Raw genomic sequence first — 57,671 nt, forward strand, 5'->3', positions numbered from 1 at the left:
GTTCTTATCTACAGTGAATAGACAGCCTCACACGCGACCTTATTTGCACCATCCGAGCAACTTTCAGCTATATTTTGGCCATATTGCGTCGCTACTGTCCGTTAGAATTTGATCCTTGCGTAAAACGGGCTAATAGTGTCGCATATGTCCTTTAGATTCTGGGCCGGTCCTTTCCGGCCCATCGGCGTTTTTAACGTCTACAGCTGCTCGTTCGCCTACTTTTTGGAGCCATAAGCGTTACGAACGACTATGGCTGCTAATCAGAGTTACTTTACGGTCCATCGGCGTTTTTAACGCCTACAGCTGCTCGTTCGCCCACTTTTTGGCCCCATAGGCGTTATTTTCGCCTATGGACGCTAATCAGAGTTACTTTCCGGCCCATCGGCGTTTTTAACGCCTACAGCTGCTCGTTCGCCCACTTTTTGGCCCCATAGGCGTTATTTTCGCCTATGGACGCTAATCAGAGTTACTTTCCGGCCCATCGGCGTTTTTAACGCCTACAGCTGCTCGTTCGCCCACTTTTTGGCCCCATAGGCGTTATTTTCGCCTATGGACGCTAATCAGAGTTACTTTCCGGCCCATCGGCGTTTTTAACGCCTACAGCTGCTCGTTCGCCCACTTTTTGGCCCCATAGGCGTTATTTTCGCCTATGGACGCTAATCAGAGTTACTTTCCGGCCCATCGGCGTTTTTAACGCCTACAGCTGCTCGTTCGCCTACTTTTTGGAGCCATAGGCGTTATTAACGCCTACGGCTGCTAATCAGAGTTACTTTACGATCCATCGGCGTTTTTAACGCCTACAGCTGCTCGTTCGCCTACTTTTTGGGGCCCTAGGCGTTATTAACGCCTATGGCTGCTAATCAGAGTTACTTTACGATCCATCGGCGTTTTTAACGTCTACAGCTGCTCGTTTGCCCACAGTCTGGTATGTCGCATAATTTCCTATACAACAACAAAAAAACGCAAGCCAAGCGAACTCTGCCGCAAGCTTGCGTTTTACTCTACGTTTTACTCTAGGTTTTTCTCTGCGCTTTATTTGCGTTTTACCGATGTCCATGAACTCGTTGCACAACTATTCGTCGCGCTGTTCATACGCGCATTCATTCGCAAACGGCTCCCGCTCCCTCATCCGTATAACAACGGCGGTCAGCGGCTCCAGCACGATCGCCTCTCGCGACAACCCGAAGCCCGCCTGCGCCGCGACTTCGCTGGCGCCAGCCGTCTCGCCGTCCACGAGCACCTCGCCCTGCGTCAGGTCCGCCTGCAGTGACAACCTGATCGTCCTCTCGCGCTCATCTGCGTTCACAAAGACATAATAGGCACCTGTCCCGTCGGTTGATTGACAGTGATAGGCGATCACAAGGTCGAATTCTCCGATATCCGGCGAAAGAATCATCGTCATGTGGCGATTGACAGATTCCATATCGCCGAGACGGAACGCGTTCGTGCTTCGCCTCAGCTCAATCAGACCGGCTGTATAAGAACGGGTCAGAGCGTTTTCCGGATATATCGTTCCGTCATCCGTCGCTTTGCTCCAATCAAACTTGTTGATGGCATCCGAGGAATCGTAGGAGTTATGCACGAAGTATCCGATGATCTCGCCATGAACGTTAAAGTGCGGATGGGCGTGGGCGGCCGGCGCCGCGCTTCCTCCCCATTGCTTCGTCCTGCCGAACTCTTGACCGGCTTGCATAAAGATTGTCCCCTGCGATGTAAAGAGGAGCACATGTCCTAGCCGAAGCCTGCGATGGATGCGCCTTGCGTCCGCAGGAATACGCGGATCCGCCCGAAGCGTCACGGCAATGACGTCGTGCAGCGTCAGGTTATCATGCGCCTCCAGGTATTGCACCATATCTCCAGGAGAATCTGCCGGCGTATTGTACGGTTGCGCCTTCAAATTGCGGAACAACGTGTCGATATGGCGCGCGCCTCCCATCAGGAATCGCGGCTCGCCTTCGCTGCCGAATCCGGACTTCAGCTCGTTTCGGAATTCGTCGGAGAAGACGCCAACGTCGTCCGTTTTGTTCATCCAATCCTGATCTGCGCCCATTCCCGCGAGGGATGGTTCCCCGATATGACCCGCGAAGGTCCGCCAGCCTTCGCCGATAAATAAGGGCTTCGGATGAATGGCGGCCGCCTCGTCGAATGCCCGCTGCACTGCCGGGTACGTCGCATCGCCCATCATGTCCCAGCGCATGCCGTCTATTTTGTACTCCTGGAACCAATACTTCACGGAATCCACCATCAGCTTCTCCGCCATCTTGTGATTGGTGGCCAGATTGCTCCCGAAGCCACCGAGCAGCTCGCCCGCTTCATTTCGGTAGAAATAATAACCCGGCACGATATCCTCCAGCAGCCATGCCTTCGCCATATGCGTGTATACGACATCCAGAATGACGCCCATGCCTGCACGATGGATCGCGGCGATCAGCTCCTTGAGCTCCTTTACACGCAGCTCAGGATCGCGCGGATTCTCGGAATACGCTCCATCCGGGCAAAAATAACCATGGGGATCATAACCCCAGTTGTACTGGTTATTTTCCGTGGATTCGTGTAGTTCGCGCTGCGACATTGCGGCTTCGTCGCCATAATACCAGGCCATAACGGGCAGTAGCTGCACATGCGTAACGCCAAGCTTACGGATATAATCCAGCTTGTCGATAAACGCCCGGTAAGTGCCCCACCTCGCATGCAAATCTCCCTCGATGGCAGGATCCGACGTAAAATCCCGGATATGCGTCTCGTATATGATGGCGTCTTCCCTGCGCTCGTAACCTTCGATCTCCGCGAATCCGAGTCCGCCTTCCGGCTCCGTCTCGCTCAAGTCGATGATAGCAGCCTTGCCGACGGCATCGCGATCGGCTCCGAGCGGCAGCCCCGCCGGACTGACCCGGAATTCCGCCATCGACTTGGCGTACGGGTCCAGCACCCTGCGCGTCGTCCTGCCGTGCGTAACCTCGTACTGATAGTAATATCCTCTCAGATCCGCGATGTCCAGCATCTCTGGCGTTGCCGTCACGGACCATACGCCTTGCTCGCCTCGCATCAGTTCGGCGGCGCCGACTTCCCGTTCCGCATCGTCTTTATCGTAAAAGCGGACCGCCACCGCTTCCGCCTTTGGCGCCCACAGTTTCAGCCTGGCTGCGCCTTTGTCGTACGTCGCGCCCAGATCGTCTCCGCCATAATAAAATTTTGCATCCAGTTCAGCCCAATCTGCGCCTGCAGCATCGGAGTCCGGTTTGCCTTCATACCACTCCGCCACTCTCTTGGATGCGGCATCGTCGTGAAAAATAAACGTGACCTCCTTGGGGGCGTCAAGCTTAAACTTGATATTGCCTCCTCCCAGCATCCCGTTGACGCCGTAGTTTTCGGTCCAGCCGCCATTAATGGCAACTTTGTATTCATAATAACCGGGATTCAGCGGTACTTTCAGGATATGCATTTCGCCCCCGATGTTGATCATTCGGAGCTCTTCGGCGTCAGTAGACCAGTCGCTGGCGATGCCGGCTTGCGTCCAAAAGTTGCCTGCGACATGCGCGACTCTCCCCGAGGATCCCGGCTTCCCGGTATGTAATGGATGATTCATGAGAATGGACAAGGCATCCACGCCCTTTTCTGGTAGTGTGCAATCTATCAACGCTCATAGGAGATTAATTGAGATTAATAGACTGTTGTCAGTAAGTATGGTCACGTTGCGGAGCGATTAAACGGATGCTGCTTATCCACCATCCAGCACGTCTTGTCCGCCTTATTGATATGATCGTCAATCAGACGGTGTTTGTTTAGCTTTGCCGAAAGGGCATGTCCGCTTTTTCTGCAGATGATTCCATATTCTTTTTCGACTAGATATGACAATCTTGTCCTTTGTCTGCTATTTTCCGCTATAATAGGAATGATAGCCTCTTACTTCCCGAACCTATCAACATTACCTGCAAGGGGGCAACGACATGTCCATTGACATTCTCCAACGAAATCATGTTAAAGTGCTCGGAAGCGGTGACCAAACGATCGTCTTCGCCCACGGCTTCGGATGCGACCAGGAGATGTGGAGACACATCGTGCCGGCCTTCGAGCAGAACTATCGTATCGTGTTGTTCGACTACGTCGGATCGGGAAAGTCGCAAATCGACCTTTACGATTCCACTAAATATAATGATCTGCATGGCTATGCGCAGGACGTGCTGGACGTGATGGAGGCGCTGGAGCTTAAGGATACCGTCTTCGTGGGACACTCCGTAAGCGGAATGATCGGCATGCTGGCATCCATCCGCAACCCCGAATATTTCTCGCGGATGATCATGATCGGCTCGTCCCCGAGATACATGAACGATCAGCCGGACTACTTCGGAGGTTTCAATAAAAGCGATATTGACGAGCTTCTCGAGATGATGCAACTTAACTTCATCGGATGGGCCAGTTACCTGGCGCCGATCGTCATGCAGAATTCCGACAGGAAGGAACTAGCCGAGGAGCTCGAACGAACCTTCTGTTCCCGGGATCCGCATATCGCCCGGCAATTCGCCGAAGTGACCTTTTATTCCGATTGCCGTTCCAGTCTGGAGAAGGCCTCTGTTCCCTCCCTCATCCTGCAATGCTCGGACGACAGCATCTCTCCTGTAGAGGTCGGCGATTACTTGCATGCGCATCTTAAGAATAGCAAGCTTCGTCAGATGACGGCGAAGGGGCATTATCCCCAGTTAAGTCATCCGGACGAGATGGCGCAGTGTATGAAAGACTATTTGGCTGGCGTGTAAACGCTGAGAAAGGCATGACGAAATGGACTCAAGATTAGACAACGCTCCGTGCGGATACTTCTCGATTACCGATGCCGGCATTATTCGAGAGGTCAATCAGACCTTGTTAAACATGTTGCAGCACGACAACTCCGAGTTGGCCGGCCTTCATGTCGAGTCGGTCTTGTCCGTCACGAACAAACTTCTGTTCCACACGTACTTCTATCCGCACATCCAATTGTATGGCCAAGTAAACGAGATGTATATGTCGCTTCGCACGAATAGCGGTGGGGACGTGCCCGTCCTGCTGAACGGCATTCGAAGGACGCGGGACGGCGAGAGCCGCATCGATATCGCCGTGGTAGAGATGCGCAAGCGGATCGAACATGAGAAGGATGTTCTGCAGACCAAGGTCAAACTCCAGGAGCTGTACCAAGCGACGAACGAGGCAAATAAGCGGCTCGAGCTTCTTAACGAGGAATACGAACGGAAGCAGCAGGAGCTCATGCTGATTAATAGCAGGCTCGAGGCCATGGCAACCACCGATCCGTTAACGGGGCTTCGCAATCGGCGGTACTTCCAGGATCACTTAACGACTCTTCTCGCGAAGCACCAAGACAGCGGACAGCCCCTGTCCATGCTCATCATCGATATCGACCACTTCAAGCACATTAACGACACGTACGGCCATCCCATCGGCGATATCGTGTTGGCCAAGCTCGCCGAGCTTCTCCAATCGATGTCCCGGGAGACGGATATCATTGCGCGGTTCGGCGGCGAAGAGTTCGTGGCGATTCTCCCCGAGACCGGCAAGGAACAAGCGGTGGATATCGCGGAGGCGTTATGCCGGGCGACCGCCGCCACTCCGATGGACGATTACCGGATCACGATCAGTTTGGGCGTTGCTACGGCTGAAGTCGGGGAAACGAATGGAACGCTTGTCAAGAAAGCCGATACGGCGCTGTATGCGTCCAAGAGCGGCGGCCGGAACCGCGTGACGCATGCGGGGGATCTTTGAAATAGAGGAACATCGGCTCGGGGACCGTCGACGGCGGGAGTTGCTGACACCGACGTAGATCGTTGCAGTAGTCCAGGCGGCTTATGATAAATAAGAAGGACAAGGTCGAGTAGTTGGATGTAGAGTTGGATGTGGAGTTGGATGTGGAGTTGGATGTGGAGTTGGATGCGAAGTTGGATGAGTAGTTAGATGACAGAGAGAAGGACAGTGAAACAAAGGGAAAACCTCCCTTTATTTCACTGTCCTTTCGCCCATGCAGAGATATTATAGGGATTTCTCCCTCTATTTCACGAGTATCGGGAACTATCGGCAATTCGATAGCTTTTAGATGGCATATTTCCCTTTATATTCGCGGAATTATCTATAAACGCGAGATTAGAGGGTCTTTTTCCCATTGCCTTCGGCATGAAGGTTTAAAACCCACAACAGCTAACCTCGCAGCCCTATTCGAATTGATCCGTCATATCCGTCCAGTTGCTCCAGTCGGGCAGCTTCTGCTCCCCCCAATACTGCAGGAACATCCTGATGACCTCGTTGCTGTCCACGGTGGAATAACCGTAATGCTTGAAGGTACCGTCGTCGTTGACCAGACGTAGCTCGACCACAAAGCCGTTGCCCTCGCCCTCCGCCGTTGCCGCTTGCAGATAGCTGCTGCCTTCGACCGGCTCGCTGGGGTCGAGAACAATGAAGTCATCGGAGTCCAGCGCAAGGATAATATCCGTTATAAGCGAAGCATTAATCGCTTCATTCTCGAAATTTGCCCATTGCGAGGTAATTCGGTAGGTCAATGTACGGCCACCATCTTGTGGCGCGTTCGTAGTTTCACTCATCTTTGTTCCTCCTCGTGAAGTTGTTCCTTTTTACCTCAGGATCAGTCATAAGATTCTCCTTACACGATGGTATTGCTGATCTCTTTCTCATAACCGTTCTGCTTAGCGGTATCCATGATCTCGTATATGGATTTCCATGCTGCGTCGTTGAACAAATACCATTGATCCTCGGTTACATCATGAAGCAGCATAGGCGGGTATTCCGTTAGCAGCTCGGCCGGGAATGCGTTAACGATGGAATAAACATCGTAACGAAGCAAGCTTTTCCCTTTTTGATCCAAAAAGTCAAACTGAGCGCCTTTATAATAGGATCCCAATATATCCATCGTGTAGCGCCATGAATAATCCTTCGGCGCTTCGACCTTGTCTCCTTTGTTTTCCGCAAAAATTTGATAAATGGATTTATTATAAGAAGGACCCGTATAGTGAGAAATAACGCCCCCCATTGTCATGTGGTATTCGTGCTGCAGTGCTCGTACTTGTAAACCATCAATTAACAAGGGCGGGGTGTCGACAGTAACTATGTTGTTCGCGTAATTGACATTGCAGCCAAACGCTTGCGCGATGAAACGCAGCGGCACGAACACGCGATTATTTTTTTTGTAAGGCCGAACATCCAGCTGTACCTTGTCGTCATTCATCTGCGCCGTGCTGCTGTTAATCGATAATGTCACTTTCAGATCGCCTTTGGTAATGACAACCTCGGGATTCAACCATTCGACGTTTGCGCCCAGATTCTCGCTAATAACTCGTACAGGCACCATCATCCGTTGATTCTTGATTTCGGGCTTAACATCGGATGCAACAGTCACTCCGTCAATGATAATTGGTTTATCAGCCGCATACACAGTCGACGCCGTCATACTTAACAATACGGCAATCACAATGGCTATTACGGTTTTCTTCATGACCTGACAGCTCCTCCTCCGCATATTGATCCAACCATCTGCCTTTACTCCCAATACTAAGACGTTTTTGTATAAAATTAGTTGCACTTCTCCTTGGCCGAACAAATATTTAAGGCTCGCCATTTCCCGTAGAGAAACTTGTTGCCGGGGTTGCACATGGCATGGCCCGAACATCGGCCTCACTGCACATTTGTACATTTCTACCCCATTTCTTAAACAAATGGGGCCTCTGCAAAGCGAATTGTACGAAAATACACAAATTCTCGCGTCCCATCGTCGTTCGAACAAATGTGCGAATGGATTGCCCTTACCTCATCTTAATTGTGTATTTTCGCTCAATTGTGGTACCGTGACGGTAACGACCATCCGTCGTAAAATGCTGATGTCGGAACTTGGTGATGACCTCGATTAGATTCGGCAGTACACAGGCCAAAGGCCATATTAACCTGCCCTCCGGCAAGCTGTCATGACCTTATAATCGCCCTATTATTGGCTCATCCTGCGTCTCCTCCGCGCTGCCGAACGGCGGCGATTCGCTTCCCAGGACTCGCTCCATGCCTTAAACAGCTCGTAGTCCTCCACAACCTGCCGCGAATAGGCCAAAGCTCTCCGAGTCACATCATCGCAAAATGTTTCGGTATCCTTGCCGATGGCCCGGGCGATCTCGTCCTCGCTATGATAGCTCAAAATGCCGCTCTCCACGTCCGCATCCGCCCGTGCATGCATCTTGGCCGTAATTTGGCCCATGGTCTCCGCCGTCTTGACCCAATCCTTGTGCTCCCTCAGCTTGATCGGCTTCAACTTCTTCTTGTACGGCGACCTCTCCCTCGCGTAGAAGTGACGGCCGTTCAACGTCAAGTGGCCCAGGAAAGGATCCGCTTCGTGGTGCATCGCGCGTTGCGTCGTCGCGACCCGTTTGCCCTGATGGGCGAATTCATCCCAGAACGATTCGTCGTACGGCATAAAATAGACCGGCACCGGCGCGCGCACTTCCTTGATCTCGATAATGATGTCATCGAGTCCCTCGTTCTCTTCTCCGCCCTCCATCAGCACATAATACCGATCGAGCCCGATCGACGCCGTACCCGAGCCATGTTTGACCGCGATGTCCTTAATATGGTAAAACGATGCAGGAAGCCCGAGCTTGGCAGAAAGTTCGTTCATATATTCGTTCCAGCCGCCTACGATAAGTTCCCGCTCCTCATCCGTCGGCTTTTCGATCTCCTCCGACCACCGGAACATGCGCCGGCCTGCTTCCACCAGCGTTATTTTCTCGATAAAATTGCTGCTGGCCAACTGCTCCGTCTTCCTCAGCAGCTTGCGGACGGGTCCTTTGGTCGTCGCTTCATCGAAAACAAGATCCCCGGGATCATCCTTGCGGTCGGCGTACCTTCTTATCTGATCCGCATAAGCCGTCAGGTAGGCTCTCACCGTATCCGTCTGTTCTTGTTCGGACAGATCATTATCGGACATGACCAGGTACAGGCTGACGGACATACGGAGAATATCGTACAAATAGGAGCCCGTGCATCCCTCGTCGAAATCGTTAACGTCGAATACGATGCGTCCCTTCCCGCTGCGGAAGGCTCCGAAGTTCTCGAAGTGCAGATCGCCCTGTATCCACGTGGGGCGTTCCGGATCGGTATGATAGGGCAGCCATTCGCTGCCTACGTCGAAGTAAAACAAGTAAGCGCTGCCGCGGAAAAACAGATACGCGCTTCCCCTCATTTTGCTATACTTCAACATTCGCTTCTCGTCGCTCAGTCCCATAATTTCGCCGTCGAATTCCTCCAGCACCCGCGACAACGTCAACCCTCTCAACTTGCGCTTTGTATGCTTGACCACTTCCGTGATATTCTCTTCCAGCTTCATAAGTCCACCTCCGCGATTGCGATAATAATCATGTTTATGATTCCCATATTATAGCACGTCCCGAAGACAGCCTGTCATAATTGATCACTAAAAAAGATGCCCCCCGAATACATCCCTGCAGCAACAGGTTCGTATATCGAAGAAGCATCTTTATCCACTTTTCTATAACTGCGCGATCATCCCGCCGTCAGCTACCAATGTAGCCCCCGTCATAAAGGAATTGTCGGGGCTTGCCGCGAACATGACGACCGAAGCGATTTCTTCGGGCTGACCTACCCGACCGATCGGCTGAGATTCATTCCACTGGCGCATGATATCTTCTCTGGGGGTGTCCAGATTTTTTACGCTGCTTTCCAGCATCGGCGTCTGAACCGCACCCGGCAGCACCGTGTTGGCGCGAATATTTTGTTTGGCGTAATCCAGAGCGATGGCCCTGGTCATCCCCGCGATCCCGGCCTTTGACGCAGCATATGCGGAATAACCGTCAAGCGTGGCAAGCGCATGCACGGAACTGACGTTGACGATCGCGCCTCCCCCTTGCGCCAGCATAGCCGGAATGACGCCTCTGCAAAAAAGGAAAACGGATGTCAGGTTATTCGTGATGACGCCATTCCACTCGTCGAGGCTCATATCCGTTAGCCTGACTTGAGGACATACCGCCGCGTTATTGATCATCACGTCGATTCTGCCGAATATGCGAAGCGTGTCCGCGATGACCCGGGCAACGTCGCTTTCCGACGACACGTCGGCCGCCATCGCCTCGGCGCTTCCGCCGCCATCCCCAATCTCCGCCGCAACGTCCTGTACTTTGCCAAGCGTGCGTCCGACGAGGACAACATGAGCGCCCTCGCGCCCGAATCTCAGCGCGATCGCCCGCCCGATGCCGCCTCCGCCTCCCGTCACGATTACGACTTTATTTTCCCATGTCATATGTGCACCTCACCTCTTGTCCTAACCATGTTCGGCAGCAAATGTGTTCCGCAGCGTGCCAATTCCTTCGACCGTCGCTTCCACGACATCGCCGGCCTTTAGCCACACTTGCGGATTTTTACCCATACCCACGCCAGGCGGCGTCCCCGTGCTGATGATATCCCCAGGCTGCAGCGTGATTGTCCGCGATAGGAACGAAATCAAGTAAGGGACGTCGAATATCAGTTCCTTCGTATTCGAATGCTGCATCGTCTCGCCGTTTAGCTTAAGGGAAATGCCGAGCTGCCCAGGATTTCCTATTTCGTCCCCGGTTACGATCCAGGGGCCAGTCGGCGCAAAACCGTCAATCGTCTTGCCGCGCGTCCATTGCGGTTCGTTTAACTGAATGTCCCTTGCGCTGACGTCGTTTACGATCGTATAACCGTATACGTATTCCATCGCGGACTCCAGCGATACTTTGCTGGCTGTCCGTCCGATAACAACCGCAAGCTCGACCTCATAGTCGCATTGCGACACTTCTTCGGGAATGACCACCTTATCGTCATGACCGGCAAGGCAATTGTTGTATTTCGGAAATAACACAGGCACCTTGGGCACCTGCATGTTCGATTCTATAACGTGATCGTGGTAGTTCAACCCGATACAAATAATTTTTTCGGGATGCGTTACCGGCGGAAGGAGCTTCACTTCGTCCAACTTGCAATGTTCGACCTCTGCCAGCAAGGACGGATTGCCAGAATCTTTAATGATATCCATAGCCGTCAAACCTTCGCGCAATACCGCGATTTCGGAACCATCCTTCAGCAGTCCGACTCTCAAGCGGCGTTCTTCATCCTGAAGCTTATAGAATTGCAACAATTTCATTATATTCGCTCCTTCTGCTTTAAGAGGTGGTTCATTTTGAACTAGCACTTTAAATATGCAAAAATATTTTAGCGGTTTTGCCCGGGCCCGCGATCAACTTCTCAAAGCAGGCCCCTCCCTCTTCGAGAGGCGCCGTCTCGGTCCATGCCGTCAAATTCACTCGGCCCTCGGAAATCCATTGCAGCGCAGTCTCGAAGTCCTCTCGCGAATAAGCGAATGCGCCTTTCGCTTCAATCTCGCCGCGGATCATATCGTTAACGGGCAGCGCGCTCTCCGCTTCGTGAAGCCCCGTAAACACGACTCTCCCGCCGGAACGCGCCGCCGAGACGCTTTGCTGCCGGGTAAAACTCGCGCCGACCGCGTCTATGACGGCATCGAAGCGTGCCGTCTCACCTATTTCCTCAAGCCGCGTCGCCGCCATGCCACCCAGCTCGCGCGCGATTTCGAGTCTCGCCTCGTTCAAGTCGAGGATGCCCGGATTCCTCACTCCATGCGCTTGCGCAGCTTGAAGCGCTAGCAACCCGATCGGACCGGCCCCATAGATCAATAACCGATCTGCCGGCGTCAGCCGCAGGAGCCGACATACGTGTACGGCGCAAGCAACCGGTTCCGTTAATGCGCCTTCCTCCATCGTTACATTGTCCGGCAGCCGATAGACATTTTCGGCCGGCACGGCAATGTACTCGGCAAACGCGCCTGGCCGATGGGCGCCCAGCAGCTGTCTGGCGCCGCATAACTGGGACTCTCCGTTCCGGCAATAACGGCAGCTGCCGCAAGTCACGAGCGGATTGGCCGTAACCCGCTCACCGGATGTAAAGCCATTCGCGCGTTCGCCCGTCTTCGCCACGATGCCCGCGAATTCGTGTCCCATTATAAGCGGCGGCTTGCGCAAAGAGTTGTGACCGAGATATCCGCTAAGCTCGGAGCCGCAGATGCCGACCCGCTCCACGCGGATCAGCACCTCGTCCGGTCCCGGCTCAGGAACGGCTACCGACCGTATGTTCATTTGTTTGGGTCCTTCATAGACAAGGGCTTGCATCTTCATATTCGTTAGCCTCCTCCTACTTGACGGGTTCCCGCTTCTCCCAATTCTGCTTAAACAACGGCAGCCAATGACCGGGGTGATACGGATATTTGGCCGCTTCCTCCAATTGAAGCTCTACGCCAAGGCCGGGACGTTCCGGCGGCTGCAAGTATCCGTTTTCGACCTTGAACGGAGGGGAGAAAATGTCTTGCGCCCACGAATGATTAAAGTCGTCGAATATTTCATGAAGGAAAAAATTCGGCGTAGCCATGTTCAAGTGCGCGCACACGATGGAGCACACGGGGCCTTGAGCGCTGTGCGGAGCGGTAACCCCGTTATGCGCATGTACCATGCCGCAAATTTGTTTGGATGCGCTGAGGCCAAGGAACTGCGGCTCCAGCTGAATTATATGAACCGCGTCATGTTTGAGCAGCTCCGCAAACTGTTCGCGGTTGTAATAATCCTCTCCGCATGCGATGGGAACCGGGCTTCTCCGCGCCACTTCCACCATGGAGGATATTCGATAAGGAGGAACGGGAGCCTCGAACCAGGTCGGCTCGTAAGGCGCCATTGCGTCCGCGAATTGCAGCGCCGTGTGCACGCTGAACCGATTATGCCCCTCGATCAGAATATCGACGTCCGGACCGACGGCATCGCGGACGGCGGCGATATTGCGGATCGCGCCCGCGAAATCGCTTCGATCCACCGTTCTCCAGGCTGCCCCGAACGGATCGAACTTCAGCGCCGTATACCCTTTGTCGACAACCTCCTTGGCCTGGTTAAAGAAGCTCTCCTCGTCCGCTCCTCCGCGGTACCAGCCGTTGGCGTAACAACGCAGCTTGTCATGTGCTTTTCCGCCTAGCAGCTTATACATCGGTACGCCGAGCGCCTTGCCCATAATATCCCAGCATGCCGTCTCGACCGCGGCAAGTGCAGACCCTTGCACCTGACCTCCGTCCGAATAAACATCCCGAATCATCTTGAGCGAGATGGTCTCCACATCGAACGGGTCCATCCCTATAACGAGATGTTTCAGCTCGTGAATGGCCGCTTCGACCGTTTTGGCGAAGCCGTTCAACGTTCCTTCGCCAAGTCCCGTTATTCCCTCGTCCGTATCCACTTGAACGAACAGCCAGTTCTTCCACGGGTTGCCGACAATATAAGTGCGTATATCCGTTATTCTCATGCCAATATCCTCCCACATGTAAGCGTTGAAACTAACTTAGCATGGCGATATGGGATCTACAAGATGTCTCACTTGTATACATCAGAGCATCACTTTTTCGACAAAATGAATATGCTGGCTGATCAGTCGAACGGTTAGCGCCGGGTCGTTGCCCTCCAGCGCTTGTCGAATTTGTTTGTGCTCCTCCAAACTGCCATCCATTCGGTTCCGGTCGCGGTAAAAGGTTGTCCGGACTGCTCGCAGAAATTTATCCTGAAGACGGGACATCGCCTCCGAATATTCCTCGTTGTCCAGGCCCGACACGATTAACTCGTGAAATTGCCGGTCGAGCTCCACGTATTCGACGATATCCCGGGTTTCTACCGCCTCGGCCTGCTTCGCCAGATTTTCGTCCAATCGCTCGAAATAAGGGCTGTCCATCTTGGCCGTCAATTGGCTCGCTGCAAACGTTTCGAGCGCCAGGCGCAATTGATAGACGTCCAAAATTTTTTTTAGCGACATTTCCTGCACGACAAACCCTTGGTTGGCCACAAGCTTGACCAATCCGATCATTTCCAATCGATCAAGAGCCGAGCGGATCGGCGTTTTGCTCATCTGAAGCCTTTCGCATAGCTGCTTCTCCGAAATAAACGTGCCTCCCTCCCACTCTCCGCTGACAATGCCATGCTTGATAAGCCCGAAAGCTTTATCTCTTAACGTCGTTCCTGTCGTCATTTCGCTCCGATCTTCCTTTCCGCAATTGCCTATTATATGATGATCATACTTGATACTCCAGGTCGAAAGGAAGATGAACATGGGCAAGCCCACCCTGCGCCAGCTGGCATACGACAATATTCACTCCTGGATCGTGAACGGAGAATTGCCAAGAGGTTCCGTGACTTCGGAGATCGAGCTCGGCAAAAGGCTCGATATGAGCCGCACCCCGATTCGTGCCGCGCTCCAACAGTTGGAGCTGGAGGGTTATGTTCGCATAGCCTCCAAGCACGGCATTCTCATTCTGGATTCTTCCTCCGAGCGGGTCGGCGACCTTCTAGAGATGATTGCGTCCATGATCTTGTTTGCCGGCATCCTTTCCTGGCATACGCGGCAAGAAGAGCTTCTCCTGTTTTCACGCAGCCAATCGGAACGCCTTGCCGTGCTCTTAAGGGAAAATGATGGTGATGCCAGGAACCGGCAAGCGTTTATCGATTTCGAATACGGGCTGCTTCGGGACTTGATTGCGATGTGCCACAACAAGGAGATGGACAAGTCCTACCAAACCGCGTCATCCCGGTTGTTATGGCATCTTAATGATCGCAGATGGACGGCTCCCCATAACGGAACGACATCGGAACAGTTGACTCGCTTCGTTCAGTCTCTCGCCTTGGGGATGGAAGCGTTCCGCGAAGCTTTATTCGCGTATCTGCAAACGTTGAAACGTACATGGTCGTAGCGCCAAAATCGGTTCTACCTTTTTCACTGGTCATTTCGACACGAAATTACGAGCATATCGCAGGATGTTTTCGGCTGCATTAAGCTATGCAAATCTTATACCTTCTGAGCGCTTTATATGGGGAAAAATGCTCCGACATGAAAGTTTTCATACCGGTTTTCATCCGATATACTTAAATAAACCGATTGAAAACACGATGAAAGGGTGATTTCGCTGAGTTATGTAGACTTGTTGGGACGTCGTAGCACGATATTGAAACACCGGATGGATGATTTGATCAAGAAGAACAACTCGCAAGGATTAAGCGCCCAGGAAAAGAACTTATACCAAACCATTGTTAAAGAATGGCATCAAGTCGAGAGCGAAATCAACTCCGCTCGCAAAGAATCATAGCTTTGGCTCACATGAAAAGGACGATACCCAGGCATCTATGATGCGAGGGTACCGTCCTTTATTCGTGCTGTATGTCGATTGTTTTGCCGTTTATAAATCCGAGATCCGATGTCGCTACCCTTGCGTTGCTTCCTTGACTGCCGGCTTGCCAGCCTCAATCAATCGTTTGTTCCCTACGAAGAAAAAGGTCAGAACCACGATTAACAATCCCGTTCCCGCAAGCAGCCATTCTATTTCGATCACATCCGCCAGCGGGCCGAAGATCATCATGCCGATTGGCATCATCGAAGTCGAGATCATGCCGAATACGCCAAAGATGCGGCCCATATAGTCCGGATCCACCTTCTCCTGCAGCAGCACCGTCGTCGGCGTATTCGCCATAGGCATTGCTACTCCGAACAGCCCCATGATGATTAAGTATACCCAAAAGACAGGCATAATTCCGAGCAATAACGTACACACTCCCATGACCAGGTTGGCGAAGGCCATTGTGTACACCTTGTTGCGGAAACCGCCCCAAGATGCGATAATCGCTCCACCAGCCATCATGCCGACGGAGAAAGCAATTTCAATAGCCGTTAACCGCCAATATTCCTCCCCGAAGCTTCGCGCAACTTGCAGCGGCGTCAAAAATGCAGCCGGTGCCATCAAGACGAAGAAAAAAGCGAAAAAGATAAAGAAGGGCTTAAGAAAGCTATGATTCTTAATGTAGGTTAACCCCAACTTAAAGTCATCCATATAACTAGTCGATTGTTTATCGGTCGCCTTCTTGTGTAGGGGAATCTTAAGAAAGAGAAGTAAAGTGAGGATCGCAAGGATTGCGGTTACGACATCGATAAAAAGAATCAACTCAATGGTTGCAAAGGTGAGCAATGACGCGCTGACAATGGGCGCAACGAACATCATAAGCGCCTGAAGCGTCCCGTTAATGCCGTTAACTCGGGTCAGCTTGTCTTCCGGTACAATCTGAGGCAATATGGCGCCTACTGCCGGCGTTTGGATACCCGCTCCCAGCGCTCGGACGGCAGCGATGACAAACAGCAGCCATGTCGCATTATATCCCATTAGAAAAGTGATGGCGAGAATAAGCGTAACCGCCGCAATCATCGCATCCGCAATTATAATTAGATATTTGCGGTTGAAACGATCCGCCCATACGCCTGCGAACGGCGACAACAGAAAAGTAGGAATGAACCCGCAAATAATAAAGAGCGTCATCATAAGTCCTGATTTGGTGGTCAGCGTGACATGCCACATAATCGCGTATTGAACCAAGGCGGAACCAAATAACGATATCGTTTGACTGCTTAAGAAAAGAATGATGTTTCTTTTCCAATTCTTTTTTTCTTCCTCGTGCGTCATCTTGTGCCCCTTTCTGGAGATACCCGAATGTATCATCAAGAATTTCTCCGTTTCTTATAGTAAGTCATTACCAAATTACATGCAACTAATTCCAATTCCCCGTCAATCTGTCCACTTCCGTTTGCATCATGACACCCATGGAGGCGCTGCTACGTATTGCTTGGAATTGGGATTAGAATAGTAATAGGTTAAGGAGGACAAAATGTTTATCGTCATTGGTCTCGTATTTATCGTCTTGTACGCCCTGATCGTATTCTACATAGGTTGGAGCGGCTGGAAGTGGATGAAGCCGGCGGTCTCTCGCAGGTTCCGGCTGTTCTATATCATCGCGATCGTTTTCCTGGCAAGCTCTCTCTTCCTCTCCAGAATTGTCGAGGGCTCCACCATACTAAGCGTAATCGGCAGCTATTGGCTGGCCATCTTTAGCTTATTGGTTATGCTCCTCCCTCTCGTGCATCTAATCGTCTGGCTCACCAAGCTGACGAGTTTGCCTCGCCGCTCCGTCCAGAAGTGGTCGGGTATCGTTACTTTGATCCTGCTCGTCGGCTTGCTGGGTTATGGAAGCTACAATGCGTTTAGCCCGACCGTGCGTTTTTATGACATCCATATCGACAAGCAAGGCCCGGCGAATGGCGAGCTTCAAATCGTAATGGCCTCCGATATGCATTTTAGTTATCTATCCGGCAGAAACCATGCAGAACGAATGGTAAAGGAAATTAACGCGCTAAATCCCGACATCGTCTTGCTGCCTGGCGATATTGTGGATGACGATATTATTCCTTACAAAGACAAAGGGATCGGCGACGTGTTATCGGAGATCGAAGCGCCTCTCGGCGTATTCGCCTCGCTTGGCAACCATGATCGGTTCAAGGGAGAGACCGAGGAGTTAATCGGACTTCTGGAGGAAAGCGGCATCGATGTGCTGTACGACGAGACGATCCAAGTGGATAGCTGGCTGACGCTGGTCGGACGGAAGGATTACAGCGATAAGGAAAGAGCCGGGCTGGCCTCATTAACAGACGGCATTGATCGCTCTGGGCCGATTTTTATGCTTGAGCATCAGCCGGTTGAATTCGACATCGCGGAGGAGCAGGGCATCGATCTCGTGGTCTCCGGACATACCCATTATGGACAAGTCGCGCCTGGCAATCTGATTACCGGCATGTTGTTCGAAAATGATTGGGGCCTTCTGCAGAAAGGGCAGCTGCATTCCATCGTCTCTTCCGGTTTTGGCTTCTGGGGCCCCCCTATCCGGATCGGATCGCAGGCGGAGGTTGTATCCATTCGTGTCCATTTCGCCAATTCGGGCAGTTAAAGCAGGGGCTCTGTCCAATAAGTCTCATAAGTAAAAAGTAGGGCGAAAAACACAATGAAGTGACCCCTGTCTAGTAGACAGTCTAAAAACATTTGCCAGGCGCCGGTCTATTTGGTGGATTGTGTATGAATTTTCATACACGTTTGGCCAGGTGCCGACCTATTTGGTGAATTGTGTATGAATTTTCATACACGGTTGGCCAGGTGCGCCACTTTGTTGAATCAAAACAATCCAAGCTCCAAGTCCATGCAAGGCTGCTCGTCCGCAATGCCATCTATATTCCAGCGCAGCCAATGACGTTGTTCTTGCGTCCCGCTTCCCCATTCCTCCAATAAAATCGCGCATAAATCGATACGTCTCTTCTCGATAAACAAAGGCAGCTGCTTCATCCAGTATGAATCGATGTGGCGAATCCCATTGTATCCCTCCATAAAGCCGACAAGAAACCGGTTAGCCCTTTTCGTCGTCTCTTCCCTGCTTGCCGCCGGTTTGCTCCATTGCGAAAAGGTCGATGCATAATAGACAGCCATAGCAACATCCTGAACAAAATAATCGTAACCGCAATCGTCAAAATCAAACGCGAATATGACCCCGTTATGCACATAAAAATTGCCATGATGCAGATCGCGATGGCATAAGCCGTAGCTGTCCTTCTCCCGGGGCAGACGCAGAATTTGTTCCTCGCGCTTCTTGAAAGCTTGATACAGCAACTGCTCCTCTGGCGAGGAGGCGTCGGTAGGCTGGTAAGGCAACTCATCCTCCGTAATCCGATCCGGTTCGCCGGCAGGGACAGAATAGTTGACAGCGCACTCATGCATGAGCCCGGTAATACGCCCCCACTCTTGGAACAAGGAATCGTTCCATTCCGATTGGCCTCCATGGATATGGCCGCCGGGCGCTTTCTCAAACGCAGTCAGCAGGAATGTGCCGCCCTCGTAAGGAATACGCTCCAGAAGCCGACCTCCAGGCGAAGGAAGAGGTTTGCATACGTTCACGTTATGCTCTGCAAGATAGGCGACGAAATTCAGTTCCGCCTGCAATTGCCTCTCTGTACGATGCGAGTCGTGCGTCACTCGCAGAATGGTGTCTCGACCATTGTCCTTCATGGCGTAAACGAGATTCTCGAACCCGCCGAATTTGGTGATATCGTGTTCGGAAATGCCATAACAAGCCGCCGCAGCCCCCAGATGCTCCGAAGTAAATTGTTTTTGCCAACTATTCAACTTCCCGTCTCCTTTCCGTTTTTCGATCCATTTTGTTTAACATTCTGTCTTTCGCTTGCTCGCGTCGTTTGGCGTAAGCCATCTCTTTCTCCAATTTAACAAAGTTCTGATATCGTTTGGCATCGAGCTCGCCGCTCGCGATTGCGTTCCGAATCGCGCAGCCAGGCTCCCGTTCATGCTTGCAGTCCCGGTATCTGCAGGACTCGCTTAAGACCATTATATCTTCGAATGCAGCGCCAGCTCCATCGTCCGATCCGTTTAACTGCAGCTCGCGCATACCCGGCGTATCGATAATGATTCCGCCTTGAGCCAGCACGATCAATTCGCGATGCGTGGTCGTGTGTTTGCCGCGTCCGTCCCCGTACCGGATATCGTTTACCCGCTGCAGCTCCTTGTCGGCCAGGGCGTTGATGAGCGTTGACTTGCCAACGCCGGACGAGCCGATCACGGCCAGCGTATTCCCTAACACAAGATAAGTCTGAAGCTCATGCATGCCTTCGGCGTTTAAAGCGCTAATGGTGTGGACGGGTACTCCCGGCGCAATAGCCTGCACTTGCGCCTCTTGCCCTGCCGGGTCAGGGCTCAGGTCCGACTTGCTCAGCACGATGACCGGACTTGCACCGCTTTCCCAGACGAGAAGCAAGTAACGTTCCAATAGGCGAAGATTAAAGTCCTGATTCAACGCCATGACGATCAGTATCATATCTATATTGGCAGCCACGATCTGTTCCTCCGTCACGGCTCCGGCGACATTGCGGGACATCTTGCTTTTTCTGGGAAGAACAGCGTGAATAATCGCACGATCCGACTCTTCCTTCATGACCACCCAATCGCCGACCGCAGGGAGATCGGCCCGCTCTGTCGCATGAAACCGCAGCTTACCTGCCAATTCGCCCAGCTTCTCGCCGTTGGTTGAGGCCACATCATACAGCTGCCGATGTTCTTTGATCACACGCCCTACCGAATAACCGCGTTCCCGGTACGGTTCGTAATGCTGCTGGAACATGGGACCCCAGCCTAGTTCAACTAAATTCATTGTATATTCCTCCAATTTTTATTGCTTTTCCAACCATCACATCACGATTGCAGCACAAAAAAGCCGCGACAAATGAAACTCTATCGGCGGCTTTACAATGTCGGGTTATTCGTAAAATAGACATAGGAAAGCCCCGGAATCCTGCACTTCGGTTTCCGGGGCGATTAACTCATTCGCTCATTCGTCCAAACAGCTTAGAATAGTGAACGGTGAGGAACGCCTCCTTGAACCAAAGCATTTTTGATCATTTCAGCCATTGTCCTCACTCCTTTCAGTCTTTGTGAAGTTAATATAGCATACGGATCGCTCAAATCACAGGCCAAAAACGAGTATAACCATTTAGGAGGATAAATTGATTAAATTGTCGAATTTTAGCATCAATACCTATTACTTTTATTTGAAGGATGACAAGTATGCAAAAGTTATGGGCGTCTGTCCTTTTTTTACTGGTCGTTACACTGACAGTGCCTTGGCTAACATCCGCGATGGAGCAGCCTAATGTTCCTTCGTCCGGAGAATTGCTTGATCCCGCCTCGTCTCCCTCCCTCAAGGCCGTTAACGGGATGCTCTCGCTAAATGACTGGGATTTCGCAAGAGACGGAACGATCCAATTGCAAGGGGACTGGTTGGTGGAGTGGGAAACGATGGGAGATCCGAACCTCCAAGTAACGGAGCACTCCTTTGGAACAGTCAAGGTTCCAAGCTCATGGGGAAATCTTCCCGAACCTAGATCGGATTACGGCCTTGCTACTTATCGATTGCGCGTGTTGCTGCCTGAGGAGTGGAGGACTTCCGATCAGGTCCGCCCTCTGGCGATCTATATGCCTGATGTAGCGACGGCTTACACTTTATGGATAGACGGTCAACAGGTATTGAAGGTGGGTCAAGTAGGAGCAAATAAGGAAGAAATGGTAGCCAGCAACGTGCCTCGAACCGCTTCCTTTGCCGTTAATCGGGATTGGCTGGACATTACGATTCATATTTCGAACTTCGTCCAGCGCAAGGGCGGGCTTTGGACGACTCCCTTGCTCGGCACCGCAGATCAAATCGCGCGGTATCATCAAACAAGATTAATTATTGATAATGCACAGGCAGGCATCTTGATTGTAATGGCGATCTTCCATATCGCTTTGTTCTTCTGGAACAGGAAAGAAAAAAGCCCTTTCTTTTTTGCTATGTTATGCCTTGCTGTAGCTGTCCGAACCCTTTCATCCAGTCAAATGACACTTATCTATTTCATCCCGGAATTTTCATGGGAATGGAACACAAAGCTGGAGTATATGTCCGTAGTTGCGGCAAGTCAATTCACACTCCTCTACTTTTTGCAGATGAATGCTCGAAGCGTCGTACTTCCTCGGTTGGCTGCTATCTTTATTTGGTCCGGAAGCTTTTATCATTTATTTGTGCTTTTATGCCCGGCGTCCGTTTTTACGACAACCATGAATGTTTTGATGACTTATCTTGTACTGATCTCCTCCTACGTCCTTGCCATTGTCATTCGCGCCTCCTTGCAGAGAGAGGATGGGGCCTTGTTCAATCTGATCGGAATGAGCGTGTTTTTTATTTGTGTACTAAATAATGTTTTATACTATAACTTTATTATCGTTTCGATAGATATGACTGCCATCGGCATGCTGGCCTTCTTGATTTTACAGTCTCTTAATGTTACCAATCGCTTTGCGAGGGCGTACAATCTGGCGGAAGAGACGTCAGCCAAGCTGGTTCAGTTGAACCAAAGCCTGGATAAGCAGGTAGAAGATCGTACACATAAGCTGGAGCACAGCCATCGCGAACTGAAGCAAGCCTATGAGCAGCTTTCCAACATACACGAAGAACGCCGACGGTTGTTTTCCGATATTTCGCACGAGCTTGGCCATCCTGTAAATTCGATTCAAGGTTACATACGCGGCATGATTGATGGCGTCGTCCCTCAGGGGAAGACGGAATATTTGCATACGGTTTATGAAAAAACCTTGTATCTGCAACGGATCTTTCAAGATTTGATCGCGCTCGAGCGGCTCGAATCCGGTCAGATCGAACTGGAAAAGAAACAAATCGATCCCAGTTTGTTCATCAAAGAGCTTGTTGATCGTTATCGTTGGGATATAGAAGAAAGCGATATCGCGTTTCAATATCTGGAAGGCGTACCCCCGGACGAATATTGCGCAGAGGTAGATCCTAGCCGGATCGAGCAGGTATTTTGCAATTTATTGTTTAATGCCAAAAAATTCACGCCTGGCGGCGGAACCATTACGATACATACGACCATTGTAATGGAAAAGCCTGAAACTCCTTATATGCAAGTTACTGTTCAGGATACCGGTGCGGGTATTTCGGAGAGGGATCTCCCCCATCTATTCGAACGATTCTATCAGGTTCGCAAGGGTGACCGCGAAGGAAGCGGGCTGGGACTCGCGATTGTTAAAGGTATTGTAGCGTCACATGGCGGCTATGTGGGCGTACAGAGCGCAATGAGCGAAGGTAGTCGGTTCTATTTCGCCATTCCTGTTTCATTAGCGTCAGCCTATAGAATGAGAAGGTGAGGGTTCATGCTTGTCAATAAATGAGAAAATCATGATCGTAGAAGATGATCCGGATCTTAGCGAGCTGATTCGACTGTATTTAGAGCAAGCCGGATACGATGTAATAAAAACCGATCAAGGATTACATGCAGTTATCGAGTGCAAAAAAGAAAATCCTCCTGATCTCATCTTGCTCGATATTATGCTTCCGGATATAAACGGGATAGAGGTTTGCCGCATGCTTCGCGAGCATTCCAATGTGCCGATCGTTTTCATTAGCAGCAAACAAGAGGCGGAAGTGATGGTACGCGGACTCGAATGGGGAGGCGATGATTATGTGCTCAAGCCTTTCCATCCGAACGTATTGGTAGCGAAGGTCAAAGCTTTGCTTCGCAGAGTGAAGGGTCAGCCTTCGGAACAGCTGGAGTTGGGGAACTGGCGGTACGATTACAAGACCGCCGAGCTGTATGTGGGCGGAGAAGCGGTGCCGTTATTTACCAAAGAGAGACAAATGCTCGAGTTTTTTCTCAGAAACCCTAATCAAGTTTTTCATGTGGAGGAGTTGCATCAAGCGATTTGGGGATGGGATAGCCTCAGCAATTTAGGTACGGTGATGGTGTATATTCGTCATTTGCGTAAAAAGATCGAAGCGGATCCGTCCAAACCGCGTTTTATCGTTACTGTCCGAGGTTTTGGCTACAAGTTTATAATGGATCACAAAAAATGATCCCATCGAACTAGCCAGTATTTATTGCAGCTCTCATTTTAAACTGTTTTTAAACTCCCTCTTTTATACTATTAAGCGTATACGTGGAATCGTTTAATGGAGGAGAGTTGCATGCCATACTACCATTTCAAAAAAGTCTGGACACCTCTTAGCTTGATAGGCGTTCATTTTTTTCAAGATGAACAAGGGGATTATTGGGTAAAATACTGGAATTCGAAAAGACGTCGTTTAAAGGGATAATCAGGATAAAACATTCATCCTTCCCTGAGTACATCGACTATAAAATAAGGCCAACAGCCGCTCTTCGAGCGAACTGCCGGCCTTTTCTTGTATCCCGTTACAGATAGAGAAGCTTGGCGATCACTTTAGCCGCTTCGGCGCGCGACAAGGAGTTTTGCGGATTAAACTTGCCGTTCCCGCTGCCTTGAATGATTCCTAACTTCTCGACCTGCGCAATCGCCTCGATGGCCCAAGCCCCGGCATCCTCCATATCGCTAAAGCTTGCCGTCTGATCGTTCTCCGCGCTTATCCCGTTCATGAACGCATAAGCCCGACTCATGATAACCGCCATTTCCTGGCGCGTAATCTTGCCATGCGGATTAAATTGCTGCGCGCTTTTACCATGGATAATTCCCGCTTCGGCTGCAGCGTTGACTGCATCTGCGTACCAAGCCTCGGCTTCCACGTCATTAAACGTTCCCTCTCCGCTTGCGGTAAGCTTTAGCGCTCTGGCGATGATCGCCGTAAATTCCGCGCGGGTAATCGTGGCGGTGGGAGCGAACCTCTCGGAATCTACGCCGTTAACCAGGTCCGCCGCAGATAACAGTTGCACGTAATCGTACGACCAATGATCGCGATTTAAGTCCGCGTAGTTCGTTACAATCTCGATAGCAACGTAAGAATGCCCAGTCAGCAGCTCGGGATGATCCGCGGACAAAACAACATTCGCTTGAACCAACGTCAGTTTGCCGTCGCTGCCGATTTCGTACAAATTCGTGTAAGAAGTCATATCGTCCTGTTTAATGCCGAGAGTATAAGATACGCTGGCCGCTTGGTCGCCTGCCATTGCCTTAACCGTAAAGGCTTTGCTTGCGGCTTTTGCCGTCTTTTTCGACGTTTGAATTTGATTCTCGTAAGCTTGTTGTTCGGCTTGGGTTGCATATTCAACCACGATTTCAACCGTCTTCGCTTTGCCACTATCCAGCAGCAGTCTGTTCAGCTCTTGTCCGCTCAAAACAATATTCGGCTGATTAGGCACGGCGATGACGACCTCTCCATCCCCTAATTGCTTAAATAGAGCAGCCAATCCGGTTGGAATTTGAATCGTGCCGCCTTCGCCGCTTAGATCAATCACAAGTCGTCCGGCTTCAATGGCTTCCGTAACTTCCTTGTCGGACAGCACCTTATCCGCATTCGGAGTTGGCACCGTAGGTAACCCGCCGCCTGTGCCAGGCAAAGATGGCACCTCGGTCTTCGGCTTCGTAACGGAGAATCCGTCGATCAGAACGCCTTCGCTCGTGCGCGCCTCGACGCGGATCTCGTCCTGCGTAACTTGGATTGCGGAATAGACGGGAACATCTTCGTCGAATATTTCTTCCAGGTAATCAAACTTTGAGCCATCATAGAATTTCCAGCCAGAGGCGCCGCCGTCCAGGTAGACCGTTCCCTCATTCGTTTGCTTATTCGGCTTTCCTTCTTGCATCGGGTAAGTGCGCGAATACACATGATCGTGGCCGACCAGCACCAAGTCTACGCCCATTTTCTCCAGGATCGGCGCAAAATAGGTCTGCGTATACTCCACAAGCGTGTCACGGCCCGCTTCTGTATGGTAAGCAGGGCGATGGAACATCGCGATCGTCCATTTCTTGTCGTTTTGCTCCAGGTCTTCTTGCAGCCAAGCGGCTTGATCGATCATTTGCTCTTTCGTGCCTTCCGAATTCAACACGACAAAATGCGTATCGTCGATATCGTAAGCATAGGCGTATTGCATTTGCGATTCCGGTCCGTTCACAGGGAAGTTCGCGCCTTTGGTAAACACGTCCTTGCCCTCGCTCTTGACGTCGTGGTTCCCAAGCGTAAGCGCGGATGGATACGTAGTCGCATAGATCGAAGAAGCTCTCCAGAACTGTTTCCACTCATCGAAAGCGCCGCCGGCATCCACTATGTCTCCTCCATGCATAACGAATTGCGTGGAAGGATATTGCGTGAAGGCATTCGACATAAGCTCTTGGTAGATTTCTAGGCCATCATCTTCTTTCGTGTGAGAATCCGTCACGTACAAGAAGGAGAACGGCGTAGCTTTATCTTGATCCATTGTGGTATACCTGTGCCATGTCGACCAAGCATCCTCATACCCGATCCGATATTTATAAGTCGTATTCGGCTTCAAATTCTCGACCAGAACATTGTGGAAGCGAATTTCGCCCTTGCTGCCCTTCTCTTTCAAGCTGAGTACTTGAAGCTCGCTCTCGGATTGTTGTTCTTTGACGAGGGAAACTTCCGGCTCTTCGCCCTCTCCCCATTCGCTTGCTTCGATATATTGAATAAACGTATCCCGAGTTGCCGAATTGGTCTGCCATGCCGCGCTTAGTTGCGTCGACAAGTCTTCCGCGACATACGTCTGAAGGTATTCCGGCATGCTGGAACCGTATTGTTCGACGACATCATATTTGACAACCTTGCTGTTCTCCGTGCCGTTGACCGCTTGCACTTGATAGCTGCCACGCGCCAACGTCGCGAGATCCGTCGTCAATTGCCCCTGGGCATTCGTTCGGCCCAGACTGCCGCTGAGCGATAGACTGCTCACGTCGGTTGCGGCAATATAACCCGAAGTCGTACCGTCCGGCAAAATCACCTCGAACCAACCGTCGTCAGGCTCAGCCGATGCGTAATACCGTTGGCCTGCCGTCGCAACCCTCAGTAGTTCGGAGGAAGAATCATCGTCCTTGTATACATTAGTCGTTGCGGCGGTGATCGTAACAACAGAGCTTTGCTTTAATAGACCCGTAAAAAAAATATCCGCGCCTTCGAACGGTTGGTTATTGCGATCCTTAACCGTGAAAGTAGTCGTCGTATCGATTCCGACTCCCGTCAGCTCCAGGTGATACGGGAATGCGATCGTGTAGCGAATAGGCGTAGCAAGCGGATTGCCTGTCGGCGTGCCGCCAGAAGCAAGCTCGGAGCTGCTCATCGTGATGGACTTGTAAGCCTCGCCCCGCTCCAGCACAGCCGCGGAGTTCACTCTGAAGTTCACCGTCACGATATCGTCGGCCGTTGCCGGGGATATACCGTCCAAGTTCACTTGCACGATCCCCTTGTCGTCATCGACCGTCGAAGTGGCCGCAACGCCATTGACTTCCGCCAGCCCTTCGAATCGAAGGGTGTTCGGATCATAGGCCAATTCGAATCCAGCCGAATCCGCATTTACATAGTCTTTAATATTCAGTTTAACGGCATAAATTTCATTACTGACCGCCTCTTCGGCGGCTGTCATAAATAGACGCTCTCCTGCATCTATCGTGAAGGCATACGTTTTTTCCGCCGGGTTGCCGTTATTGTCTCTCACTTGAACATCCAGTACATGATATCCCCCATCCACCGCTTCGCCTGGGTAAGACAGTATGCGCGTATCTGGAGAATATTGCACATCGGCCGTAATATCCTTGCCGTCCAAATGCACGGACAACGAAGTCATATCCAGACCGGAATCCAAGTCGACAAGTCCAACCTGCAACTCATCAAGCGGGGCTGTTAGTACTTCATCTTCCAGCGGTGTTATTGCCGTAAGAACGGGAACATCGTTATCCTCGTCCACTTCTCCATAGATGAAGCGAATATCGTCAACCCAGATGGAGCCTTTATTTTTTTTGCTCATATCGGATTGCTTCAGCTGGAAAAAGAGTTCAAGAATGATCGGGCCTTGTTTCCCTTGCGGAATATCGGCCTCGATATATTTCCAGCCCGTCCAGTTGATTCCGTCGTTATCCGCATCGTAAAATTCGGCCTGAAAGGAGGAGCCGCTGCCTCCTAGCTCCCTGAATTTCGTCGTCAGAAGATGACCTTCGTTGTGGCCGTACACCCACATGCCCACTTTGGTCGGGTATCCCGAAATCGGTTGATGGCCGCTTTGGTAGCCAACCTCGATCTGGGAGGGATTGTCCACGATATCGATCATGTCGTAGTCGATTCTAGCGGAGTGCGCTCCATTCCTTACGTACTTGGGATTAGACTCCAGATGGAGCGTAGCCTCGTGCATCCGTTTCGGATTAAACTTGATGTCGCCAATTACATTCTCTTCCTCGAAGTCTTCTACCATCACGATTGAATCGCTTCCGTCGGCTGCATGGACATAGGCCTTGCCCCCCATTGCCGCGAGCAATTCCACTCCTAGAAGCGTTATGACCAACGAGAATATGACTTTCTTGCGCCATTCCTTTGCTAACATGTTCATGTTATGATCCTCTCTCTCCTCGCAATATCTGTATATCTCCAAGGAGTCTAACAATCATTTGTTAAGAGAAATCAAACTAGTTGTAAAGGAATTTTATTGTTTTGCGAAACCAGCAGAATGACGCGTTCGCTTATTCTCTCCTTATTCCTCTAAGCTGGCCGTAACGCTCCGCATCCGGCTTGTATCGCCAGGGCCATGCGGCCGGACACTTACCCTCTCGGCCAACGATGAGGAGCGACATGCTGCAGCATGGCAAGAAAGAGCGCCGCCCATTGTTCAAGAGATAGTGAAGCGACTGCTTGCTCACGTCTAACATGTGCAAGTCTCAATGTAATTTTCAATTGCGCGGGCGTGAAAATGGTTCCCAGCGCATGCTCTGCCATAAGTCGCGGTTCACGAAGCAGATATGACGCGAAGGCGGCAAATCGCCTTCTTTCCTTCTCGGGGACTAGAGAGGTATCCCTTCTTGCAACTCGAATGATAGCAGCGTCAACGCGAGGCGGCGGCGCAAAATGAGTGCGCGGAATGACCTTCCTCATGTCGAAATGAAATTGCATTCTCCATAGGAGCAGCCTCGGATCCAGCGTAGCGCTTTCCGTAAATCGAATAGCCGCTCCTTTCTCCAGGATCAGCGCCCCTCGCTGGAATGATCTGCCTTCGACCCCAAGCAGCTTATCGAGAATGGCCGTTGTGATAGAGAACGGAATATTGGCGATCACGCAGAAGGGTCCGGCCGGCAGCCTCATTTGCCTAAAATCGGCTTCTACAATGTTAATATGAGGATGGTCTTCCGCTTTGGCTCGAAGCATCCTGACGAACTCTGCATCATTCTCTACAGCGATGACCTTGCCGGCTCTTGCGGCAATCGGAAAAGTAAGACTTCCTTTGCCTGCGCCGATCTCTAGCACGGTATCGCTTGGCTGCAGCCGTATCGTGTCAATTAGTTGCTTAATTGTACGCGGGTGATGCAGCAGATGCTGCCCCGAGAAGTTCGGCCCCGCTTTATGTTTCCTAACCGTCCGATGTTTCTTATTCTGTTTGCGCATAGATTCGTTCCTCCCGTTGTTGTTAAGTTTCTTGGATAAACAAAAGAACCGCAGGCGCGGGCCTGCGGCGGAACAACGGGAATGTAACAACCAATATGCGCATTCAAACAAGCGTCCCTGTGAGCATCGGGACAACAGCTCGCTGTAGGTTTCATTGCATAATTGAATAAGCGTCAACTTTCCCTTGGTAGGAGAAGATTAATGCCGCGCTTATTTTGTACACGCAAAAAAGAGACAGACACGCTGTCCCTTATCCTTCAATTAAGCAATAGGATATCCTGAAATGGGCAGACCGATTCCGTTTTGCTCCGCACGCAGGCAGAGCCTTTGTTCACTATGAAGTTAGCGGGACAAAGTGACAAAACGTAATCTTCCGTAATTAACTGCACCCATCGTCAGGACAACCCTCCGTTCCTTAAACTGTTGTTATTGTATCATAAAGGCAGACCAAACCACAATCCGGCTACGATCGTCACAGCGCAATATCCTTGTTCTCGTACGTTAGCTTGGTTCGTTCGAGATATTAAGCTCTTCCTGATCATCGTGAGCTCGCCATATTATTCATAAGGATTGGTCGCAGATGGAAAAGTTTATTTTGACATTTAGTTAGACCCAATCTAAAATAAAATGTAAGTAAGTACTTACATTAAGGGAGGAGGAATCTCATGAGCGCTACTCCGACTACAAGCGAGAAATTATTGTTGGCAACTATCAACCTCATGGCCGAAAAAGGATATGACGGCACCACGACCAAAGAAATCGCACTAGCTGCCGGAGTAAACGAAGTCACTTTATTTCGCCATTTTGGAACAAAAGAAAAACTGCTTGAGGCCGCCTTTAGCCGGTTTCACTATGGCAATGAGATGACCAGGCTTTTTAACGAAGATCTTAAGGGATATCTGCAAGAGGACCTGCTTACAGTGAGTCGAACGTATCACAGCATTATGAACCGGAATAGAAAATTAATCTCTATCGCGCTTAAAGGAAGCAGTTCTTTACCTGACTCTGTTCTGCAAGAGGCTTCGCGCAACCCCACCCACTTAAAAAATTTGCTTACTGATTATCTAACTGCAATGTCATCGGAAGGCAAAGTGGTCACCTCTAATCCAGAGATCCAGGCCTTATCGTTTATGTGGATGAATTACGGGGCTTTCATCAATAGACTAAATGACGAAGAAGCGGTCTCGGAAGATGTGCTGGACGATTTTATTGAAGAAAGCGTGCGCATATTTACTAAGGCGCTTAGCCCTTAAGTATTGGTTTCCCTACAAATGAAAGGTGAGATTCTTTATGACTAAAACGTCTTTTCCCTACGAAAAAAAGCGTCAACGAGTACTCGGTCTGGAAATGGCCTATGTAGACGAAGGAAGCGGCGATCCGATTGTCTTTCTGCACGGCAACCCTACTTCCTCTTATCTCTGGCGTGAAATTATTCCTTATGCTCAAAATTTCGGTCGTTGCATTGCTCCTGACCTCATAGGCATGGGGGATTCCGAAAAAATTCCCCAAAGCGGTTCCGACTCTTACACTTTTGTAGAGAATCGTCGCTACCTCGATGCCTTTCTGGATCAACTTGGCGTTCGCGACCGGGTTACGTTTGTGGTGCACGATTGGGGATCGGCCTTGGGATTTGATTGGGCGTACCGCCATCCGGATGCCGTTAAAGGAATCGCCTACATGGAGGGAATCATAAAACCGCGTAGTTGGAGCGAGCTGCCGGAACGGGGACGGAACATTTTCCAGGCATTACGATCCAGCGAGGGTGAGCAAATGGTGTTAGAACACAACTCTTTCATCGAGACGAACCTGCCAATCGGCATTATGCGCAAGTTGACGGAGGAAGAGATGGCGGAATATCGTCGGCCATTCTTGCTGCCCGGCGAAGGACGCCGACCAACGTTAACCTGGCCGCGGCAACTTCCCTTTGATGGAAACCCGGCCGATGTGACGGACATTGTGATCAGGTACGGAGAGTGGTTAGCCCAGAGCTCGTTCCCGAAACTCTTCGTTAACTGCGATCCGGGCACAATGCCGAAATCCCATGTTGAGTTCTGCCGCACCTGGCCCTTGCAAACGGAGATTACCGTCCGCGGACTTCATTATCCCCAGGAGGATTCGCCTCATGAAATTGGCGAGGCACTTGCCGCTTGGTTAAAAAAGCTAGCATAGCCTGCAAGGGGCTGTCCCGAAGTGACAGCCCCTCGCAGGCATGAAAAGCGGCTCGTTCTTTCAGCATCCTGAAATTCAGCCCGGAATTTCCGTATAAATTTGAAAGGTCACGCCGAATTTATCCGTCACATCGCCAAAGCCGGGGCTGAAAGCCTCCTCGCTGAAAGGCATGTTTACTTGCCCGCCTTGCCGCAATGCTTCAAAGATTCGTCTGGAATGCTCCACGTCGTTCGTCGTGATGCAGATCGTGACTCTTTTGCCCGCTTCAATTGCCGAACCGCCGGGAGAATCCGAGAACATAAGCTCGGATTCGCCAACTCGCAGCTTGGCATGTGCCACAAGATCCTTGAGATTTTCGGAGAATGTATCCGGCATGTCCGGCATATCTCCATAGGTCAGGATGGAAAGTACTTCCGCCCCGATTGTTTGTTCATAAAACGCGATGGCTTCCTTGGCGTTGCCTTCCAAAGTAATGTACGGTGTAAGTTTTACGGTCATCGATTATTCCTCCTTGGGTTTGTTTGATCTTCTATTTCTGCCTTCATAGTTATAGACGAATCAACCGGGAAGAATTCATCGGTGCTTTACAACGGAAAAAACAACGGAAGCACGGCCACCATTACGATGCCCATAATGACCTGCAGCGGCAATCCAACCTTGAGATAATGAGAGAAACGATAACGTCCAGCCGACATGACAAGCGCATTGGGCGGCGTGGAGAAAGGCGAAGCGAAACACATGCTGGCTCCGATCGATACCGCGAACAGAAACGGATACGGATTGGCGTCAAGCTGAAGCGCCGCCGAGAGCGCTATAGGCGCGAACAGGACGGCACATGCCGTATTGCTGATGAACAATGTAAGAAGCGAAGTCGTAAAGTAGACGCCCGCAAGCAAGACCATGGGACCGTAGCCGCCTAACGCGCCTACCATTCCTTCGGACAACAGCGCCGCGGCGCCCGTCTTTTCGATCGCGATCGACATTGGAATCATGCCGCCGATCAGCACAACGCTCTCCCAATTGATCGTTTTGTACCCTTCCTCCATGCTTCTGACGCAACCGAACACAATCATCAGGACAGCCGCAATCATGATTGAGGCCACTGCGGGAATGAAATCCGATACCAGCAGCACGACCATCAAGAGCATGATACCCGCGGCGATTGGCGCTTTATTGTCCATCGTCACTTTGCGGGATTCCTCGATCGGTTGCCCTACTACGACGACATCCGATTCGTTCGCGAGCCTCGCGATGTCCTTCCATGTCCCCTGCACGAGCAAGGCATCGCCGAAGCGCATTTTCTCTTCTTTCAAATTATGGAGAAGATATTGGTCCTGCCGTTGAATGCCGAGGATGTTCAAACGATACTTCTCCCGGAAGCCGGATTGTTTGACGAGCCTGTTAATAAGCCCGGACGTTGGCGTCAGCATGACTTCGGCGATGCCGACATCCTCCGTCGCAAACAGTTCTGTTCCCGATGCCCGTTTGTTCTCCGAGACTTGATGATCAAGCATCGTCAGGTCGAACTCCCGGGCGAACTCGTCCACCCGTTCGAAGGCACCGTAAACGTACATAATATCCTCTTCCTGGATGATCGTATTCGATCCGGCGACTTCTTGGTTGATCGTTTTAAAAAATTGGTTCTTGGCCGATATCTTTCGCCTGATCTCAATTACGTTTAACGCATGTCGCGCGGATATATTCAGTTCTTGCAACGTCTTGAAACGAATCGGGGAATGCGGACTCACTTGCACGCGATAAAGGTTCTGCGTAAGCTGGTACTTCTTCGCCAGATCCTTAAGCGAACGTCCCGTCCGCCGGTCGCCTTCATCCTTTTCATTCTGCGGCAGAAACCTGCGGAGGAACAGCATCGAGACAATCCCGACCGCAATACATACGAGACCGATCGGCGTATACGTAAAAAAGGATATTCCGTTATATCCGCTTCCCGACAATACCTCTTGAATGACCATGTTTGGCGGAGTTCCGATTAAAGTGAGCATCCCGCCCATGCTGCTGGCAAAAGCAAGCGGCATGAGCAGCCTGCCCGGATTCGTCTTCGCGCTCATCGCCAGGCTCACGACAATGGGCATCATGACGGCGATCGTCCCCGTATTGCTCACGAACGCTCCGATGGCTGCCGTGACGACCATAATCATGACGAGCATCCGAGTTTCGTTCGTCCCCGCCAGCTTCAGCATCTTCCTGCTGACCATGTTCGCGAGCCCCGTTTGGAAGATGCCGCCGCCGACCACAAATAAACCTACCATCATAATGACGACCGAATTGGCGAAGCCGGACAACGCCTCGGCTGGCGTGAGAATGTTAAACAGCATTAAAACGATTAGCGCTCCGATGGCAACCAAATCGGATCGCACTTTCCCGGAGATGAACAAAACAGACGCAACGGCTAGTACGGATAAAGTGAGAATCATAGGACCGTTCACGTAAAAGCTCCCTTCTAACGGTTGTAGCACAACCTCTATATGACTAGCATACTAGAAGTAGGAGCATTAATCACGTGCGAGATCCCCTACATGCGGATCGACTCCATCCAGAAACAGATAGCCGCTGCCGCGGACAGCGGGGTTGCCGCATATTTTTCCTTTTTGCTGACGGAAAACAGATTCGCCACTGTATTCAATGACAAATACGCGGCAAAAAACATGCAATTATACTTGGTCGCCGTTTCGGAAAACCAAAATGGCAACCACCCTCCAGCTTGCAAGATAACGACTATCGCAAACAACTGCACGATAAATGAAAGGACGGCGGCATATCTGAGCCGAACGGGCAGGACCTTATATTTTCCGCCCATCGTAAACTCCCCCAGCGGAAGTCCGCAAGCTACCAAAATCGTCATAATGGCAACTACCGCGAACAAGACGGCGCCCGCAATCGCGAACATAATATCAGCTCCTGTCGCCTACTTAAGCATCTGATAGACTTGCTCTACATCCTTATCCCCGCGGCCGGACAAATTGATGATGACGATCTGATCCTGGTCCATTGTCTGAGCCAGCTTCTTCGCGTAAGCAATCGCATGAGCGCTCTCCAGGGCGGGAATGATTCCTTCCGTGCGGGATAATTCCTGGAACGCCTCCAGCACTTCCTCATTGGTGACCGTTGCGTATTCTGCCCGACCCGTCACCTTGAGGTGGCTATGCTCCGGCCCAATGCCCGGATAGTCGAGTCCCGCGGCGATGGAATAGGTTTTCTGCGGCTCGCCGTTCTCGTCCAGCAGCACCAGACACTTGAAGCCGTGAATAATACTCGGTACACCTTGGGTTAAGGACGGTGCTTGATCGGGTTCAACGCCGATTAAACGAACGGTCGGCTCGTCGATGTAGTGCGCGAATGCGCCAATCGCGTTGCTGCCTCCGCCCACGCAAGCCACCACTGCATCCGGCAAACGGCCCTCTTTCTCCACAATCTGCCGCTTCGATTCTTCGCTAACAACGGCCTGAAAGTGCTTGACCATCGTCGGGAACGGATGCGGACCAACCGCGGAGCCCAGCAGATAAAACGTGTTCTTGTAATTGCGGACCAGATCGCCGAGCGCTTCGTCTACGGCGTCCTTCAACCGTCCTTGTCCCTTGTCGACCGGTACGACGGTTGCGCCGAGCAGCTCCATGCGGAACACGTTAAGCGCCTGCCTGCGCGTATCCTCGGCTCCCATGTAGATGACGCATTCCATGTTAAACATCGCGCAGGCCGTTGCCGTGGCTAGAACTTAGAAACTGCCCTTTTTATCAACTAGAATTATGCCCAGCATTGTGGATAACTTCATTTCGGTATTTCCCTCACCCTCCCATCCTCATATAAAACTAACGTCATCCTTCTTCCATCGATTACATCGTACTTATACAAATATTCTTCGGCTCTGAGTCCTAATCGTCCTTGATACTCCAGCTTCCCATATTGCGAGTAAAATTCCACACTCTCATTTAATGAGCTAAATTGCGGCAATGGTTTCTTCTTCATACGTCCACCTCCGATATCATTATATCAGAACGTATGTTTTGTTGGAGATCAAATAAAAAAAAGGGCATATGCCCTCATATCAATGAATATTGACATTCAGTATCTAGAACAACACGACCGTCATCTAACATGATAATAGTAACGCCAGGCTCTTCATGATCGTTTCGTAGCATTCTTCCGAGGATCTTATTTTCTAAATCTCGATTAAATGTCACCTCTACTCGATGCAAATCCCCTTGCTTGGGGAAACGAAAAAAATCAATATTCTGATGATGTCCCATATTTATTTTAGATCCTCCTTATCTTCAATCTGTTTTGCAATAGTTGGATTCGGCCCAACGCCAGCGAAAGACTTTATTATTGAAGGAGTTGTACAGTTGTGCATATGGTTAATATAATTATTTTGAACTTCATCTTTCGCTATTGTCAGTGATACGACCATTCCGATTAAGGCTTGTTCCATCGTCATGTTCCCATAACGGACATGCTGAATATATGATTTAACTATTGGCTCCTGAAGTGCGAGTTTCTCAATATCCTGCATCGTATTCATTTGCGCTCCTCCTTGTATTTATTCGCTACTTCCATCATTCGTTCGACCATCGAATTATTTTTCTCGTATTCATCAAGCCGATCTAATTTAATTTGTGATCGCCAGAATGATTTCGTTAGATCGCTAAATGTGCCGTGTGGGAGTGAACTGAGGTATTCCCACAATTCCCGATCTTCTTGTTTATCCATGTTGAATTTAATTGTTTTGTTTCGTATCATATCGTCACTCCTTTCCTAAATTATACCACTCATTTAGTCATATGACTATATTCAAAGCAAAATAAAAAGGGGCTCTCTATAGCAGCCCCAATTGCTTCGCGTAGTTCGCGCCGACCAATAGCTTTCTCACGCCTTCCTTCTCCCAGCGTTCCGTATTGGCGTTGTTGTACACTTGATCGATACGAGCGGCTATGTTCTCAGCTGTTTCTTCATTAAAGTACGCTGAAAAGGATAGTTCCTCCATGATCGGCAGCAGCAACATGATTTTGCGCCGCGCTTCCGGTCCATATACGGTGTGTGTCAGTTTGGCTTTTAGATCAGCTATCCTCGCTGCGAATGCGAAAGCAGTCACCTTATTCGCCCCGATAGAGGTCTTATAGGAAATCTGCTCACCATACTCCACTAATGTCATACCGCTGGCGTATATCAGCTCGGAGTAGAGGTTAGCCCACGGGAACAGGAGTCCCGGACAAACAGGCTTGCCTACTGCATCGATCTGATAATGACCGATTACATGATGACTGTTTAGCTCGATACGGTGGTTGTAGAGTCGCTCCACTTCGCTCTGAATGTATTTGTGGAGCCAACACGACGCCCAGAACTGCTCCTCCGTTAGATCGCCTTGTATGCCGTTTCCTGCGTATCCTTCGTGTTCGATTGAGACTGCATATAAATTAGGATTGCCCATATGCTGGCGGATAATTGGAGCGATAGGACGCGTTGCCGAACTTTGTATCTTGCCTTGCGTCCAAGCCGCTTGTTGAATAGGAACATATTGAACGATTTCCCCTTTTCTGCTGATGCCAAAATGCGATGATGCGCGGTTTGCGGGATTCTTGAAGGTGTTGTACATGCTGCCCATTGAGCCGGCGCTGATGTGGTTTACAATTATAATGGGCTTACGGCCTTCTCGACCATGAAAACTGGTGACCGGAGTTTGTTTGATATCCATAGTATCCTCCTAGTGGCTGAAGTCTGAGCCATCTTCCTCCGCTTTTGCGGCTTTCTTCGAGCGCACTGCATCCACACCAGCCTCGCCCAGGATGAACGTGGCCATAATACCGGCAAAGGCGAGAACGGTGTCCTGATCTATTCCGAGGTCTAGGCCATCATTGAGGATGATCAGAAGCCCTGTGATAACTGCCATCCAAAACTTGCGAGATTTAAATTTGTTCATTAGCTTTATCCTCCTCGATCTTGTGGATTTGCTTGCACTCCATGCAGTAGTAGACGTTACTGAGCGCGACGGCAACGACAAGCTGTTTTTCTCTGCTAAACTGAGCTGCTTTTCTTCGGTAATGTTCGCACGCCATTCCATTCCCTCCCTTTCCATAAGTCGTTTAAGGTTGTGTATGATGATTTGTTGATTGGTCACATACGCCTTTACTTCCGATTCATCATCCGACGCGATCCAGGGCAGATACTTCCTCAGCCGGCGCAGCAGCCTCCGATTCTTCAACGTCTGACGTATTCCAAATATCAAAAGGCCCACTATCGTCGTAAGTGTCAGACCGTTCTTCAGGAGTAGTTCGACCCCGTGTAGCATCCAATCGATTAAAGCCAACATAGCGATCACCGGTGTATAGCAGCTTCTCTGCCGTCTGTTTGCCAAATAAAAGAGCGACAAGGTTATAGGCCTTATCGCTCACGCTGCATTGCATGTATTCATCTTCGTGGAACTCAATCAAGAGGCATCAGCTCCAATAGAAAAAGCCGGGGATGCTTTCCCACGGCTCTCTCAGATTATACAACTGGAAAGTTATCTATAGCAATGAAAATTAAACAAACAGCACCAAAGGATAAGAAAGCCGGCAATAACCATTCTTGAAATTCTCGTTTGGCTTTCCTATTCTTGTTAATTATCTGTACCACGCAACCAATACAGAATATAGCACCTAGAATATACAATGACCACCAAAACCAATCCACTTCAACGCCTCCTATTGAGGAACGCCCAACTCTTCCAGACGTTTAATCCCCTGAATACGCAGCATATTGATATTACGTTGCACATCTCGGAGTTGGTCGGCACGTTCCTTCGCGGAAAGCGTCGTATCCCGGGTGATTTCTTTCTTCATGGCGTTAAAGTCCGAAATGGCCTTGTTCAAACTGTTCTTTTTCATGCTCGTTACTTCATCATAAGCCGTTTGGTACCAGTTTGGCAATGGTGTGTCGCGCTTATCACTGATTGCTTTAGCGTCAGATACTTTCTCCAACGCCTTGTAGTAATCATCGGATATGGTATTACGCATGACCGGATCTTCAAGCAGCTTAAGCCTGGAGTTAACTTGGTCTATGAGATTGCCCTCTATATCCCCTCTTCCAACTTCAGATGTCAGCGGCAATCCAATCTTTGCGATGTCACCGCCGAACTTTTGAGAGAGATAATCGAAGGTAAACGCATCAATACCAAGGTTCTCCGCGGCCCAACGGCCCGGGGCGCTCGTTGTTTCATTATACTGAAGAATAGTCGGGTCGTCTTGGTATTCCCGCGGTACAATATCGCCACCGAAATAGTTTTTACCTGTGCCGGCCGCAATGAGTGGGTCGAGAACAGTTCCCCCAAAAGTTTTAGCCGCTGTCTCTCTGCCGAAGTTAATAGGCTGTCCTTCGCTTGTGAATGCACCAGCAGGACCGGATATAATAGAAGGAGCGAAAGCCTCAATGCCGCTTTGGATGGATTCCTTAGCGTTCGGCAATTCTTCTTGATCCATCGCCCATTTATAGAAGTTTAGGATTTGATCGGCAATAAACGCCTCTGTTGGCTCCACTGGGATGGATTTAAACTTCCCGTCTTCCGTCTTGGAGTACGGAATTCCCTTATCGAATTTACTACGAACTTGGTAATCCGGGTCATCTTTGTATTTTTCGTAGGCCCATATCTTAGCTGCTGCGGTTGATGCGATTAACGCTGCAGCAGAGGCAGGCTGTTCTTTAATACGCTTAATGAACCTGTAAGTACCTTGAACAGCTGCGTTCGTATAAGGCGCCACCGCTTCAATTCCTGGAGACTTAGAACCTCTACGCGACCAGTTAACCGTTGCCTCTCGACCTGCGTCCAATGCGCGTCTGACGTTCTCCGGTGAACGATTCCATCCTGCTCTACGCATTTCAGCAGAGTATGCAGCGATCCGCGGTAAATTCTCCGTCATGTCACCGAATCCCTTAAGAACACGTAGCGGATTAAACCGTTTAGCTTGCTTCCATACATTTTTACCCGAAAGGTAAGGGTGGTTAACGATATCTGATGCAGTGGACCTAACTCTACTATCCCCTTTTAGATACGCTTCGTATCCACCTCCGGCACGGTAGTAATCACGGGCCAGTTTTCCCAGGCGTTGTGATCCGGGGATGAAGTTAGGTAGCCAATCCGCAATTTGACTCACAAAAGCATGTGACAGATCACCGAGGAAACGAACTTTATCCTTGGATTGTGCCGCGGCTACAGGAAGGTCACGCAACGCCAAGCGAGCGCCTTGAAGTGGAGCGAGTAGCCCTGTTGCTGATTGCTTAATACCGCGTGACATAATGTCCGCCAGTTTCATGAATCCATCCAATTGGACCGGATTAATACCATCGATTGCCTTCAATAATGAAGGGTCCATGACTCGCATCTTGACAGGATTTCCTTCAAGCATGACAGTCACGATATTGTCAGTAGTGTTGCCGGATTGCTTTGCCTTTTTCCAAAGCTGATTCACTTCATCATTCAAGAGATTCGCCAAACTATCGGGGCCGCCATCGTTTAGCGCTTCATTGATCTTTTTAAGCGTGGACTGGCGTGCGTCTGCAGTCTCTTCTACGATCTCCATGACGCCTTTATACCGATCGGGATTTGCTTGCAATGCCTTGTACAGTTCTTGCATGGCTCGATTTCGCAGCATAGCGTTGTAGGATGATGCTGTTGTTTCAATCATGCCCTGCGCTGGGTCAATAATCTTCCTTCCGCTGCCTACCGCACGTTTAACCGGCGCTTTCTGTCCGCTGAATCCCGATTTACCGGTATTTATAGCTAACTGGCCACCTAACCCGCGCCGCGGCTGTTGCCGGAACATTGGCGTATAGTTCGGGTTAGAAACGCGCAGACGATTAACCATGTCTTGAGAAGCAATGCCGCTCTGCACCCATAAATCCTGCCGATTACGGTTAAATTTGTTCCACTCGTCCCCGAATTGCTTGAGCCATGGGTATTGTTGCTCCAATTTCGTAGCAAGAGCCGCTGCATCTTGCGATGTTTGCGGGAACCACTTCTCTTTTCCGTAAACCTGTATTTGTCGGTCCATACGATCTATAGCGTCTCTCGCCACCAAATACCTATCAGCAATGTGTTTCTGTCCCCGCGGCACTGCGGAATACACATCACCTAGAGAGTTGCCTATTACATTCCCTTCAAGGTCTACGAATTTATCCTTTATCGTGATGTTAGCCAGGTTGTTGGAGCGTGTTGAATCCATAGCTGCATCATACGTTTGTTCGTTTATTTTGCGGAATGGAGCGAACCGATCAACAAAGTCCTGATTAGTCCTTTCCGCTAGTTCTCGAGCCTGTTCCATAAGCGCTAAAGGTTCGCGCGGATTGCTTGTGATTTGAGTGTCAATTAACTCACGTCCGTCATTTGCTCCTGCGCGGATCCCGACTCCACGGTTGCCGAATAACCGAGTGAACCAGGCTTCTTTCGGACGTTCAATAGGTGCTGGGGTATCAGGTATTCGTTCCATTTGCGCCGTCTGTGTTTCTGCACCGCGAACAGAACCTTGTGACATTCCATCATTCGCTTTTTGAGACAATCCACGGAATAACTTAGGCACAAGGTCAGCCGCAGCACCTAAAGCACCGCCGGCGGCGGATTGGATACCTACATCAAGTGCACGCTGACCAAGTGTTTGATTATTCAATCCGCCAAACTCTTGAGCTGCTTCTTCTGCCGTTCCATGCAATGCTTCCGCCCCAATGCCTCGAGCAACATATTGTCCCAACCTAGGCAAATTGCCGATGACCGGTTTCAATGCCGTTGTCGCTACCCGTTCAGCCGCAGCGCCAGGGAACAACATGCCCGCGAATTCACTTATATTTTCGGATAGTGGTTTCTTTCCTGTCCGCTGCGGCATTACACTATCCCCTAATCCAAAAGCAGCGCCCCGGGAGACGCCGCGCAGGATAGGATCAGTTGTAACCATTTCAGCGATATTCGTCAAAGATGGTCCGATAAGTGGCTTCTTATCCAATCCCAGCATCTTAGCTAACGGTGACGCTTTGACCGGTTCAAACTCTGGCGTTGGTTGGAAACGATCGTATTGTTGCTTTAACATATTATCAGGAGAAGGCAATGATGTTGCTTGTGGCGTTACTTTTTCCCGAGAGAATGACGGGCCGGACAGTGTATCACGCATGACTTGTAGTTCCATGGCACTTAATTCGCGTTTAGGTTGTTGGCGCTCCTCTGACCTTTTAATTGACGCTTGTCTTTCTTCCTCACGCTGTGTTGCAATCTCCTGACGTCTACGGTCAAACCTAGATCCTCCACCCGATTGAATAGAGGACGAGTTTGTTTTGCTGGATGGCCTTTCGGTTACCGCAATGCCGAGTTGTTTTCTTCGTTCATCAAACTTGCCCATGGATACCCCTCCTATTCGGGAAGCGGTATCCCGAAACGATTGAATAATTTTGTTATGTCAGCATCAGACAGGTTCGGATTATTGAGAATTTGTGTTTCTATCCATGCTATTTGGTTTGGAGGAGGCGGACCAGCAACGTTATTACCTCCCGGAATGTTGTTTATTAACCATGTCTCCATAGTTGAGGCAGTTCGCGGTCTCGTGAGGTCGGATACTACGCCGCCTGTATATGTGTTAGATGAACTACTTGAACCGCTACTTCCGCCGCCTGAAGACAATCTGCTTTCTCGGGCAGCACTAACGGCTTGAGAAGCACGTTGTAGGGCCGTATTCACACCAAACTGCCGCATATCTTCTTCAAATTTCTGCTTGGCCAAATCATACTCTCGATCATTTTCGAACACAGATCTATTAAAGTTCTGATCAAACTGTCTAACCCCTTCGTTAAACTGCTGAGTAGACAAGTTTTGGTTGAACAATTGATTCTGCATGCTAGCAGTCGGCGTCCCGTTAAAGTAACCAGTTAGCCCCGCGGTATCGACTGCCTTGCCCCAATCGAACTGTTGACCATCAAGAGTCTTTTGACCATTCAGGATGCCAGTAAGTTGGGCAATCTGAAGCTCACGTTGCTGCTGCTGATAATAATCATTCAGCATTGCTTGCATCCGATCGGCCTCTATGCCGGCATAAGCTGAAGCAATGTCTGATTGATAGGCATTCTCCAGGTCCGTTGTTCTACGTCCGATATCATCAAACGCCGCTGTTTCCTGCCTACGTAGAGAGCCTAGATTGCCCTGTAGAGCCATTCCACGAGTTAACTCAGCTTGGGCATTAGCCCCCGATGCCGTGCCGCCTCTAGCTGCCATATACTCAGCGAAATTACGTGCGTTCTGTTGACTGCTTGCCGCTGTTTGGTTACGTGCATCGTAGTACCTCGGCTGTATGGTTGCTTTCTCTGCGTTGATATTGGAAAGCGCGGCGTCTCTACTCTTCCCGAGTTGTGCAAGCGTCTGCTGCTTCCTCGCCTCGTTGAGAGCGTCTATATAGCTTTGTGAGGACTGTTGTGCAGGAGCAGCAATAGCTTGGGTCGTTGGCGCCTGCTGTGCTGGAGCGTTCTTACTTGCAATGTAATCACGCAATCCCTGAGCGTCGAGACCTTTGACTGTAGCGGCCTCATTCGCATCGAGTTGAGCATAGTATTTCTGCGCGTTCTGTTTGGCCCATTCTTTGTTCCCGGCATCGTACTGGTCTTTGCTGTATAGGATCTCATTCAGCGGATTACCTTTACCGCCGTAGTTAGTGGTTGCCATCCTTTGAGCTCCTTTCGTAACGTTTCATCATGTAGCGATGATAATAAAAGGACCGCGTTTGCCATGCCCCTTCTCTTTGATACAGCTTCTTCATGATTCGATGATAGTGATACAACATCCACCTCATTGGATACCGTTTCGTGCTAGGAATGACTTTATATCCTTGATGTGGACAGAGGTGATGAAGCTCGTATCCGACTTGTGAAGCCCCTTGAGCAAACCGATTACCTCACCTTTGGAATTAAGTAGTGGGGATCCGCTGCCACCCTCATATCCGTGGATATCGAAGATCGTTCCGCGCATTTTATCGTTGTCGTAAACGTGCGATACAAGTCCTTTGACCACCATCTTGTCGAGGAATCTTGGGAATCCGATCGTATACGCATCTTGACCGGATGTGACTGAATCAGCGAATTTAAGAGGCTTTCCAATCATGTACTCATCCGTTTTGATAAGCGCTAAATCAAACTTTTTATCAACCGCTACAATGTCGTAAAACGTGCCTCCACGGTCGCTTTTGACATGCGTTTCATCCCCTTCATCAACCACATGGTAAGCAGTCAGAATGTAATTCTCAGCAACAAAAAAGCCTGTCCCTATGGACAAGCCCTGTAAAATGGATACGACTGATTTTGAGGAGTTTTGCACCATGGATATTTGCTTATCTTCCTCCGACAACAAAGACGCCCCCATGAGTATGAGGGCGATAATTAGATATGGTATGAGTTTTTTCATATATTCTCCTTTATGTCTCAGTATGGTCCGTATGTTCATCTAACATCGACGAGACAATATTCCGCAGCCGGTTTAATGACTTTGGCCACCACTGTTCCAGCTGTCGGGCTGACGTTACGCGCTAATCTTCCCCCTGTTGATGTTACAAGCAAGTCAGCCGCATAAGTTGCAGCGGATGTCCTAGCGATAGCGAGTCCCTTTGTCACGATATAACCTTTGTCATCTGCTGTAGCCAAGCAGAAGATGCCGGAACAGTTGACTGCATCAGCGGTACTCACAAACGTCATAAGCCCCGCCGTGGTGCCGTCCGGTCTAGCAGGGTAGAAACGTGATATGGCATTGGCGCTCGGTAACTCCCGGATGACGCTCTCCTTATCGATCTCGTTACCCGGATACAAGTTTGTGTCCGATAGGTATACCTCTGAGATATAACTATAAGTCATGGTGTTTGCTGGAAGTTCATACGGCGTCTCGATGATTTGCGGCTCTATAGCTATTGTTTCAATGAATTCTTTTACAGGCGGAATGACAATTACCTGATTGGGATCATTGAGCAATTCGACGTACTTACTTGGCTTCCCGTTGATGTATAGCAACACAGCGGTTGGTCTATTTCCACCAACGATTGGTAGAGTAAAATCCATTGCCGTAGAGATGTTAATGTACTTCGGAACGACTGGCGGCTTGTTTTGCGTGAATGCCTCTTGAATGATCTTACGTGCCAAGTCCTCATATGTCCGTTTATTCGGATGCACAGCGTCCGCAAATATGCCACTGCGTGGCTTACCATCATTGGCCGGATCGTTGGCATATGCGTAAAAATCAAAGACTGCCATGTTAGGCGTTTTCGAGGCCTTATCTAACAGCCACGCGTTATACTGCTTTACTACCGCGAGTTTAGGAGCATCCATGGAAGAGTGCGGTCCGATCGTAAACACGATAGGATAGATGTTGTTTTCGAGAGCATTGTTAATTAGGTAATCTGCATCTGCAATAATGGCTGAAGGAGTTCGTCCAGCGAAAACATCGTTGATCCCGCATACCAGTATGACGAAATGCGGCCTTTTAGGAAGTGTATTCGTCGGGCTTAACGATCCTACCGTTTCGGCCAGAACATCACGTCCCCAACGCGTGCGAACTTGGTCAAAACGTTGCCCGCCTATGCCGTGATTGTATATTTTCAGTTTGGTATGCTGCTCGATATGATACGATATTTGCCCCGGAGAGTTTGGCAAGTTCGGATCGTATCCGGGTGCATCCAGCCGACCATGCAAAGCAGGATGACCCTCCGATATACTATCCCCGATTATGACTCCAATCGGCATATTGAAAATGATGCGATTCGAAATAATATTAGCCAGCGTCATCACCCAACCGCTTGTACCGGAGCTATTAGCTGTCGGTATACCATTGCAAGCCTTGCTGCCTTCATAAGTGTTGAAGTGGTTTGTGTCCGAGTTGAATGTCAGTGGAATCATACGACTTGATTTTTGTTGAGACAAATTATAAAAGTCAATGTTTCCGTTTGTAATTTGGATCTGCTGCTCAGTTTCCGCCAACTGTGCAGTATGATCAGCGACTACACCAGCGATTCCCGGGTCCGCATAAGCCGGATTAGAGATGCCGAACCATGAGCCGGTGAAGTTCGCTGATGGATCGAGTTTGCGAGTATCGGTCAATTCTGTTTTGGATACGAATCCCTCTCCGATCTCGACATCCAAGTTATCGACATACGTCTTCAGCGACTCTAATAGTGCCTGTACGGTGTTACCTGCCAATCCTCCGATAGTAGTGGCTCCCACAAAATCCGCACCGCTAGAAGATGTTGTAGTGCCTCTAAGCTTGTTCCGGATAGATTCAATCAATGCCTGAACCGTTGTTCCGTCCAGGTCCGTTATTGCTGTTGCACCAATGTTGTCGGCGCCGCTGTTATCATCTGCAGTAAGTGCTAGTGCCGGCAGCAGAACATCGTTGATGAACGTCTTGATTGTATTTCCGGATTGGTCGAACTTTTGCTTCAATTCAGCAGCCGAAAGCCCGTCTAATGCGTTGGGCCTGTCTCCAAGCCCCTGTATGATGTTCAAATCATCATTTAAATTCGGCAATGACATGATATCACCTCGACTTGCTGCCATAACGGGCAGCGAGATTGATAGAAAGTATGGTTAACGTGTCGTTTATCTCTTCGTTGGATAAAATCAGCTTGAAGTAAACGAACTTTTTCGCCTTTATTTTGAACCTGAACGGCTGTGGATTGTAGTTGACTAGAAAGCTATAATCACCAAAGTCGGTATCGTCGAATACGGACATGTTGTAAACCGCCGTAAAATCTTTAGCCAGTGCTACCCGATCCGTTTGAAATGTGATATCTAGGCTTGATCGATACTCCGGCTTCAGTGAAATCCACATCTCATTAAGAAATTTTTGCAGCCATTCTGCTTCGAAATCGAAGAATCCCATCTCCCAATAGGAGCTTATGGCCGTCTCGTTGTCCGTCTTCAGTCCAGATTCAAACTTCATTATCTTGCCGGAGTCGGTACCGAAGTATAATTGATCGTCTGCAATCATAAAGCACGTAACATTGTCATTGAGTTGGAACTTGTACCACACATCCAAGCGGTAGTTATAGATATAAACGACATTTCCGAACGCCATCCAGTACTCCCATCGCCTTTCCCAATCCACTGTAAGAGCCGTAGAGAGGTCGAGAGCGCTTAATGATGGCTGAACACGCTTAGATATATAGTTAGCGTTACGCTCATCCCTAACGTTTGTAGCGACCCACTCTTGAACTCCTTTGAATATGGTGAACGGGTTGTTGTTGATTAATCTGGACTGACCTGGAGCCACATTTCCCTTCGCTTGGTTCAGCGGGAACGTTGGAAAGTCTGCAATTACGTCACCCGACTCTAGCGTGATCGGATCATAATATGAGTACCAAGCTTCACCACCGTTGGTATAGATGATCTGCCGGTCGTACTGCCTCACGATATCCGTTACAGCGAACTCGTCAGAGCTGATTTCGCGATAATTGAGGGCAGGGATATACTCCGCACTCGGGACGCCATTAGCTAGACCCGTGTAGACATAACGGTTTGAGCCGTTTCCGTAGAAGAATACCCGGGTGTCGTTCTGACCTCCAAAGAACATTGCGAATTTATGACCTGTGACCTCTTCTCGCTGACCGGCTCCCTTAGTCCATTGGATATCTACGTTATCCTGGCCCGTTGGAGGAGCTGCCAGGAACGTCAAAATTCCGGTCACAAGGTTGACAGTGTAATCAGTTGTTACCGTTTTGACCACTCCATCAACCTTAACCACATCAACGCTCGTCAGATCTGTTTCGGCTATTTGGTATTGAGTAGCTGTATTGTCTCCGGAAAACGTCTGACGCTTCTTCCCTGTCAGTACATTCAATCCTTCGTTTGGCGTTCCTCCACCTGTCGGGGGGGTAGATGTTGCAATCAGTGGAATGTAACCCACCACATCTCCAAAAGTTGTTCCGTCCCAGCTTTTATACTCATGGCCGTTGAGCATATAAACCTTGCCGCCGTAGGCAAAGAAGTAAGTCTGCGCATCGATTAACGTGCCCACGCTTGTATTTGTGCCTAACGCCAAATCATGCTTATAGACGTTCCCGTTAGCCGCAAATAGAAAGTGGTACGTCCCCCCGAGAGAGCCGTACCACATGCCTTGTATATCAACAGCCCCCAACGTTTCGAATAACTGCCTGTATCCGTTACGTTTGCGCAGTTTGTAGTTCTCTGTAATCCGGAAGTTGTACATATTCGGGCTCTCGCCTAACTGCAGCTGAGTGTCGCCCGATGTGTCCTGGTTCAACCCAAGGAACCGGTCGATGGTTTGCGGGGGCGTCTGTTGCTGTCGTGGTATTACGGCCATCACTCAAACCCCCCGTACAAATTTGTGATTTTCTCAATCGGTTCAGGTTGCCGCTTACTCGAGATGGACTTCAATTCCTCGTACCGTTGGTTAAAGAAAGAAGCTGAATCGGAGTTCTCGGTAAGCAATAGATGAGCAGCTACCCCATAAGGAAGAACTGTCCGAGCGGTTACATCGTCAATTTGCAGGACATCCGTCATAGCCGTGATTACGGCGGGTATTGGACGATACACAATCCGGAGTTTTCCCTGATAATCGTAGCTCATGTAGAGGTCACGTCGACCTTCCCATTTGTATCCGGATGCCTGTCCGTAATAGGTCGTTGGCTTCTCGCTAACTACCTCATCCGTACTCTTGAAGTCAGCCGGCATCGTCTTCTTGATCCAAGCTTTATACTCCGGAACGTCATCTACTGAAGCCAACGGAACGCCAAATAGTCCGCGGTTAACTGTTCGATAGTAGTAAGTTCCACCGAATCTGAATCGCGATCGCGTAGCCCCGATAGAGGGGGTCACAATGCCCTTATACGCAGCGTAACCGATAGTAGTTGGCGTGGCGTTGATCGTCGCAAGAGTGTTCCAGGTTCCGTTGTAGTCTTCGATATAGACCGTAGCAGGCTTATCCACTTCGAAATAGTAAGCCCTGACGCTTCCGGCACATTCTCGAGTAAATTCAGTTCCTTCGAATGTTCGAATGTCGAACTCTCCGTTGTGTCCGAGCAAATTCGGGATCGGATAATTCGATATCTCGTATGTGTTGAACAAATCACCCTGCTTTATCAGCTCCGATTGCAGCAGAGTAATGAGCCCCGGCGTCTTCACCTTATATGAAATGGTATCCGATTCACTTAGCAGACCTGTATCAAGCCGCTCGTCGATCAGATCCATCGTAATGCTGAATACATCTTGAGCTGTAACCATATGTCACCGCCTAAAGTTTGGCGTAGTAGCCGATTGCCGTACCGCTTGTGAGCGTGATAGAGGCGAATTTACCGTATACTGTAGCTCCGACCGGAATAGGACCGAGTATAGGGTTAATTGCTCCTTCTACGTCCTCCTGCGATGCCACGACCGCTGCTGCAGTAGCTAGAATAGCGCAAAAGTAATATCCAGCGTCTGGCTCGACCTTAGTCGTTCCTGTGATTGCTTTTCCACCGCTCATACCATGGGTATTGAGGAGGGTTTGCGCAGCCATTTGTTCCAGTTGACTCATAACTTCACTCCTTCGGGTGTTCTGTCTTCTTATGTTTCAGTAGCACACCTTTATTGTCCGATATAAATTCGCATTGATCGCAGCGCCATTGCTTTGTTGGCTCCGTTGTTTCAAATGTCTGCTCCAGATCATCCGTCATATCAGGAGTAGGTGCTTTGTCTGGCGTCGGAACACTGTCGAAATGGTGATGGAATCGCTTAATGACTCGCTCGTTTTCAGTGGTGTACTCACCTTTGTCATCGAATCGCACATATTTAAGCAATCCGATCGGTGGATTCAGGCGTACAAGTTGATTCGGTTCTCCTCTGAATGTGACCATATATCCTCCTTAATACAGAAAAAGAGCGGAGCATTGACGCCCCGCCCTAATCTGTCTACGGCATTTGAATGACCGATACACGAAGCGCATGGTCCGTCAGCAGACGTTTGCCAGTCGCTGGAGTAAATGTGATGGCGATAGTGCCGGCCTGAGCCTTGTACTTCGCACCCTCCAGGACAATAGCCCGTCCTACGCCTTGTGCAACGGAACCGGTCAACGCAGCTCCAGCAGCCCAATAACCACCAGCTGCGATGGAATAAGTGACTGTGCCTTGATCAGCCGCCACGTTTTCGATGTAGATCAGCACTTTCTCATCCGATTTCGTTGGCGTGATCGTGAACACTTCCGTTTGATCAATCGTGCTGGATGTTGCAGCGTTACGCGTTACGGTTGTAATGGTGTTGAGCACCATTGTTGTGTTTTGTACAGCTACTGCCATTGCTTATCACTCCTTGTATTAGATTTCAGTTTCAGCGCCGAACGTGAATGCAGCGTTAACCAACAGGTCAGGACGGATCGTCTTGCCGCCGTATACGTGGAGACCACGAACCGCGTCAGCGAACTGGCTTTCCAGGCGTAGGTGTTCCGTTTCAACGATCTGATCGGCGTATACGATGGAGTTGTACGCGCCGGCCAAGCATTGCGAAATCGGAGTATCTACCGTTCCAGTGTTAATGACCTGGTTTGTAACGAAGATGTCGAGTCCCATTACCTTTGCCCATGCCATGCCTCCAGTGCCGTTGATGCCGTTGTTGATTTGGAACTTAACGCCCGCAAGCTCGATTTTAAGTTGCAGCCATGGTGGAATGACCATGAACATATCCGTCTCAGGAACGTTACGCTCTGCCAGCTTCTGACGAACTGCGCCAACTTTGGAGAGAACGTTGGCCGTGGTGATCGTACCGGATACCAAATTCAGAGCATCCACATACTTGCTCAAGATGAACGTGTCCGCAACCTCTCTCAATCCGTAAGCAGCACGAGAAGCTTGGCTACCCTTCTCGTCGATATTGGTTTGAGCCTTGTCGATGTCATCCACTTTGAACGCGAAATACTTTTGCTGATCGATAACCATCACTAAGCCAGCATCTTTCAGCGTTTCGTAATTCACCGTTCCGTTGTAGTTGTTTATTGTCGGATCCGAAAGACCGTTAAATTTAACCGTGTCCCCGGCCTTTTTGATTTCTCCCTCATGTTCCCGAGAACAGATTTTTTTAGCGACCAAGTTATCTTCGAGAGTACGGAGGATTTTAGTGCTCCATATTGTAGGGACAAAATTAGGTGTTGCTCCCATTGTGTATCACTCCTAGTTATTATTTAAGTCCATTGCTTCATTGATGCCTGTATTGCATCCCAGTTCTTGTTTGTCTCTGATTGAGACATACCCTTTACTTGCTCACGAGTAAAGAAGGCGGGCTTCCCTTCCCCTTGACCCGTAACAGATCCAGTCGAACTGGCTGCATTCAGTTCATTTTGTTGCTCTATCTGCTTGCCTTGCTCAATCTCCGCAAGCTTGTCCTTCAGCAGCTTGTTTTCGTGCCGTGCATAGGCATCCACAAGCCTCGTTCCCTTGTTTACTTCTTCCCACACGCCCGGAGGTATCTCGTCCGGTTTGATGTCCGGAAAAGCGTCGAGGAACGCCTTGAATTCCGCTTGTTGCTTCTGCTCGGATTCTGTTTTCTTGCGATCGTTCTCATACTCTTGGCGGAAACGCTTGTTTTCCACCATTTCATTCACGAACTCATCGGGCAACCCTTGTTCCTGATACTTCTCGATGAGAGCCTTCTCCGTGAGAGCCTGTTTGTACTCAGCCTCCGTCTTGATCGGCTTTCCCTGCCACTCATAATTCTGCTCGGCAATGTAGGCGTCACGAGCTTCCTGCGCCGCCTTCTTGCTTACCGATTCACGATCACGATCCAATCGTTTCTGGACAATCTCATTCAGTTCGGATTGGGTGAACGTCTTCTCCGGTTTCGTCTCGACATGTTCCTCACTCGGCGCGGCGTTCTCCGTAGTTACCGCCTGTTCAGCTATGGGTGTTTCGACTGTTTCCGAAGGTGCTGCTGTTTCAATGTTTTCCATGGTATTACCTCCACATTTTTAAGCGGCGGTCCGCTGTTGTATTGCCGAAAGTGAAAATAGAATAGGCGCTAGGATTCTCACCTAACGCCTGCTGTTTGCTGTTTCATGCCTTCGAGGGCTAATTTCCCTTCAATGTCCAACTGTTTTAATGCCGCTTGCTGTTGGAACGCTTGATCTGCCTTGGCTTGCTCTTGCGAAGCTGCAGCTTGTGCCTCTTGTTGCTGTTGCATTATCATTTGTTCCTGCTGCGCCTGTTGCTCGGCTTGTTGCTGTGCCATCTGTTCAGGAGGCATCATCATCATTTCCATGAGACGTGCCTCTTGTTCCTCTGGCGGCAACTGCTGAATCTCCATCTGTTGCTCAGGCGGCAACGACTCCATGAAACGCGCCATTTGCTCGTATATGAACTGCTGCTTCATGTCCTGCGCCTTCAATTCCTCAATCAGCTCCTGCGATTTTGGAATGATGCCAGCCGGTAGACGGTCCAGGTATTGCATGAAGGTGATACGATCGTTGTTCAACAGGTTATCGAGCGTCTGCATGGCTGTGATTTGGCTCCAGTAAGAAGAAGGACCGACATCAATCTTTATGCGAAACTTCATCTTCTTGAGGGTAGCGAAGTCGAACTCCTGCACCACCCGTTTCCCAAGAACTTCTATGTCAACTTTACGCTTACCGTAGTAGTTAGCCATGAAGTCCAGCCAGATATAGCCAACATCCTCGACAAACTGGTAAAGGTTTTGTTTGATCGTTTCCAACGGGATAGCTGAGGACTGCTGAACAGCTATGATAGCTGATGTATTGTCCGGCTTAACGTCACCCAACGCTGCATCCGTGGCGCCCAACATATCCTTCGTGTACTGAATAGCAAGGTCGATTAGCTTAAACACTTGCTCCGACATATTACCCGGATTGAGATACGTCGCCACCGTTCGGATATCCGTTGAAGGGTCAGCTGCTTCTACACCGATTGCCCCGCCGATCATGTTGTCCCACCCTGGAATAATGCCCTTGTTGTAAATGGCCTTCGGAAACGCCGTATGCATGAGGCTCATCATCGCCATGGCGAACATTTTGTTGATGAAGATTTGGTTCGGAACGAGTCCGGTACCAAGCGCCTGACCGTGATAACTGTTCTTGCGCTCTCCCCAGTTCATCCAAGCTACGGGGTACAGTTCCAGCTTCGTATTCCATTCGGGCCGAATCTCCGTGTAACAGGTGGATTTCTTGGCGTATACCACGCCATTTTTCTTCCAGAGTTTAAGCAGCGCGATTGCCTTGCCCGTTCCGTCCCCCTTGCTGTCCAGTTCGATTTTGGACCGGTCACCGGATTGATAGAATGTCTCTTCATCACTCGATATGAGCTTCACCTGATCCTCTGGAATACCATTTGCCTCGGCCTCTTCGCGCAGCTTGGACACTAGCTCACGGAAAGCGATGATGATATATGGCTGGGTCTGTACTCGCTTGTCGTTTGGATTGCCGAACATCACGTTCACGGAGTCGATATCCTCCATGTTAATGTCGCCCTTCGCCTTTTGGCCTGTATCGATGCTCGGATCCCAAAAGCTATAAGAGCATCCATCACCCGAGATAGCTGAGTCCAACAGCCATTGCCTGAGATGCTGCGTCATCTTCAACTTCTCTTTCAGAGTGTTACTATATTGCGTGACCAACTCAGACGCCTTTTTGATGTCCGCCTCATCCTCGTTCTGCGGTTCGTCACCGACAGTCTCCGGAGTGAACTGAATCGCCACATCTTGGCTCAGGATCGCCGCAATAAAGTAATCAATGATCCGTTTGAAGATGTTGAATACCGGTGTAGGAAGACCATTCGCCTTCACCCCTGCCCACTGATCGCCGCCATAGAATCTCTCGTTCTTGTTGACGTTGTCGTACAGGGATATGCGACTGTTGTAGTCGATTCCGTCCTGGTACTGCTGCCATTCCAAGGTTTTTGTATAGTTCGCCTTCATGTCTCACCTTCTTTCTGCGGCGTCCCGTCATAGGCCATGAGGTTCGCTAATCCCTCCATCATGTGGGCGTTAGCTGCTTTCGTTTCCTTGCTTTCATGTGACCTCTGTATGTGGCTTTGAACGGCTTGTACAGGGTTCGCAATAGGTTCTATAGTTTTTCCTTGATTGAGCGCTAGACCGTCTTTCAGGCCTCGCCTGTAAGCCCACAACGGCAGTATGAATAGGCATAGCCCAAAGACTACACCACCTACGAGATATTCCATTAGTTCCATCCTCCGGTGACATAAGACTGATCAATCACGCCGCCTGTAATCGGCGTTTCTTTTTTGCGAGACAATCCGAAATCATCACGCTTGCCCTTTTCTGACTGCTCTTTTTTGAACATCATGCACTCGTCGTTAAGGCCATATCTGACCGCATCAATGGAGTGATTGTTCTTGTCAGGATAACCAGCCTTCCAGTTGCCATTCGCGTCCTTCTCGTACTCGTAAGTGAGGAATTCCCTCGCAGTCTCCGGGCAACGCATATCGTCGATGATGATAGCCTCCAAGCTCTGCAAGAAGCGTATGCCGTAATCGATGGAGTCAGGACCCTTCTTAACTCCCCTCACTCGCAAACCATACTGCATCAGCTCATTGTTACTCTTGGGCTCTGCCGAATCTGCGATGATCTGCTCATTCTTCTCGTTCTCCATGCTTATATGTTCAAACAAGTGGTAATTGCTCATGCCCACTTTGTAAAGCTCGTGGTAAATGTACAGCCGCTTTAGTTTCCGGTCGTAGTGCATGACGTTGTAGGATAACGGATCGACCGCATACCCATAGTCAAGCCCGCGGCGAATGTTCCAGAAGTCCTCGATTTCCTCGTCGCTGATTTTCCGTATCTGCACATTGTCGAAGATTTCCCCGCCTGTACCTGTTTCAATGCCCAGGTACTCATGCTCATAGGCGTTAGGCTTCGTCTCCTTGAGGTGATTAGCCTCAACCATGAATTGATGGCCTAACCACTCTGCTGGAACCGTCAGATAAGTGCTGTGATGCACCAGCCTATCCGGTCGAGTAAGCTTCTTCTCCGTGTTAACCCAGTTGTTCGCGCTCTTGGGAGGGTTGTACGTGTAGAACACGATGAACTTCGGACCGCCCCGCATGAGAGATTGGTTAATCATCCGTATCTCTTCCATGCTGGTGAACTCGTCTAGCTCCTCGTACCAAATAAACTTCGTGTATCCCTTCGCAAACTTCATCGACTTGATCTTCTTCGGCTTGTCAGCTCCCCTAAAGCGTATCTCCTGCCCTGTAGGCTTGTAGGTGAGGACTAGCTTCGTTTCGGGCATATCCCAATAGTCAGACACCCCAAGCGACTCTATCGCCCAAATAAGCTGATCCTTAACCGACTCATTGAGTGTATCCTTTACCTTTCGGAGTACAACAGCATTCGCTAGTGGATCGGACATGATGCCGAGGATGATCTCGACGGATACGAGAGATGACTTTGTACTACCACGTCCTCCTGATAGCCAATAGTGAGTATGCAGCCCTTGTTTGATATCCTTGTGAACGTCGAAAAAGGATGGAGCGACAATCGATGATAGGCGTGTCATTTGATATCATCCACGATCTGGACGCCAATATCAGCTGTCTTTCCGCCAGTCATCAGTGCTTGTTTGTCGTATAGCGTCCCTACATACGTCGATATATGGGACAAAGGTATCTCTCGTTTGTTCGCCTTCGCCTCGATTACCATCGTGTGTCCAAGATCAATAGCGTCTTCGATGTTTTCCCATAGCTTCTTGACGAACTCTTTTCTTTTATGTTCTCGTAATCTCTCAAGGTCGTCGGGATCTTCCTTGCTTATCTTGTCTACAGTAGCCCATGACAGCCCCGCCTCTTTTGCCACTTGATTCTTTGCCTTGCCGGTGGCTAACAGGGCTTTCACCATCTCTTTTGTTTGGTCATCAGGTGCAATCCCCTTAGCCATCGACATCACCTCCATTGATCTGGGATATGCGACACCAAAACAAAATCCTTCTGAAACTCAACTAGAGCTATTGGCAAGTTATTCGTCTTGATCGTCAGGTAAGTCCTAAAATGTATCTTGTTATCTATTAGCACCAATCTCACGTTCGGATCGTATATGCCGCCTACGATTGTTTTATACAACATCAGTTGTCCAATTGCACCTACTTGCAAAGATGGAGATGTATGCGGGTTTCTGTCGCTTTTCTTCTTCACTTCGAATATCGTGATACTCCTGTCAGTGTGTTGTACCAACAGATCGATAATAATTTGAGTATTATCAAATCTAAATTGCTTCTGTCTCAACACAACTCTCTTAGGAGGCAATGACATGCCATCTAGCAAATCATCTATGTGCTCCAGTATGTGGGATTCAAACTCGCTCTCATTGCCGATAAAATCCCATTTGATTTCATCTTGCAACAATAACCTCACTTCATCGTCACTTAGCGTTTTGCTTACTGGTATGGTCATCATCTTCACCTCCCGTTATATCCCCACAAACAGAAAAGGAAGCCGTATAGGCTCCCTCTCTGAGTACAAGCAAGTTTATTTAAGCCGATATGTTGGAAGGCGTCGGCTAAAGCGCCAGCGTGGACAAGGATTTGCACCTTGTATGATGAGCCACTCGTCTGCCTGTTTACGTACGGCGTCGCGGAGTCGGCTATTTCGCCGTGAATATCCGCTCGTGGAATCGAACCACTAGGCCGCATCTATCTGCCATTAGCGTCTACCTATTCCGCCACCACGCATGTATGTGATAATCCGGCATGAATTTCACATAACCATCATATCATGATTTGTCCATCGCGGATTTCACTGTTATTGCACTATTAGCTTACTTTCAGGCGTTCTGTACGTGCGCTTATTTTGCTAACCCAACTGTACGAAAAGTTTAGATCCAGCGCGATCTGCTGCAAGGACTTTTGTTCAACGTCCCGTTTGAAAGCAATCCTACGTTCCAAACTTTGCATATCTCCCATTTCCTGTTCCATCTCGCGCTTTGTTTCGTTCTTCCGTTCCAACGTGTGCTCGATCATGATGATTTCATTTTGCAGCATCTCGGCGTAATCCATCGCCTGAATGTTCGTACCGGATCCAGAAGGCATCCCGCTGTATGACGCCGTCATCTTCACGAAGCTTCTCTGATATGCCCGTTCTGCGCCGATCAAGTCCGTTTTTAAATCACGCAGCCGCATCTCCAAAATGTTGATCTCTTTCAAAAGGTCTACGTATGCTGTACTCCATGTGTAAGTTTCCATGCCGGATTCCTCCTTATGCTAAATGGTGTTAAATCAAAGGGAACCACTTAGCTTGTTGTGGTTCCCCCTCAAAATTGCTGTTAAACGGCTACTTTGTATGAATCTCGCTCGATGGTTGCCATTCTTTTTTCGAGAGCTTCGACTCTTTCTTCGAGTGTTGGCGATCCCACCACCGGCGCATTAGAGGAGTCGCCATCCAATCCACTGGCTGCGCCTTCTTCGCCGGGAAACTGTAAATCAGGAACGACTACGTTATGAGTCTCCTGAGCCAGCCTAGCCAGTTCAGCCTGCGCCTGTTCCGCACGAAATCGTTCGGCCTCTTCCTGCGACTCTTCGCGGTATTTGCCGATCTCCAGATACGGAATCTCGATCTCTTCACCAGTCGCCGAAAGGGTAGCAATGAAATGAGTCTTGCGGTTCTCGTCTCTCCAGCGTTTGTTGTAGATTCCAGGCTTGGCCGCTTGAATCTGTTTCGCCAGATCCGCAAGGTTCGCTGTCATGTTTGTTGGAACGCTGGACGGCTTCGATTCCAACTGCTTACGGAGAGATTCGTTATCTTCAGTCAGGCGGTCAACCTCTTGCTTCAACTCGATTATTTCTGCTCCAGCTGCATCGCGCTTGGCTGTCATGTCTGCCAATAGTCCGCCTAGCCGATCCGCCTCCACTCTGAACCCTTCAAGCTCAGCAATGGCATCCTCTTGGCTGGCTATCTCCGATTTATAGCTTGCTTCGAGTGCCGCTGTCGCCGCTGCCTTCTCGCCTTCTGTTTGCTTCCACCAGCTCAGGAAGAATTCATAATGTGTCGGAGATACGAATAAGTCGCGAAGCAAAATGCCCTCGATCTCCAATGTATCCGCAACAACTATTGCCGCTTCTTCTGCATCAGCGATGTTTTCAAGCTCAGATTGTTTAAATGCGATCTGGCTATTCAGCACTCTGATATTGTCTTGCAACGCATTTGCTTCCGGTGTGCTGGACGTTGTTTGCAGACGCGCCTCTTTTTCGTCGCGCTCTTTGATCAATTCCGAAATTTCCGCCTGTAAAGATTCTATTTGACTCACGCTTCCACCCCATCGTATAATTGATAGTTTATAGTTAATTTTATTATAGCACATTTAACGTCGATTGAGTAGTATAAAACCTTGATTTCACGCGGTTTTCACGGTATTTGTCGCAATATTCCGACTACATTTTCGGCGGATCTCGCACCTTTCTCCCTCCTTGGTTATGTCGCAATATATCTATATTGCAACCCTAGTTTTGTTCGCTTCGATCTTCCGAGCAGCCTGGACGGCCTGTTCAATTGCAGTAACCTCGTCTTCTGCTTCCTGCAATTTAGTACGACTCTCCTGATCCGGGAGATAACACCAACGGCCCTCGAATTTAACCTGTGGATGCCATACCTTAAAAGTCCGCTTTGTCTCTTGATCGAGGTATGTTGCTTCCTTAG

51 protein-coding genes and 1 pseudogene (1 of these 52 running past the window's edge) are annotated in these 57,671 nt (G+C 49.8%); 8 read left to right on the top strand and 44 right to left on the bottom strand.

The window, feature by feature from the left end:
- Nucleotides 1-1,072 precede the first annotated feature (1,072 nt).
- The gene (locus tag B1748_RS23335; RefSeq protein ID WP_087570478.1) at nucleotides 1,073-3,586 is read right to left on the bottom strand and encodes a pullulanase X25 domain-containing protein; all 2,514 of its coding nucleotides are present in this window, start codon (nucleotides 3,584-3,586) and stop codon (nucleotides 1,073-1,075) included.
- Nucleotides 3,587-3,947: 361 nt separating this feature from the next.
- On the opposite strand from B1748_RS23335, the gene B1748_RS23340 reads away from it, so the two are divergent.
- Both B1748_RS23340 and B1748_RS23345 read left to right on the top strand, forming a co-directional pair.
- Nucleotides 3,948-4,754, top strand: coding sequence for an alpha/beta fold hydrolase (locus tag B1748_RS23340; protein WP_087570361.1), 807 nt, complete (start codon nucleotides 3,948-3,950; stop codon nucleotides 4,752-4,754).
- A 22-nt stretch (nucleotides 4,755-4,776) separates the two neighbouring features.
- A complete protein-coding gene (locus tag B1748_RS23345; RefSeq protein WP_087570362.1) occupies nucleotides 4,777-5,751 on the top strand; it encodes a sensor domain-containing diguanylate cyclase in 975 nt (324 codons plus the stop codon).
- Nucleotides 5,752-6,194: 443 nt separating this feature from the next.
- Here the strand turns inward: B1748_RS23345 and B1748_RS23350 are convergent, their stop codons facing one another.
- From B1748_RS23350 to B1748_RS23385, 8 genes are all read right to left on the bottom strand, one after another.
- On the bottom strand, nucleotides 6,195-6,581 hold the full coding sequence (locus tag B1748_RS23350; protein ID WP_256975886.1) for a hypothetical protein: 387 nt from the start codon (nucleotides 6,579-6,581) through the stop codon (nucleotides 6,195-6,197).
- A gap of 59 nt (nucleotides 6,582-6,640) precedes the next feature.
- On the bottom strand, nucleotides 6,641-7,489 hold the full coding sequence (locus tag B1748_RS23355; protein WP_087570363.1) for a stalk domain-containing protein: 849 nt from the start codon (nucleotides 7,487-7,489) through the stop codon (nucleotides 6,641-6,643).
- Between the two features lie 486 nt (nucleotides 7,490-7,975).
- A complete protein-coding gene (locus B1748_RS23360; protein ID WP_087570364.1) occupies nucleotides 7,976-9,361 on the bottom strand; it encodes a DUF2252 domain-containing protein in 1,386 nt (461 codons plus the stop codon).
- A gap of 162 nt (nucleotides 9,362-9,523) precedes the next feature.
- A complete protein-coding gene (locus tag B1748_RS23365; RefSeq protein ID WP_087570365.1) occupies nucleotides 9,524-10,291 on the bottom strand; it encodes an SDR family NAD(P)-dependent oxidoreductase in 768 nt (255 codons plus the stop codon).
- 21 nt (nucleotides 10,292-10,312) lie between these two features.
- Nucleotides 10,313-11,155, bottom strand: a complete 843-nt coding sequence (locus B1748_RS23370; protein WP_087570366.1) for a fumarylacetoacetate hydrolase family protein — start codon at nucleotides 11,153-11,155, stop codon at nucleotides 10,313-10,315.
- A gap of 49 nt (nucleotides 11,156-11,204) precedes the next feature.
- Nucleotides 11,205-12,200: a zinc-dependent alcohol dehydrogenase gene (locus tag B1748_RS23375; protein WP_256975887.1), complete on the bottom strand. Its 996-nt coding sequence runs from the start codon at nucleotides 12,198-12,200 to the stop codon at nucleotides 11,205-11,207.
- A 16-nt stretch (nucleotides 12,201-12,216) separates the two neighbouring features.
- A complete protein-coding gene (locus tag B1748_RS23380) occupies nucleotides 12,217-13,365 on the bottom strand; it encodes a mandelate racemase/muconate lactonizing enzyme family protein (protein WP_179215766.1) in 1,149 nt (382 codons plus the stop codon).
- An 81-nt stretch (nucleotides 13,366-13,446) separates the two neighbouring features.
- Nucleotides 13,447-14,079 (bottom strand): GntR family transcriptional regulator, encoded by a 633-nt coding sequence (locus B1748_RS23385; protein WP_179215767.1) that lies wholly within the window; start codon nucleotides 14,077-14,079, stop codon nucleotides 13,447-13,449.
- A gap of 79 nt (nucleotides 14,080-14,158) precedes the next feature.
- Here B1748_RS23385 and B1748_RS23390 point away from each other — a divergent pair, with 79 nt between their 5' ends.
- Nucleotides 14,159-14,797 (top strand): GntR family transcriptional regulator, encoded by a 639-nt coding sequence (locus B1748_RS23390; RefSeq protein ID WP_179215769.1) that lies wholly within the window; start codon nucleotides 14,159-14,161, stop codon nucleotides 14,795-14,797.
- 507 nt (nucleotides 14,798-15,304) lie between these two features.
- Here B1748_RS23390 and B1748_RS23395 read toward each other — a convergent pair.
- The gene (locus B1748_RS23395) at nucleotides 15,305-16,552 is read right to left on the bottom strand and encodes an MFS transporter (protein ID WP_087570369.1); all 1,248 of its coding nucleotides are present in this window, start codon (nucleotides 16,550-16,552) and stop codon (nucleotides 15,305-15,307) included.
- Between the two features lie 202 nt (nucleotides 16,553-16,754).
- On the opposite strand from B1748_RS23395, the gene B1748_RS23400 reads away from it, so the two are divergent.
- On the top strand, nucleotides 16,755-17,867 hold the full coding sequence (locus B1748_RS23400) for a metallophosphoesterase (protein ID WP_087570370.1): 1,113 nt from the start codon (nucleotides 16,755-16,757) through the stop codon (nucleotides 17,865-17,867).
- A 221-nt stretch (nucleotides 17,868-18,088) separates the two neighbouring features.
- Here B1748_RS23400 and B1748_RS23405 read toward each other — a convergent pair whose 3' ends face one another.
- Nucleotides 18,089-19,090, bottom strand: a complete 1,002-nt coding sequence (locus tag B1748_RS23405) for a phosphotransferase enzyme family protein (RefSeq protein ID WP_087570371.1) — start codon at nucleotides 19,088-19,090, stop codon at nucleotides 18,089-18,091.
- On the bottom strand, nucleotides 19,083-20,126 hold the full coding sequence (rsgA, locus tag B1748_RS23410; RefSeq protein WP_087570372.1) for a ribosome small subunit-dependent GTPase A: 1,044 nt from the start codon (nucleotides 20,124-20,126) through the stop codon (nucleotides 19,083-19,085). Before rsgA ends, B1748_RS23405 begins: the two co-directional genes overlap by 8 nt.
- A 413-nt stretch (nucleotides 20,127-20,539) precedes the next feature.
- Between rsgA and B1748_RS23415 the strand changes: the two genes are divergently transcribed.
- Nucleotides 20,540-22,669: a sensor histidine kinase gene (locus B1748_RS23415; protein WP_179215771.1), complete on the top strand. Its 2,130-nt coding sequence runs from the start codon at nucleotides 20,540-20,542 to the stop codon at nucleotides 22,667-22,669.
- Nucleotides 22,670-22,679: 10 nt separating this feature from the next.
- Nucleotides 22,680-23,375, top strand: coding sequence for a response regulator transcription factor (locus B1748_RS23420; protein WP_087570374.1), 696 nt, complete (start codon nucleotides 22,680-22,682; stop codon nucleotides 23,373-23,375).
- A 337-nt stretch (nucleotides 23,376-23,712) separates the two neighbouring features.
- Here B1748_RS23420 and B1748_RS23425 read toward each other — a convergent pair whose 3' ends face one another.
- Both B1748_RS23425 and erm read right to left on the bottom strand, forming a co-directional pair.
- Nucleotides 23,713-27,825: an S-layer homology domain-containing protein gene (locus B1748_RS23425; RefSeq protein WP_087570375.1), complete on the bottom strand. Its 4,113-nt coding sequence runs from the start codon at nucleotides 27,823-27,825 to the stop codon at nucleotides 23,713-23,715.
- 209 nt (nucleotides 27,826-28,034) lie between these two features.
- The gene (gene erm, locus B1748_RS23430) at nucleotides 28,035-28,871 is read right to left on the bottom strand and encodes a 23S ribosomal RNA methyltransferase Erm (RefSeq protein ID WP_087570376.1); all 837 of its coding nucleotides are present in this window, start codon (nucleotides 28,869-28,871) and stop codon (nucleotides 28,035-28,037) included.
- A 665-nt stretch (nucleotides 28,872-29,536) separates the two neighbouring features.
- On the opposite strand from erm, the gene B1748_RS23435 reads away from it, so the two are divergent.
- Together B1748_RS23435 and B1748_RS23440 are read left to right on the top strand one after the other, a co-directional pair.
- Nucleotides 29,537-30,124, top strand: coding sequence for a TetR/AcrR family transcriptional regulator (locus B1748_RS23435; RefSeq protein ID WP_087570377.1), 588 nt, complete (start codon nucleotides 29,537-29,539; stop codon nucleotides 30,122-30,124).
- Nucleotides 30,125-30,161: 37 nt separating this feature from the next.
- Nucleotides 30,162-31,040 (top strand): haloalkane dehalogenase, encoded by an 879-nt coding sequence (locus B1748_RS23440; protein WP_087570378.1) that lies wholly within the window; start codon nucleotides 30,162-30,164, stop codon nucleotides 31,038-31,040.
- A 75-nt stretch (nucleotides 31,041-31,115) separates the two neighbouring features.
- On the opposite strand, the gene B1748_RS23445 is transcribed toward B1748_RS23440, so the two are convergent.
- From B1748_RS23445 to B1748_RS23595, 30 genes and pseudogenes are all read right to left on the bottom strand, one after another.
- Nucleotides 31,116-31,538: a VOC family protein gene (locus tag B1748_RS23445; RefSeq protein ID WP_087570379.1), complete on the bottom strand. Its 423-nt coding sequence runs from the start codon at nucleotides 31,536-31,538 to the stop codon at nucleotides 31,116-31,118.
- A gap of 86 nt (nucleotides 31,539-31,624) precedes the next feature.
- Nucleotides 31,625-33,487 (bottom strand): SLC13 family permease, encoded by a 1,863-nt coding sequence (locus B1748_RS23450; RefSeq protein WP_087570380.1) that lies wholly within the window; start codon nucleotides 33,485-33,487, stop codon nucleotides 31,625-31,627.
- 86 nt (nucleotides 33,488-33,573) lie between these two features.
- Nucleotides 33,574-33,948, bottom strand: coding sequence for a hypothetical protein (locus tag B1748_RS23455; protein ID WP_087570381.1), 375 nt, complete (start codon nucleotides 33,946-33,948; stop codon nucleotides 33,574-33,576).
- 18 nt (nucleotides 33,949-33,966) lie between these two features.
- Nucleotides 33,967-34,770 (bottom strand): annotated as a pseudogene (locus tag B1748_RS23460) (tryptophan synthase subunit beta); the annotation flags it as partial.
- A gap of 56 nt (nucleotides 34,771-34,826) precedes the next feature.
- On the bottom strand, nucleotides 34,827-35,024 hold the full coding sequence (locus B1748_RS23465) for a hypothetical protein (RefSeq protein WP_087570382.1): 198 nt from the start codon (nucleotides 35,022-35,024) through the stop codon (nucleotides 34,827-34,829).
- Between the two features lie 74 nt (nucleotides 35,025-35,098).
- The gene (locus B1748_RS23470) at nucleotides 35,099-35,305 is read right to left on the bottom strand and encodes a hypothetical protein (protein ID WP_087570383.1); all 207 of its coding nucleotides are present in this window, start codon (nucleotides 35,303-35,305) and stop codon (nucleotides 35,099-35,101) included.
- A 2-nt stretch (nucleotides 35,306-35,307) separates the two neighbouring features.
- Nucleotides 35,308-35,577, bottom strand: coding sequence for a hypothetical protein (locus B1748_RS23475; protein ID WP_087570384.1), 270 nt, complete (start codon nucleotides 35,575-35,577; stop codon nucleotides 35,308-35,310).
- Nucleotides 35,574-35,795: a hypothetical protein gene (locus tag B1748_RS23480; RefSeq protein ID WP_087570385.1), complete on the bottom strand. Its 222-nt coding sequence runs from the start codon at nucleotides 35,793-35,795 to the stop codon at nucleotides 35,574-35,576. The genes B1748_RS23475 and B1748_RS23480 overlap by 4 nt, the downstream gene beginning before the upstream one ends.
- Before the next feature lie 76 nt (nucleotides 35,796-35,871).
- Nucleotides 35,872-36,747 carry an N-acetylmuramoyl-L-alanine amidase gene (locus tag B1748_RS23485; protein ID WP_087570386.1) on the bottom strand — a complete coding sequence of 292 codons (876 nt, stop codon included), beginning with the start codon at nucleotides 36,745-36,747 and terminating at the stop codon, nucleotides 35,872-35,874.
- Between the two features lie 9 nt (nucleotides 36,748-36,756).
- On the bottom strand, nucleotides 36,757-36,972 hold the full coding sequence (locus B1748_RS23490) for a hypothetical protein (RefSeq protein WP_087570387.1): 216 nt from the start codon (nucleotides 36,970-36,972) through the stop codon (nucleotides 36,757-36,759).
- A complete protein-coding gene (locus tag B1748_RS36995; protein WP_179215773.1) occupies nucleotides 36,959-37,108 on the bottom strand; it encodes a hypothetical protein in 150 nt (49 codons plus the stop codon). The genes B1748_RS23490 and B1748_RS36995 overlap by 14 nt, the downstream gene beginning before the upstream one ends.
- 84 nt (nucleotides 37,109-37,192) lie before the next feature.
- A complete protein-coding gene (locus tag B1748_RS23495) occupies nucleotides 37,193-37,483 on the bottom strand; it encodes a hypothetical protein (RefSeq protein WP_087570388.1) in 291 nt (96 codons plus the stop codon).
- Nucleotides 37,484-37,735: 252 nt separating this feature from the next.
- Complete coding sequence (locus B1748_RS23505; protein WP_087570390.1) at nucleotides 37,736-41,410, bottom strand: LPD38 domain-containing protein; 3,675 nt, start codon at nucleotides 41,408-41,410, stop codon at nucleotides 37,736-37,738.
- An 11-nt stretch (nucleotides 41,411-41,421) separates the two neighbouring features.
- Entirely contained in the window at nucleotides 41,422-42,720 is a 1,299-nt protein-coding gene (locus B1748_RS23510) for a hypothetical protein (RefSeq protein WP_087570391.1), read from the bottom strand.
- A 123-nt stretch (nucleotides 42,721-42,843) separates the two neighbouring features.
- Nucleotides 42,844-43,455, bottom strand: a complete 612-nt coding sequence (locus B1748_RS23515) for a S1 family peptidase (RefSeq protein ID WP_179215776.1) — start codon at nucleotides 43,453-43,455, stop codon at nucleotides 42,844-42,846.
- Nucleotides 43,456-43,490: 35 nt separating this feature from the next.
- Entirely contained in the window at nucleotides 43,491-45,566 is a 2,076-nt protein-coding gene (locus tag B1748_RS23520) for an SGNH/GDSL hydrolase family protein (protein WP_179215778.1), read from the bottom strand.
- A 4-nt stretch (nucleotides 45,567-45,570) separates the two neighbouring features.
- Nucleotides 45,571-47,355, bottom strand: a complete 1,785-nt coding sequence (locus B1748_RS23525) for a hypothetical protein (RefSeq protein WP_087570394.1) — start codon at nucleotides 47,353-47,355, stop codon at nucleotides 45,571-45,573.
- Entirely contained in the window at nucleotides 47,355-48,275 is a 921-nt protein-coding gene (locus B1748_RS23530; protein ID WP_087570395.1) for a hypothetical protein, read from the bottom strand. Before B1748_RS23530 ends, B1748_RS23525 begins: the two co-directional genes overlap by 1 nt.
- A gap of 10 nt (nucleotides 48,276-48,285) precedes the next feature.
- Nucleotides 48,286-48,567: a hypothetical protein gene (locus B1748_RS23535; RefSeq protein ID WP_087570396.1), complete on the bottom strand. Its 282-nt coding sequence runs from the start codon at nucleotides 48,565-48,567 to the stop codon at nucleotides 48,286-48,288.
- 4 nt (nucleotides 48,568-48,571) lie between these two features.
- Nucleotides 48,572-48,886, bottom strand: coding sequence for a hypothetical protein (locus tag B1748_RS23540; protein ID WP_087570397.1), 315 nt, complete (start codon nucleotides 48,884-48,886; stop codon nucleotides 48,572-48,574).
- Between the two features lie 55 nt (nucleotides 48,887-48,941).
- A complete protein-coding gene (locus tag B1748_RS23545) occupies nucleotides 48,942-49,325 on the bottom strand; it encodes a hypothetical protein (RefSeq protein WP_087570398.1) in 384 nt (127 codons plus the stop codon).
- 18 nt (nucleotides 49,326-49,343) lie between these two features.
- Complete coding sequence (locus B1748_RS23550) at nucleotides 49,344-50,180, bottom strand: phage major capsid protein (protein WP_087570399.1); 837 nt, start codon at nucleotides 50,178-50,180, stop codon at nucleotides 49,344-49,346.
- Nucleotides 50,181-50,203: 23 nt separating this feature from the next.
- On the bottom strand, nucleotides 50,204-50,968 hold the full coding sequence (locus tag B1748_RS23555; protein ID WP_087570400.1) for a hypothetical protein: 765 nt from the start codon (nucleotides 50,966-50,968) through the stop codon (nucleotides 50,204-50,206).
- 77 nt (nucleotides 50,969-51,045) lie between these two features.
- Nucleotides 51,046-52,944 (bottom strand): portal protein, encoded by a 1,899-nt coding sequence (locus tag B1748_RS23560; RefSeq protein ID WP_087570401.1) that lies wholly within the window; start codon nucleotides 52,942-52,944, stop codon nucleotides 51,046-51,048.
- A 262-nt stretch (nucleotides 52,945-53,206) separates the two neighbouring features.
- Nucleotides 53,207-54,544 carry a PBSX family phage terminase large subunit gene (locus tag B1748_RS23570; protein WP_087570403.1) on the bottom strand — a complete coding sequence of 446 codons (1,338 nt, stop codon included), beginning with the start codon at nucleotides 54,542-54,544 and terminating at the stop codon, nucleotides 53,207-53,209.
- Nucleotides 54,541-54,921 (bottom strand): hypothetical protein, encoded by a 381-nt coding sequence (locus B1748_RS23575; protein WP_087570404.1) that lies wholly within the window; start codon nucleotides 54,919-54,921, stop codon nucleotides 54,541-54,543. Before B1748_RS23575 ends, B1748_RS23570 begins: the two co-directional genes overlap by 4 nt.
- 5 nt (nucleotides 54,922-54,926) lie before the next feature.
- Nucleotides 54,927-55,436 carry a hypothetical protein gene (locus B1748_RS23580; RefSeq protein WP_143810366.1) on the bottom strand — a complete coding sequence of 170 codons (510 nt, stop codon included), beginning with the start codon at nucleotides 55,434-55,436 and terminating at the stop codon, nucleotides 54,927-54,929.
- A 356-nt stretch (nucleotides 55,437-55,792) separates the two neighbouring features.
- Nucleotides 55,793-56,221, bottom strand: a complete 429-nt coding sequence (locus tag B1748_RS23585; RefSeq protein ID WP_087570406.1) for a hypothetical protein — start codon at nucleotides 56,219-56,221, stop codon at nucleotides 55,793-55,795.
- An 80-nt stretch (nucleotides 56,222-56,301) separates the two neighbouring features.
- Nucleotides 56,302-57,282 (bottom strand): hypothetical protein, encoded by a 981-nt coding sequence (locus tag B1748_RS23590; RefSeq protein ID WP_143810367.1) that lies wholly within the window; start codon nucleotides 57,280-57,282, stop codon nucleotides 56,302-56,304.
- A 180-nt stretch (nucleotides 57,283-57,462) separates the two neighbouring features.
- Nucleotides 57,463-57,671: the 3' portion of a hypothetical protein gene (locus B1748_RS23595; RefSeq protein WP_087570408.1), read on the bottom strand. The gene runs 19 nt beyond the window's last position; only the last 209 of its 228 coding nucleotides appear in the window; its start codon lies off the right edge, out of view; its stop codon occupies nucleotides 57,463-57,465.

This window comes from Paenibacillus sp. MY03, from assembly GCF_002165585.1.
GTDB classification, from domain to species: Bacteria; Bacillota; Bacilli; order Paenibacillales; family Paenibacillaceae; genus Pristimantibacillus; species Pristimantibacillus agaridevorans.

Excerpts from the sequence above, each read along its gene's own strand:
- B1748_RS23350 (WP_256975886.1), bottom strand. The coding sequence starts at position 6,581 with ATGAGTGAAACTACGAACGCGCCACAAGATGGTGGCCGTACATTGACC.
- B1748_RS23585 (WP_087570406.1), bottom strand. The coding sequence starts at position 56,221 with ATGGAAACTTACACATGGAGTACAGCATACGTAGACCTTTTGAAAGAG.
- B1748_RS23370 (WP_087570366.1), bottom strand. The coding sequence starts at position 11,155 with ATGAAATTGTTGCAATTCTATAAGCTTCAGGATGAAGAACGCCGCTTG.
- B1748_RS23570 (WP_087570403.1), bottom strand. The coding sequence starts at position 54,544 with ATGACACGCCTATCATCGATTGTCGCTCCATCCTTTTTCGACGTTCAC.
- B1748_RS23510 (WP_087570391.1), bottom strand. The coding sequence starts at position 42,720 with ATGGCAACCACTAACTACGGCGGTAAAGGTAATCCGCTGAATGAGATC.
- B1748_RS23535 (WP_087570396.1), bottom strand. The coding sequence starts at position 48,567 with ATGAGTCAACTGGAACAAATGGCTGCGCAAACCCTCCTCAATACCCAT.
- B1748_RS23505 (WP_087570390.1), bottom strand. The coding sequence starts at position 41,410 with ATGGGCAAGTTTGATGAACGAAGAAAACAACTCGGCATTGCGGTAACC.
- B1748_RS23490 (WP_087570387.1), bottom strand. The coding sequence starts at position 36,972 with ATGAACAAATTTAAATCTCGCAAGTTTTGGATGGCAGTTATCACAGGG.
- B1748_RS23360 (WP_087570364.1), bottom strand. The coding sequence starts at position 9,361 with ATGAAGCTGGAAGAGAATATCACGGAAGTGGTCAAGCATACAAAGCGC.
- B1748_RS23415 (WP_179215771.1), top strand. The coding sequence starts at position 20,540 with ATGCAAAAGTTATGGGCGTCTGTCCTTTTTTTACTGGTCGTTACACTG.
- B1748_RS23520 (WP_179215778.1), bottom strand. The coding sequence starts at position 45,566 with ATGTCATTGCCGAATTTAAATGATGATTTGAACATCATACAGGGGCTT.
- B1748_RS23480 (WP_087570385.1), bottom strand. The coding sequence starts at position 35,795 with ATGATACGAAACAAAACAATTAAATTCAACATGGATAAACAAGAAGAT.
- B1748_RS23470 (WP_087570383.1), bottom strand. The coding sequence starts at position 35,305 with ATGGGACATCATCAGAATATTGATTTTTTTCGTTTCCCCAAGCAAGGG.
- B1748_RS23340 (WP_087570361.1), top strand. The coding sequence starts at position 3,948 with ATGTCCATTGACATTCTCCAACGAAATCATGTTAAAGTGCTCGGAAGC.
- B1748_RS23445 (WP_087570379.1), bottom strand. The coding sequence starts at position 31,538 with ATGACCGTAAAACTTACACCGTACATTACTTTGGAAGGCAACGCCAAG.
- B1748_RS23355 (WP_087570363.1), bottom strand. The coding sequence starts at position 7,489 with ATGAAGAAAACCGTAATAGCCATTGTGATTGCCGTATTGTTAAGTATG.
- B1748_RS23380 (WP_179215766.1), bottom strand. The coding sequence starts at position 13,365 with ATGAGAATAACGGATATACGCACTTATATTGTCGGCAACCCGTGGAAG.
- B1748_RS23515 (WP_179215776.1), bottom strand. The coding sequence starts at position 43,455 with ATGAAAAAACTCATACCATATCTAATTATCGCCCTCATACTCATGGGG.
- B1748_RS23555 (WP_087570400.1), bottom strand. The coding sequence starts at position 50,968 with ATGGAAAACATTGAAACAGCAGCACCTTCGGAAACAGTCGAAACACCC.
- B1748_RS23465 (WP_087570382.1), bottom strand. The coding sequence starts at position 35,024 with ATGAAGAAGAAACCATTGCCGCAATTTAGCTCATTAAATGAGAGTGTG.
- B1748_RS23530 (WP_087570395.1), bottom strand. The coding sequence starts at position 48,275 with ATGGTTACAGCTCAAGATGTATTCAGCATTACGATGGATCTGATCGAC.
- B1748_RS23385 (WP_179215767.1), bottom strand. The coding sequence starts at position 14,079 with ATGACGACAGGAACGACGTTAAGAGATAAAGCTTTCGGGCTTATCAAG.
- B1748_RS23580 (WP_143810366.1), bottom strand. The coding sequence starts at position 55,436 with ATGATGACCATACCAGTAAGCAAAACGCTAAGTGACGATGAAGTGAGG.
- B1748_RS23395 (WP_087570369.1), bottom strand. The coding sequence starts at position 16,552 with ATGACGCACGAGGAAGAAAAAAAGAATTGGAAAAGAAACATCATTCTT.
- B1748_RS23455 (WP_087570381.1), bottom strand. The coding sequence starts at position 33,948 with ATGTTCGCGATTGCGGGCGCCGTCTTGTTCGCGGTAGTTGCCATTATG.
- B1748_RS23335 (WP_087570478.1), bottom strand. The coding sequence starts at position 3,586 with ATGAATCATCCATTACATACCGGGAAGCCGGGATCCTCGGGGAGAGTC.
- erm (WP_087570376.1), bottom strand. The coding sequence starts at position 28,871 with ATGCGCAAACAGAATAAGAAACATCGGACGGTTAGGAAACATAAAGCG.
- B1748_RS23545 (WP_087570398.1), bottom strand. The coding sequence starts at position 49,325 with ATGGCAGTAGCTGTACAAAACACAACAATGGTGCTCAACACCATTACA.
- B1748_RS23525 (WP_087570394.1), bottom strand. The coding sequence starts at position 47,355 with ATGGCCGTAATACCACGACAGCAACAGACGCCCCCGCAAACCATCGAC.
- B1748_RS23345 (WP_087570362.1), top strand. The coding sequence starts at position 4,777 with ATGGACTCAAGATTAGACAACGCTCCGTGCGGATACTTCTCGATTACC.
- B1748_RS23365 (WP_087570365.1), bottom strand. The coding sequence starts at position 10,291 with ATGACATGGGAAAATAAAGTCGTAATCGTGACGGGAGGCGGAGGCGGC.
- rsgA (WP_087570372.1), bottom strand. The coding sequence starts at position 20,126 with ATGAATTTAGTTGAACTAGGCTGGGGTCCCATGTTCCAGCAGCATTAC.
- B1748_RS23425 (WP_087570375.1), bottom strand. The coding sequence starts at position 27,825 with ATGAACATGTTAGCAAAGGAATGGCGCAAGAAAGTCATATTCTCGTTG.
- B1748_RS23400 (WP_087570370.1), top strand. The coding sequence starts at position 16,755 with ATGTTTATCGTCATTGGTCTCGTATTTATCGTCTTGTACGCCCTGATC.
- B1748_RS23540 (WP_087570397.1), bottom strand. The coding sequence starts at position 48,886 with ATGGTCACATTCAGAGGAGAACCGAATCAACTTGTACGCCTGAATCCA.
- B1748_RS23435 (WP_087570377.1), top strand. The coding sequence starts at position 29,537 with ATGAGCGCTACTCCGACTACAAGCGAGAAATTATTGTTGGCAACTATC.
- B1748_RS23375 (WP_256975887.1), bottom strand. The coding sequence starts at position 12,200 with ATGAAGATGCAAGCCCTTGTCTATGAAGGACCCAAACAAATGAACATA.
- B1748_RS23550 (WP_087570399.1), bottom strand. The coding sequence starts at position 50,180 with ATGGGAGCAACACCTAATTTTGTCCCTACAATATGGAGCACTAAAATC.
- B1748_RS23575 (WP_087570404.1), bottom strand. The coding sequence starts at position 54,921 with ATGGCTAAGGGGATTGCACCTGATGACCAAACAAAAGAGATGGTGAAA.
- B1748_RS23485 (WP_087570386.1), bottom strand. The coding sequence starts at position 36,747 with ATGGATATCAAACAAACTCCGGTCACCAGTTTTCATGGTCGAGAAGGC.
- B1748_RS36995 (WP_179215773.1), bottom strand. The coding sequence starts at position 37,108 with ATGGCGTGCGAACATTACCGAAGAAAAGCAGCTCAGTTTAGCAGAGAA.
- B1748_RS23475 (WP_087570384.1), bottom strand. The coding sequence starts at position 35,577 with ATGAATACGATGCAGGATATTGAGAAACTCGCACTTCAGGAGCCAATA.
- B1748_RS23390 (WP_179215769.1), top strand. The coding sequence starts at position 14,159 with ATGGGCAAGCCCACCCTGCGCCAGCTGGCATACGACAATATTCACTCC.
- B1748_RS23440 (WP_087570378.1), top strand. The coding sequence starts at position 30,162 with ATGACTAAAACGTCTTTTCCCTACGAAAAAAAGCGTCAACGAGTACTC.
- B1748_RS23560 (WP_087570401.1), bottom strand. The coding sequence starts at position 52,944 with ATGAAGGCGAACTATACAAAAACCTTGGAATGGCAGCAGTACCAGGAC.